The sequence below is a fragment of the Campylobacter sp. IFREMER_LSEM_CL2194 genome, assembly GCF_025771685.1.
GTDB lineage: Bacteria > Campylobacterota > Campylobacteria > Campylobacterales > Campylobacteraceae > Campylobacter_D.
Genome location: NZ_JAKMQS010000001.1, coordinates 57,672 through 115,342 on the forward strand (window position 1 = coordinate 57,672; position 57,671 = coordinate 115,342).

66 protein-coding genes (2 of these 66 cut by a window edge) are annotated in these 57,671 nt (G+C 28.7%); 18 read left to right on the top strand and 48 right to left on the bottom strand.

The genetic code is table 11. From position 1 onward, the window contains the following. The 3 genes in view from L8V79_RS00300 to L8V79_RS00310 are tightly spaced (at most 9 nt apart) and all read right to left on the bottom strand, a layout consistent with a single transcriptional unit that may run on beyond the window. On the bottom strand, window positions 1-536 hold the 5' portion of the coding sequence (locus tag L8V79_RS00300; protein ID WP_263702070.1) for a DHH family phosphoesterase. It extends 517 nt beyond the left edge of the window; 536 of the gene's 1,053 nt are visible here — the first part of the coding sequence; the start codon lies at window positions 534-536; its stop codon lies off the left edge, out of view. A gap of 9 nt (window positions 537-545) precedes the next feature. After that, a complete protein-coding gene (gene flhA / locus L8V79_RS00305; RefSeq protein WP_263678690.1) occupies window positions 546-2,705 on the bottom strand; it encodes a flagellar biosynthesis protein FlhA in 2,160 nt (719 codons plus the stop codon). Beyond that, a complete protein-coding gene (locus L8V79_RS00310) occupies window positions 2,698-3,102 on the bottom strand; it encodes an Rrf2 family transcriptional regulator (RefSeq protein ID WP_263663184.1) in 405 nt (134 codons plus the stop codon). Before L8V79_RS00310 ends, flhA begins: the two co-directional genes overlap by 8 nt. 175 nt (window positions 3,103-3,277) lie before the next feature. Between L8V79_RS00310 and rpsO the strand changes: the two genes are divergently transcribed. Further along, window positions 3,278-3,550: a 30S ribosomal protein S15 gene (rpsO, locus tag L8V79_RS00315; protein WP_012661650.1), complete on the top strand. Its 273-nt coding sequence runs from the start codon at window positions 3,278-3,280 to the stop codon at window positions 3,548-3,550. Between the two features lie 188 nt (window positions 3,551-3,738). Here the strand turns inward: rpsO and L8V79_RS00320 are convergent, their stop codons facing one another. The 5 genes from L8V79_RS00320 to ilvC are packed head-to-tail and all read right to left on the bottom strand — an operon-like array spanning window position 3,739 to window position 7,847. Further along, window positions 3,739-4,632, bottom strand: a complete 894-nt coding sequence (locus L8V79_RS00320; RefSeq protein WP_263702071.1) for an RsmB/NOP family class I SAM-dependent RNA methyltransferase — start codon at window positions 4,630-4,632, stop codon at window positions 3,739-3,741. After that, window positions 4,619-5,005, bottom strand: a complete 387-nt coding sequence (gene ruvX / locus L8V79_RS00325; protein WP_263678693.1) for a Holliday junction resolvase RuvX — start codon at window positions 5,003-5,005, stop codon at window positions 4,619-4,621. The genes L8V79_RS00320 and ruvX overlap by 14 nt, the downstream gene beginning before the upstream one ends. Beyond that, the gene (locus L8V79_RS00330) at window positions 5,002-5,769 is read right to left on the bottom strand and encodes a DNA-protecting protein DprA (RefSeq protein ID WP_263678695.1); all 768 of its coding nucleotides are present in this window, start codon (window positions 5,767-5,769) and stop codon (window positions 5,002-5,004) included. The genes ruvX and L8V79_RS00330 overlap by 4 nt, the downstream gene beginning before the upstream one ends. Further along, entirely contained in the window at window positions 5,756-6,823 is a 1,068-nt protein-coding gene (locus tag L8V79_RS00335) for a divergent polysaccharide deacetylase family protein (protein ID WP_263702072.1), read from the bottom strand. The genes L8V79_RS00330 and L8V79_RS00335 overlap by 14 nt, the downstream gene beginning before the upstream one ends. 1 nt (window position 6,824) lies before the next feature. Further along, window positions 6,825-7,847 carry a ketol-acid reductoisomerase gene (gene ilvC / locus L8V79_RS00340; RefSeq protein WP_263678698.1) on the bottom strand — a complete coding sequence of 341 codons (1,023 nt, stop codon included), beginning with the start codon at window positions 7,845-7,847 and terminating at the stop codon, window positions 6,825-6,827. A gap of 107 nt (window positions 7,848-7,954) precedes the next feature. On the opposite strand from ilvC, the gene L8V79_RS00345 reads away from it, so the two are divergent. The 6 genes from L8V79_RS00345 (at window position 7,955) to L8V79_RS00370 (ending at window position 12,814) form a co-directional block, all read left to right on the top strand. Continuing rightward, a complete protein-coding gene (locus tag L8V79_RS00345; RefSeq protein ID WP_263702073.1) occupies window positions 7,955-9,895 on the top strand; it encodes a VacB/RNase II family 3'-5' exoribonuclease in 1,941 nt (646 codons plus the stop codon). Then, window positions 9,888-10,853 carry a DNA polymerase III subunit delta gene (gene holA / locus L8V79_RS00350; protein ID WP_263702074.1) on the top strand — a complete coding sequence of 322 codons (966 nt, stop codon included), beginning with the start codon at window positions 9,888-9,890 and terminating at the stop codon, window positions 10,851-10,853. The genes L8V79_RS00345 and holA overlap by 8 nt, the downstream gene beginning before the upstream one ends. A gap of 91 nt (window positions 10,854-10,944) precedes the next feature. Continuing rightward, a complete protein-coding gene (gene rpsF / locus L8V79_RS00355; protein WP_263663175.1) occupies window positions 10,945-11,319 on the top strand; it encodes a 30S ribosomal protein S6 in 375 nt (124 codons plus the stop codon). A gap of 3 nt (window positions 11,320-11,322) precedes the next feature. Then, a complete protein-coding gene (locus tag L8V79_RS00360) occupies window positions 11,323-11,850 on the top strand; it encodes a single-stranded DNA-binding protein (RefSeq protein ID WP_263663174.1) in 528 nt (175 codons plus the stop codon). A 10-nt stretch (window positions 11,851-11,860) separates the two neighbouring features. Then, entirely contained in the window at window positions 11,861-12,121 is a 261-nt protein-coding gene (gene rpsR / locus L8V79_RS00365; protein WP_039618521.1) for a 30S ribosomal protein S18, read from the top strand. 51 nt (window positions 12,122-12,172) lie between these two features. Then, window positions 12,173-12,814, top strand: coding sequence for a MarC family protein (locus L8V79_RS00370; RefSeq protein WP_263702075.1), 642 nt, complete (start codon window positions 12,173-12,175; stop codon window positions 12,812-12,814). Here L8V79_RS00370 and L8V79_RS00375 read toward each other — a convergent pair. Genes L8V79_RS00375 through fliW form a run of 5 tightly spaced genes read right to left on the bottom strand, consistent with a single transcriptional unit; the run spans window position 12,796 to window position 15,343 of the window. Then, a complete protein-coding gene (locus L8V79_RS00375) occupies window positions 12,796-13,218 on the bottom strand; it encodes a hypothetical protein (RefSeq protein ID WP_263702076.1) in 423 nt (140 codons plus the stop codon). The two genes, L8V79_RS00370 and L8V79_RS00375, sit on opposite strands and share 19 nt — an antisense overlap. Next, window positions 13,215-13,943, bottom strand: a complete 729-nt coding sequence (locus tag L8V79_RS00380; RefSeq protein WP_263702077.1) for a type II secretion system protein — start codon at window positions 13,941-13,943, stop codon at window positions 13,215-13,217. The genes L8V79_RS00375 and L8V79_RS00380 overlap by 4 nt, the downstream gene beginning before the upstream one ends. Next, window positions 13,927-14,223, bottom strand: coding sequence for a hypothetical protein (locus L8V79_RS00385; protein ID WP_214114776.1), 297 nt, complete (start codon window positions 14,221-14,223; stop codon window positions 13,927-13,929). The genes L8V79_RS00380 and L8V79_RS00385 overlap by 17 nt, the downstream gene beginning before the upstream one ends. Next, window positions 14,220-14,948, bottom strand: a complete 729-nt coding sequence (locus L8V79_RS00390) for a pyrroline-5-carboxylate reductase (RefSeq protein WP_263702078.1) — start codon at window positions 14,946-14,948, stop codon at window positions 14,220-14,222. Before L8V79_RS00390 ends, L8V79_RS00385 begins: the two co-directional genes overlap by 4 nt. Then, window positions 14,948-15,343, bottom strand: coding sequence for a flagellar assembly protein FliW (gene fliW, locus L8V79_RS00395; protein ID WP_263663168.1), 396 nt, complete (start codon window positions 15,341-15,343; stop codon window positions 14,948-14,950). The genes L8V79_RS00390 and fliW overlap by 1 nt, the downstream gene beginning before the upstream one ends. Before the next feature lie 176 nt (window positions 15,344-15,519). Here fliW and bamD point away from each other — a divergent pair, with 176 nt between their 5' ends. Together bamD and lon are read left to right on the top strand one after the other, a co-directional pair. Continuing rightward, window positions 15,520-16,176: an outer membrane protein assembly factor BamD gene (bamD, locus tag L8V79_RS00400; RefSeq protein ID WP_263663167.1), complete on the top strand. Its 657-nt coding sequence runs from the start codon at window positions 15,520-15,522 to the stop codon at window positions 16,174-16,176. Then, window positions 16,176-18,554, top strand: a complete 2,379-nt coding sequence (gene lon / locus L8V79_RS00405; protein WP_263702079.1) for an endopeptidase La — start codon at window positions 16,176-16,178, stop codon at window positions 18,552-18,554. Before bamD ends, lon begins: the two co-directional genes overlap by 1 nt. A 14-nt stretch (window positions 18,555-18,568) precedes the next feature. Here the strand turns inward: lon and L8V79_RS08185 are convergent, their stop codons facing one another. From L8V79_RS08185 to L8V79_RS00460, 11 genes are all read right to left on the bottom strand, one after another. Further along, window positions 18,569-19,948 carry a methyl-accepting chemotaxis protein gene (locus L8V79_RS08185; RefSeq protein WP_412175165.1) on the bottom strand — a complete coding sequence of 460 codons (1,380 nt, stop codon included), beginning with the start codon at window positions 19,946-19,948 and terminating at the stop codon, window positions 18,569-18,571. 4 nt (window positions 19,949-19,952) lie between these two features. Further along, window positions 19,953-20,444: a PAS domain-containing protein gene (locus tag L8V79_RS00415; protein WP_263663165.1), complete on the bottom strand. Its 492-nt coding sequence runs from the start codon at window positions 20,442-20,444 to the stop codon at window positions 19,953-19,955. Window positions 20,445-20,524: 80 nt separating this feature from the next. Then, window positions 20,525-21,016 (bottom strand): PAS domain-containing protein, encoded by a 492-nt coding sequence (locus tag L8V79_RS00420; protein ID WP_263678712.1) that lies wholly within the window; start codon window positions 21,014-21,016, stop codon window positions 20,525-20,527. 47 nt (window positions 21,017-21,063) lie between these two features. After that, window positions 21,064-22,275 carry a threonine ammonia-lyase gene (gene ilvA / locus L8V79_RS00425; protein WP_263702080.1) on the bottom strand — a complete coding sequence of 404 codons (1,212 nt, stop codon included), beginning with the start codon at window positions 22,273-22,275 and terminating at the stop codon, window positions 21,064-21,066. Between the two features lie 2 nt (window positions 22,276-22,277). After that, complete coding sequence (locus tag L8V79_RS00430) at window positions 22,278-22,637, bottom strand: CoA-binding protein (protein WP_263702169.1); 360 nt, start codon at window positions 22,635-22,637, stop codon at window positions 22,278-22,280. A 69-nt stretch (window positions 22,638-22,706) separates the two neighbouring features. Then, window positions 22,707-23,879, bottom strand: coding sequence for an MFS transporter (locus L8V79_RS00435; protein ID WP_263702081.1), 1,173 nt, complete (start codon window positions 23,877-23,879; stop codon window positions 22,707-22,709). An 11-nt stretch (window positions 23,880-23,890) separates the two neighbouring features. Beyond that, complete coding sequence (locus tag L8V79_RS00440; protein ID WP_144411989.1) at window positions 23,891-24,313, bottom strand: MarR family winged helix-turn-helix transcriptional regulator; 423 nt, start codon at window positions 24,311-24,313, stop codon at window positions 23,891-23,893. Between the two features lie 44 nt (window positions 24,314-24,357). Next, the gene (trmA, locus tag L8V79_RS00445; protein ID WP_263702083.1) at window positions 24,358-25,407 is read right to left on the bottom strand and encodes a tRNA (uridine(54)-C5)-methyltransferase TrmA; all 1,050 of its coding nucleotides are present in this window, start codon (window positions 25,405-25,407) and stop codon (window positions 24,358-24,360) included. After that, window positions 25,408-27,120: a Na+/H+ antiporter NhaC family protein gene (locus L8V79_RS00450; RefSeq protein WP_263702084.1), complete on the bottom strand. Its 1,713-nt coding sequence runs from the start codon at window positions 27,118-27,120 to the stop codon at window positions 25,408-25,410. 16 nt (window positions 27,121-27,136) lie between these two features. Continuing rightward, on the bottom strand, window positions 27,137-27,883 hold the full coding sequence (locus L8V79_RS00455; protein ID WP_039618550.1) for a short-chain dehydrogenase/reductase, subgroup 5: 747 nt from the start codon (window positions 27,881-27,883) through the stop codon (window positions 27,137-27,139). After that, the gene (locus L8V79_RS00460; RefSeq protein ID WP_263702086.1) at window positions 27,880-29,127 is read right to left on the bottom strand and encodes an ankyrin repeat domain-containing protein; all 1,248 of its coding nucleotides are present in this window, start codon (window positions 29,125-29,127) and stop codon (window positions 27,880-27,882) included. Before L8V79_RS00460 ends, L8V79_RS00455 begins: the two co-directional genes overlap by 4 nt. Before the next feature lie 109 nt (window positions 29,128-29,236). On the opposite strand from L8V79_RS00460, the gene L8V79_RS00465 reads away from it, so the two are divergent. Together L8V79_RS00465 and L8V79_RS00470 are read left to right on the top strand one after the other, a co-directional pair. Then, on the top strand, window positions 29,237-29,689 hold the full coding sequence (locus tag L8V79_RS00465) for a methylated-DNA--[protein]-cysteine S-methyltransferase (RefSeq protein WP_263702088.1): 453 nt from the start codon (window positions 29,237-29,239) through the stop codon (window positions 29,687-29,689). A gap of 1 nt (window position 29,690) precedes the next feature. Next, complete coding sequence (locus L8V79_RS00470; RefSeq protein WP_263702089.1) at window positions 29,691-30,569, top strand: EamA family transporter; 879 nt, start codon at window positions 29,691-29,693, stop codon at window positions 30,567-30,569. Here L8V79_RS00470 and truA read toward each other — a convergent pair. From truA to glmU, 7 genes are read right to left on the bottom strand one after another with little or no spacing between them, the layout of a single operon-like run. Further along, complete coding sequence (gene truA, locus L8V79_RS00475; RefSeq protein ID WP_263692042.1) at window positions 30,523-31,257, bottom strand: tRNA pseudouridine(38-40) synthase TruA; 735 nt, start codon at window positions 31,255-31,257, stop codon at window positions 30,523-30,525. The two genes, L8V79_RS00470 and truA, sit on opposite strands and share 47 nt — an antisense overlap. Beyond that, on the bottom strand, window positions 31,257-32,282 hold the full coding sequence (locus L8V79_RS00480; protein WP_263702090.1) for an LptF/LptG family permease: 1,026 nt from the start codon (window positions 32,280-32,282) through the stop codon (window positions 31,257-31,259). The genes truA and L8V79_RS00480 overlap by 1 nt, the downstream gene beginning before the upstream one ends. Continuing rightward, window positions 32,279-33,028, bottom strand: coding sequence for a prepilin peptidase (locus tag L8V79_RS00485; RefSeq protein ID WP_263702091.1), 750 nt, complete (start codon window positions 33,026-33,028; stop codon window positions 32,279-32,281). The genes L8V79_RS00480 and L8V79_RS00485 overlap by 4 nt, the downstream gene beginning before the upstream one ends. Further along, a complete protein-coding gene (gene uppS, locus L8V79_RS00490) occupies window positions 33,025-33,693 on the bottom strand; it encodes a polyprenyl diphosphate synthase (protein ID WP_263702092.1) in 669 nt (222 codons plus the stop codon). The genes L8V79_RS00485 and uppS overlap by 4 nt, the downstream gene beginning before the upstream one ends. Window position 33,694: 1 nt before the next feature. After that, entirely contained in the window at window positions 33,695-34,315 is a 621-nt protein-coding gene (locus tag L8V79_RS00495) for a hypothetical protein (RefSeq protein ID WP_263702093.1), read from the bottom strand. Then, window positions 34,312-35,475: a bifunctional phosphopantothenoylcysteine decarboxylase/phosphopantothenate--cysteine ligase CoaBC gene (gene coaBC / locus L8V79_RS00500; RefSeq protein ID WP_263702094.1), complete on the bottom strand. Its 1,164-nt coding sequence runs from the start codon at window positions 35,473-35,475 to the stop codon at window positions 34,312-34,314. Before coaBC ends, L8V79_RS00495 begins: the two co-directional genes overlap by 4 nt. Further along, window positions 35,472-36,764 carry a bifunctional UDP-N-acetylglucosamine diphosphorylase/glucosamine-1-phosphate N-acetyltransferase GlmU gene (gene glmU, locus L8V79_RS00505; RefSeq protein ID WP_263702095.1) on the bottom strand — a complete coding sequence of 431 codons (1,293 nt, stop codon included), beginning with the start codon at window positions 36,762-36,764 and terminating at the stop codon, window positions 35,472-35,474. Before glmU ends, coaBC begins: the two co-directional genes overlap by 4 nt. Window positions 36,765-36,900: 136 nt before the next feature. Here glmU and fliP point away from each other — a divergent pair, with 136 nt between their 5' ends. Genes fliP through L8V79_RS00540 form a run of 7 tightly spaced genes read left to right on the top strand, consistent with a single transcriptional unit; the run spans window position 36,901 to window position 45,928 of the window. Continuing rightward, window positions 36,901-37,635, top strand: a complete 735-nt coding sequence (gene fliP / locus L8V79_RS00510; RefSeq protein ID WP_012661688.1) for a flagellar type III secretion system pore protein FliP — start codon at window positions 36,901-36,903, stop codon at window positions 37,633-37,635. 9 nt (window positions 37,636-37,644) lie between these two features. Continuing rightward, window positions 37,645-38,556, top strand: a complete 912-nt coding sequence (locus tag L8V79_RS00515; protein WP_263663146.1) for an AEC family transporter — start codon at window positions 37,645-37,647, stop codon at window positions 38,554-38,556. Window positions 38,557-38,564: 8 nt separating this feature from the next. Next, window positions 38,565-40,313, top strand: coding sequence for a bifunctional chorismate-binding protein/class IV aminotransferase (locus L8V79_RS00520; protein WP_263702096.1), 1,749 nt, complete (start codon window positions 38,565-38,567; stop codon window positions 40,311-40,313). Beyond that, the gene (locus tag L8V79_RS00525; RefSeq protein ID WP_263702097.1) at window positions 40,310-40,873 is read left to right on the top strand and encodes an anthranilate synthase component II; all 564 of its coding nucleotides are present in this window, start codon (window positions 40,310-40,312) and stop codon (window positions 40,871-40,873) included. The genes L8V79_RS00520 and L8V79_RS00525 overlap by 4 nt, the downstream gene beginning before the upstream one ends. Before the next feature lie 44 nt (window positions 40,874-40,917). Beyond that, a complete protein-coding gene (locus tag L8V79_RS00530; RefSeq protein WP_263702098.1) occupies window positions 40,918-42,174 on the top strand; it encodes a TolC family protein in 1,257 nt (418 codons plus the stop codon). After that, window positions 42,171-42,911 carry an efflux RND transporter periplasmic adaptor subunit gene (locus tag L8V79_RS00535; RefSeq protein WP_263702099.1) on the top strand — a complete coding sequence of 247 codons (741 nt, stop codon included), beginning with the start codon at window positions 42,171-42,173 and terminating at the stop codon, window positions 42,909-42,911. The genes L8V79_RS00530 and L8V79_RS00535 overlap by 4 nt, the downstream gene beginning before the upstream one ends. A gap of 2 nt (window positions 42,912-42,913) precedes the next feature. Beyond that, on the top strand, window positions 42,914-45,928 hold the full coding sequence (locus tag L8V79_RS00540) for an efflux RND transporter permease subunit (RefSeq protein ID WP_263702100.1): 3,015 nt from the start codon (window positions 42,914-42,916) through the stop codon (window positions 45,926-45,928). Here the strand turns inward: L8V79_RS00540 and L8V79_RS00545 are convergent, their stop codons facing one another. The 17 genes from L8V79_RS00545 to L8V79_RS00625 all read right to left on the bottom strand — a co-directional run. Then, on the bottom strand, window positions 45,929-46,258 hold the full coding sequence (locus L8V79_RS00545) for a Spx/MgsR family RNA polymerase-binding regulatory protein (RefSeq protein ID WP_263668432.1): 330 nt from the start codon (window positions 46,256-46,258) through the stop codon (window positions 45,929-45,931). Next, entirely contained in the window at window positions 46,252-47,592 is a 1,341-nt protein-coding gene (locus L8V79_RS00550) for a class II 3-deoxy-7-phosphoheptulonate synthase (protein ID WP_263702102.1), read from the bottom strand. Before L8V79_RS00550 ends, L8V79_RS00545 begins: the two co-directional genes overlap by 7 nt. A 52-nt stretch (window positions 47,593-47,644) precedes the next feature. Beyond that, a complete protein-coding gene (locus L8V79_RS00555; protein ID WP_263702104.1) occupies window positions 47,645-47,998 on the bottom strand; it encodes a cupin domain-containing protein in 354 nt (117 codons plus the stop codon). A 2-nt stretch (window positions 47,999-48,000) separates the two neighbouring features. Further along, window positions 48,001-48,357, bottom strand: a complete 357-nt coding sequence (rplS, locus tag L8V79_RS00560) for a 50S ribosomal protein L19 (protein WP_012661698.1) — start codon at window positions 48,355-48,357, stop codon at window positions 48,001-48,003. Window positions 48,358-48,368: 11 nt separating this feature from the next. Continuing rightward, window positions 48,369-49,073: a tRNA (guanosine(37)-N1)-methyltransferase TrmD gene (gene trmD / locus L8V79_RS00565; RefSeq protein WP_263702105.1), complete on the bottom strand. Its 705-nt coding sequence runs from the start codon at window positions 49,071-49,073 to the stop codon at window positions 48,369-48,371. Further along, on the bottom strand, window positions 49,070-49,594 hold the full coding sequence (gene rimM, locus L8V79_RS00570) for a ribosome maturation factor RimM (RefSeq protein ID WP_263702106.1): 525 nt from the start codon (window positions 49,592-49,594) through the stop codon (window positions 49,070-49,072). The genes trmD and rimM overlap by 4 nt, the downstream gene beginning before the upstream one ends. Then, the gene (locus tag L8V79_RS00575; protein ID WP_012661701.1) at window positions 49,584-49,829 is read right to left on the bottom strand and encodes a KH domain-containing protein; all 246 of its coding nucleotides are present in this window, start codon (window positions 49,827-49,829) and stop codon (window positions 49,584-49,586) included. The genes rimM and L8V79_RS00575 overlap by 11 nt, the downstream gene beginning before the upstream one ends. A 2-nt stretch (window positions 49,830-49,831) precedes the next feature. Next, window positions 49,832-50,059: a 30S ribosomal protein S16 gene (gene rpsP, locus L8V79_RS00580; RefSeq protein WP_012661702.1), complete on the bottom strand. Its 228-nt coding sequence runs from the start codon at window positions 50,057-50,059 to the stop codon at window positions 49,832-49,834. A gap of 71 nt (window positions 50,060-50,130) precedes the next feature. Beyond that, window positions 50,131-51,468, bottom strand: a complete 1,338-nt coding sequence (gene ffh, locus L8V79_RS00585; protein WP_258107570.1) for a signal recognition particle protein — start codon at window positions 51,466-51,468, stop codon at window positions 50,131-50,133. Between the two features lie 64 nt (window positions 51,469-51,532). Further along, window positions 51,533-52,285, bottom strand: coding sequence for a pseudouridine synthase family protein (locus tag L8V79_RS00590; protein WP_263702107.1), 753 nt, complete (start codon window positions 52,283-52,285; stop codon window positions 51,533-51,535). Further along, complete coding sequence (gene waaA, locus L8V79_RS00595) at window positions 52,266-53,450, bottom strand: lipid IV(A) 3-deoxy-D-manno-octulosonic acid transferase (RefSeq protein WP_263702108.1); 1,185 nt, start codon at window positions 53,448-53,450, stop codon at window positions 52,266-52,268. Before waaA ends, L8V79_RS00590 begins: the two co-directional genes overlap by 20 nt. Next, entirely contained in the window at window positions 53,447-54,166 is a 720-nt protein-coding gene (locus L8V79_RS00600; RefSeq protein ID WP_149062431.1) for a zinc ribbon domain-containing protein, read from the bottom strand. Before L8V79_RS00600 ends, waaA begins: the two co-directional genes overlap by 4 nt. 11 nt (window positions 54,167-54,177) lie before the next feature. After that, window positions 54,178-54,903, bottom strand: a complete 726-nt coding sequence (locus tag L8V79_RS00605) for a Nif3-like dinuclear metal center hexameric protein (RefSeq protein WP_263702109.1) — start codon at window positions 54,901-54,903, stop codon at window positions 54,178-54,180. Continuing rightward, window positions 54,893-55,753 (bottom strand): glycine--tRNA ligase subunit alpha, encoded by an 861-nt coding sequence (gene glyQ / locus L8V79_RS00610; protein WP_039668538.1) that lies wholly within the window; start codon window positions 55,751-55,753, stop codon window positions 54,893-54,895. Before glyQ ends, L8V79_RS00605 begins: the two co-directional genes overlap by 11 nt. Next, the gene (locus L8V79_RS00615) at window positions 55,750-56,256 is read right to left on the bottom strand and encodes a DUF3972 domain-containing protein (RefSeq protein ID WP_039668539.1); all 507 of its coding nucleotides are present in this window, start codon (window positions 56,254-56,256) and stop codon (window positions 55,750-55,752) included. The genes glyQ and L8V79_RS00615 overlap by 4 nt, the downstream gene beginning before the upstream one ends. A gap of 9 nt (window positions 56,257-56,265) precedes the next feature. Further along, window positions 56,266-56,760, bottom strand: a complete 495-nt coding sequence (purE, locus tag L8V79_RS00620) for a 5-(carboxyamino)imidazole ribonucleotide mutase (protein ID WP_263702110.1) — start codon at window positions 56,758-56,760, stop codon at window positions 56,266-56,268. Then, a protein-coding gene (locus L8V79_RS00625) for a peptidase U32 family protein (protein WP_257396754.1) crosses the window boundary here: on the bottom strand, window positions 56,757-57,671 show its 3' portion. The gene runs 342 nt beyond the window's last position; the window shows 915 of its 1,257 coding nt (coding positions 343-1,257); the start codon falls outside the window, past its right edge; it ends in the stop codon at window positions 56,757-56,759. Before L8V79_RS00625 ends, purE begins: the two co-directional genes overlap by 4 nt.

Here is a 57,671-nt window from a genome sequence, read left to right on the forward strand (position 1 = left end):
TTTTCTTGTGCAAACATTACTCTATTGATTTCTTTTGCTCCAGAAACCATACCAAGTAATACTTTTCCAAGTTCAAAGTTCTCATCTTCACTCAACCAAATATCTACTGCATTTACCACATCTACAAATTCTGACAAAGCCTTATTTTCGCCATAACATTTACTAAAAAAATCATAAACAATCTTAGTAGCACATCTTTTATCATCTAAAAAATACCAAGGATATTTTTGCATACACTCTAAGCCACTTTGATGATGATCTAAAAGTAAAAGCTTGATTTTTTTACCTTCTATAGCTTTTTGAAAATCTTCACATTGACTTAAAGTTAAATTTAAATCCGTGATTAAAATCACAAATTCTTCATTAGGATTTTGCTTTAAATCTTCCTCTATATTTTTAAAAATCACATTAAAATTTTCATTAATCTCTTTACCATAATTAGAATTATAAAAATAACAATTCTTAAAATAAAAATCTAGCACATACTGACAAGCATAACCATCTAAATCCGTATGTGAAAGATGATAAATTTTCATATTTTTCCTTTATAAATTATCAACTTTTATGATACCTTCTGTTTCAAATTTGGTATTTTCTGCAATCTCAGCAAAACTTAAAACCGTAATATTAATACCAAAATTAGAACAAATATCAGCGATAAATTTTCTAAGTTGTGGCTCAACACAAAGCAAGAAAGGCTTAATTCTTGTATTTGCCACGCTTGCAAGTTCAGCTTTTAAAGCTTCTACCAAAGCGCCGGTTTGAGCTACATTTATCATTAAATGATACGAACCATCTTTAAACTGCACATGCTCCATTAATTTTGCAGCCGCAGCAGCATCAAAAATATAAAAGCTAATTTGTCCTTTTTCATCCACATATAAATTTGTAATTGCTCTTGCTAAAGAAGCCCTTACATGCTCAATAATCATATCCAAACTCTTACTTACTTCAGCTATATCACTAATTGATTCTAAAATTGTAAGCATATCTTTAATAGGAATATGTTCTTTAAGTAAAGCTTTTAAAACTTTTTGGATTAAACCTATACTAGCAACTCTTAAACAATCATCTACCACGATAGGATAATCATTTTTGATTTTATCCAATAAATTTTGAACCTCTTGTTTAGTTAAAAGCTCTGAAGCATTAGCTTTTATAAGCTCACTCATATGGGTTGAAATCACACTTGCTGGATCAATTACAATATAACCATTTAACGTTGCCTCATCTTTTAAAGATGATTCTATCCACAAAGCATCAGAATTAAAAGCAGGTTCTTTAGTAGCTATACCCTCGATAGGCTCAGTGATAAATCCACTATCCATAGCCAGATATTTATCTGGATAAATTTCAGCACTAGCTATACCCACACCTTTGAGCTTGAAAGTATATTCATTAGGCTTTAATTGTAAATTATCTCTAATTCTAATTTTTGGCATCAAAAAGCCTAAACTTTGAGCTATATTGCGTCTTGTTGATCTAATACGCTCTGTTAATTCACTTTCTGCTAATTTAATAAGTCCATAACCTAATTCTAATTCTAAAATTTCTAATTTTAAAATATCTGTGATTTTGTTTTCTTCTTCTTTTAAAATTTCTTCCTCACTGCGTTTTTGAGGTTTAGCTTGCTCTTGCTCATCAGCTTCTTGGGATTTTTTAGCCGAAATTGTATTGATTTGAATTTTACCTTCTTGCACTTGTTTTATCATATAACCAAGACCCAAAAACACCAAAGCCATAAAACCCAAAGAAAAATGTGGTAAACCAGGCACTAAAGCAAAAATAAATAAAACAAAACCTACAATTAATAGTGTTTTGTATTCTCCTAAAAGCTGATTAATAGAACCTTCAGCAAAATTATCCTCATCTTTACTAGCACGCGTGATGATAATTGCAGTTGCTGTTGAAGTGATAAGCCCAGGAATTTGAGAAACAAGTCCATCACCTATTGTTAATATAGTATAAGTTGAAGCACATTCTCCAAGCTCCATATCATGCTGAAAATAACCTATCATAAACCCGCCAATTAAATTTACAATGGTGATAATAATCCCAGCAACAGCGTCCCCTTTTATAAATTTAGAAGAACCATCCATTGCTCCATAAAAATTTGCTTCGGCTATAATTTCTTGGCGTCTTGCACGTGCAGTTTTTTCATCAATCAAACCTGCATTTAAATCCGCATCAATAGCCATTTGTTTACCTGGCATTGCATCAAGGGTAAATCTTGCTTGAACCTCAGAAACCCTTGTACTACCTTTGGTTACAACCATAAAATTAATCAAAACCAAAATACAAAAAACAACCATACCTATAACATAATTGCCACCAACAACAAATTCACCAAAACTTGCCACTATATCACTAACAGCTGCTGGACCTTGATGACCCTCACTCAAAATCATACGCGTTGTAGCAATATTAAGTGAAAGCCTAAAAAGTGTGATGATCAAAATCAACGTTGGAAAAGTTGTTAAATCCGTAGGCTTTGGTATATACAAAGAAATTAAAATAATTAAAACTGAAATGGCAATACTTAAAGCAAGAAAAAAGTCTAAAACTATACTTGGTAAAGGCACTATAATAATTGCTAAAATTGCAATAATTACGGCTACTATAGTTAAACTTTTTGCCTTTAAAATAGGTGCAACAAGCGGAGCAACCCAAGGCAATACTAAGCTAAAAATATCTCTTTTAGCCATTATTTTGAATAATATCCTCTAAGGTAATAGAAACTAAAAAATCATCGATTTTATTTTGAAGTTTCACTAAAACTGGCATAATTTTGCAATTATCCTCTTTTTGAGAAGGACAAATTCCATTACTACATTCAAAAACATTAATAGATTTTTTCTCTACGCTATTGATAATTTCTTTTAAAGTGTATTCACTTGGCTGCTTAATAAGCGCAAAACCACCCTTAGCTCCCTTGTAAGACTTCAAAAGTGCATCTTTAGCAAGAGCTTGTAAAATTTTTGCTAAAAAACTTTTAGGTATATCTAAGACATTTGACATAGTATCTACATCTTGTGGTTCTTGGGATTTTGCTATATGAATTAAAGATAATAAAGCATATTCGCTAGCTTTGGTAAATAACATTTGTTCCTTTCAAGTTATAAATAAAATATATTATTGGTTATTAATAAAAATTTTTATTATATCAAAAATAAGTATCGATAAATATTAAATTTCATATTTTTTAAATTTCAGCATTCTTTTTGGTTTTTTAGTTATAATTACACTTTTTATTTTAATACCGCTCAGGAGGTCTATTATGGCTTTAGATTCGGCTAAAAAAGCAGAAATAGTTGCAAAATTTGCTAGAAAAGAAGGAGATACAGGTTCTCCAGAAGTTCAAATCGCACTTTTAAGCGCAAGAATTTCAGATTTAACAGAACATTTAAAAATCTACAAAAAAGATTTTTCTTCTCGCTTAGGTCTTTTAAAGCTTGTTGGTCAAAGAAAAAGACTTTTATCTTATCTAAAAAGAAAAGATTATCAAGCTTATTCTAAATTAATTAGCGAATTAAATTTAAGAGATAAATAAGCTTCGTGCTTATTTATCTTTATACATTTTTTATTACATTTATTTACTACTACTTTAATTTAAGTTTTCAAAATTTCATCGTTTTATTCACAAGAGTTTCACAGTGTGAATTTACCTTCTAAGCACCTAAAAATAGCACTTTAAGTTTTAAACTAAAAAACATTTTTCACATTTAATTTTATTAATTTTTAATATTTTTTCACTTTTGCTATAAAAAACCCATCTGCATAGTCATCTGGTAAAACTCTTTTAGCAAATGATAAATCAAATTCATCACTCTTTGCACATATAAAATCAACATTAATCAAATTAAAATCAAGCAATTCTAATTTAAAATTTTCATTTCTTAATGCATTTTCTAAAACTGCTTCATTTTCTTCTCTTAAAAATGTACAAGTGCTATATACTAATTCTCCGCCATGTTTTAAAGCTAATAATGCTGAATGCAAAAGCTTTTTTTGCAAATTTGCAATTTGCTTAATTTCTTTTGTGTTTTTTTGGATTTCAAAACCCATTTTTGCAAAAGTTGAGCAAGGTGCATCAAGTAAAATTTTATCAAATTTCAAAGGACAAGCCTTGCCTATAATGCGTGCGTCTTTTAAGAAACATTTTGCAATTTTAACTTGATAATTTTCCATAGTTTTTTTTAAGGTAAAAAAACGTGTTTTAGATAATTCACAACTTGCTAAATAACCCTCATTTTGCATAAAATTAGCTAAATTTAGACTTTTTCCACCAGGAGCTGCACACATATCCAATACACTCTCACCAGCTTTAACACCCAAAGTTTTAGCGCATAAATACGAAGAATAATTTTGTATATAAAACTTACCCTCATTAAAAGCTTTCATTGAGCTTAGTTTGCTTTTGAAGATACTTGGAATTTTATAACAATTCAGATCAATTTTTTCAAATTCTATATTTTCATTATTTAAAATTTCTTCTAATTCATCATTATCAACAAGCAAGGAATTTCTAAAAATATTAATATATTTTTCTTGATTAAAACTTTGAAGGATTTGTTCTTTTTGCTCTTTTGTATAAATTTCATCTAAAGTTGTATTTAAATCAAGTAAGGCCATAAAAATCCTTTAAAAACAAATACGCAGCTAAAGAATCAAGTTTGCCATCTTTTTTCTTTAAATTCACCATGCCAAGTTCTTGTGCATTTTTAGAACTAAAACTCTCATCGACAAAAAAAACTTCTTTGTCAAAATCAAGTAAAGATATGAAATGTTCCACCCTTTTTCGCATTTCATCTTCACTAGATCCACCTAAAGGAATTCCTACTACTAAAGTATTTATATCATACTCTTTGATGTACTTTTTTACCTCATTTGCTGCTTGGTTACGGTTTTTTCTAATAATAGCTTCAAGTGGCATAGCTATACTTTTATTAACACACAAAGCAACACCAATACGCTTTAAGCCTATATCTAATGCTAAAGTTTTCATAAGCAAGATCTTATTTTCACTCCAGATATTTCCACTAAACCCTCAAGTTCATACTCATAAACTCTATCGCCAAATTTTTTCAAAACTTTTTCTAAATCGTCTTCATGTTTTAAAAAACTTAACAAATCATCTTCACTTTGCTCATAATGAAGCTCTCCAAACATTTTTGCAAATTCATCAAAATCATGAATTAAATTTGCCTTTTTTGTAGCTAAAAGCAAATTTGTTCCTTCGCTTTCATTTTTCCTATGAGGTAATACATATATAGGTTTATTCATACCTAAAGCAAGTCTTGCACTTTGCATAGAACCACTTTTTAAATCAGCTTGAGCTATTATAACAACCTCGCTTAAAGCAATAATAAGTCTATTTCTTAATAAAAAATCATAGGGTTTTGCCTTGTAATTTCCTTCATTTTCACTTAAGGCTAATGCATTTTCATAAATATTTAAAATTTCATTTGTGTTTGCTTTTGGATAAATCTCATCAAGCCCATTAGCAAATATAGCTATGGTTTGAGGGTAAGCTATTTTAGCTGCTTGGATATCAACCCCCAAAGCCCCGCCACTTACCACACAAACCTTAGCTTTTTTTAACAAAGTCACCAATTCAACAAGACAATTTTTGGTATAAACACTCATTTTTCTAGAACCTATAACAGCTACTTTTCTAGCATTTAAAAGCTCTAAATTACCTTTATAATAAATCTTTGAAGGCGGATTTAAAAGATTTTTAAAATCTTCAATATTCTCAATAAATTTCATTTAAATACACAAGCTCAACTGAATTTAGCAATTCTTTACTTTGCACCAAGGCTTTAAAAGTCTTTTCTCTTGGATGACCAATAGCAATAGCAAAACCTTTCTTTTTTGCCTCTTCTACTGCTTGTCTGAGTTGGTTTTTAATATATGCTATATCATCTTCATTATCCAAAAAAACATCTCTAGCTATATAAGGTTGTTCAAAATGACTTACTAAATTTTTAGCTTTAGAATTTCCTATAGTTCTTGAATCTACAAAAATAAAATCATTTTGTTTAAAGGCGCTAAATAATTTTTCCATAGCCTGCTTATTTGCAGTAAATAAACTTCCTGTGTGGTTGTTAATAAATTTTACTTTTGGAAATTGCTCTTTTACAAAAGCTACGCGCTTGCTTATTTTTTGCATATCATCACTAGGGTGTAAAGTGTTTAATTCTGCCTTGTCATATTTTATAGCAGCAAGAGGCAAATGCACCATAAAAAAGTCAAAATCCTTTGCAAACTCAGCTGTATAAGGATGGCGTTTATCAGGTGGAAAAAAAGATGGGATTAATTTTAAATTTGTTTTTTTAAGCATATCTACATGAGTGTGACTTGCCATATCATCTATGATAATTGCTAGACGAGGTTTGGTATTTTTTTGCACTAGGATTTGAGTTTTATTATCCTCATTTTTATCTGATATATTTTGCTCTTTATTGATTAATTCTTTGCTTGTATTTTGATCTATTACTTCTAAAATTAAAGTTTGATTATCCTCTTTAGTTTGATTTAACTCTGTATTTACAGGGTTTAAATTTAAAATTTCACTAATATTTTTATCTAAAAATTCTAATTTTTCATTTTCTAAAGTCAAATTTATATCATTAAAACTAAAATTATTTTCTTGCTCTTTTGTAGGTGGTAATGGTTCTTTTTTAACTATGGTTTGATTATAGTCTAAGGTTTTATTTTCTTCTTTTTTTAAAAACAAAGCTCCAAATGCAAAAAGAAAAATTCCAAACACAATAAGACAAAGTGCTAGAAGCACTTTGTATTTTTTATTTATAGTTTTCAAATTAGTTTTTATCTTTATCAACTAATTTTTTAGCACTAATCCAAGGCATCATAGCGCGAAGTTCGCGTCCTGTTTTTTCTATCAAAGAATCATTCATTAATTTACGCTCTGCGTGCATTCTTGCAAAATTTGCTCTTCTTTCTAAGATAAAATCTTTAGCAAAACTTCCATTTTGTATGTCTTTTAAAACACCTTTCATAGCCTCTTTAGTTTCTTTGGTAATAATCTTAGGCCCTGTGATATAATCTCCATATTCAGCTGTATTAGAAACAGAATATCTCATATCAGCAATACCGCCTTGATAAATCAAATCCACAATTAATTTCATTTCATGTAAACACTCAAAATACGCCATTTCAGGCTCATATCCTGCTTCAACTAAGGTTTCAAAACCAGCTTGGATTAAAGCACTAAGTCCTCCACAAAGCACTGCTTGCTCACCAAATAAATCTGTTTCAGTTTCAGCTTTAAAAGTCGTTTCTATAATACCTGTTCTACCACCACCTATAGCACTAGCATAACTTAAAGCTAAATTTTTAGCATTTTTACTCTCATCTTGGTGAATAGCAATTAAACAAGGAGTACCCCCACCTATACTAAATTCATGTCTTACAGTATGACCAGGAGCTTTAGGAGCTATCATAATCACATCTATGCCTTTTGGAGCAACAATCTGTCCATAATGGATATTAAATCCATGTGCAAATGCTAGAGTTTTACCTGCCTTTAATTCAGGTTTAATTTCTTCATTAAAAATTTCACTTTGAATTTCATCAGGAGCTAAAATCATAATCAAATCTGCTTCTTTAGTAGCTTCTTTTACACTTTTTACTATAAAATTTGCTTTTTGAGCTTTTGCCCAACTTTGTCCGCCTTCTTTTAAGCCTATGATAACATCTACACCACTATCTCTTAAATTCATAGCATGAGCATGACCTTGAGAGCCAAAACCTATAATAGCTACTTTTTTTGATTTTATTAAATTGATATCACAATCTTTATCATAATAAATTGACACAGCCATTATGCACTCCTAAAATTAAAATTAAAGCAAAGATTATAACTAAAAAATATAAATTTAATCCTTTTATGATAAAATTTAACTTTTGAAAAATTACTATAAAGAGTCTTATGAAAGAATTATTTAATCAACTAAGTTATGGTCTCAATGCTAATGAAATTACCAATAAAAATAAGCAAATAATTAGAGAATTATTAACTTGTGATATTATTAAATTTTATAAAAACAAATACTATTTAAAAGATGGCTTTACTTTTGGTAAGATTGATATTTCTGTTAATGGAACGGGATTTTTAGAAAGTTTTGATCCTGCTTTTAAGCGTGATTTGCTCATAGAAAATAAAAATTTAAAAGGAGCAAATTATGCTGATATAGTTGTGGCAAAATTACTCCCTCTTAAAAAAAAGCGTCCAAGTGCTAAAGTTATTTTAATACTTAAAAGAGCCCATGAAACATCTTTGGTTATGACTAAAAAATACGGCGAAGCAGTCCTTGGAGTAAATATTCAAACAGGGCTTACATGTGCCTTAAAAGCCTCTCAAAAATCTTTAAAAGCCCTGCCTTTAGGAACTATTTTAAAAATAGAAAATCATGATAATAATATCACCGAAGTGATAGGGCATATTGATGATGATTTTGTGGATGAAAAAATTTCCTTAGCACTTTTTAATAAAAATGCAATTTTTGATAATTTATGTGAAAATGAAGCAAAAGCTTATGGAGATAAAGTTGATGCAAGTATGTATCCATCAAGAAAAGATCTTAGAAATTTAAATTTTTGCACCATTGATCCAATTGATGCAAAAGATTTTGATGATGCAATTTATTATGATAAAAATGAACATGCCATTTATATAGCCATAGCTGATGTAAGCGCTTATGTGCATGCTTATAGTGCTATTGACAAAGAAGCAAGATCAAGAGGCTTTTCGATTTATTTTCCTCATATTGCCATACCTATGTTGCCAAGAGCTTTGAGTGAAAATATTTGCTCACTAAAACCTAATGAAGATAGGTTAGCATTTTGTTTTAAAATAAGTTTAGATCAAAACAATGAAGTGATTAAAGAAGAGCTTTTTGAGGCTATTATCAACTCAAAACGCCGTTTTAATTATGATGAAGTTGATGAGTATTTACAAACGCAAGAAGATTTAGGTGCGATTAACTGGCTTTATGAAGTTTTTAAAATCACTCAAAATTTACGCAAAAAACGTCTAAAAAATGCTTGTGAGTTTAAAACCCAAGAGCTAAGAATGACTTTAGATGAAAATAACAAACTCATAAAAACACGCCTTGAAAATGACACAGCCTCACATAATTTAATCGAAGATTGCATGCTTTTAGCCAATAAAGCTGCAGCAAAACTCATTGATATAGGAGTTTTTAGAAATCACTTAAGTCCTGATTATAAAAAAATAGATCAATTACTAGCTGATCTTTCAACACTTAGTATAGATATTAATCCTAAAAATAATGTCATAGAATTATTTAAAGACATTCAAGTCTTAGCAAATGAGCTAGATATAAGAGAAGAAGTAGATAAGCTCATCATCAAAGCACAAAAAAAGGCAGAATATTCTAGTGAAAATGCGGGACATTTTGGCTTAGGTTTTGATAAATATACCCATTTTACAAGTCCTATTAGAAGGTATTCTGATCTTATTTTACATAGACTTTTAAAAGCCAAAATCAACAATGATGAAAAAATGTTTAATTATTTACTTTTAAATATACAAAGTACTTGTGAGGAATTAAGCTTACTAGAAAGAGAGGCGGATAAAGTTGCTTGGCATTTCATGGATAGAAAATTTGCAAGATGGGCAAAAGAAAATATAGGAAAAAGATTTAAGGCTTTGGTGGTAGAAAATCAAAGTTCATTACAAGTAAAATTAAATGATGAAATTAAAGGAGCTTTGATTACCATCATAGGTTCAAGGGCAAATTTATTAGAAAATGTAGAAGTAGAAATCACTGAAGTAGATATTGTTAGTGCTAAAATTTTTGGTAAAATTACCAAGCATTTTAGTTTAGAAAGAAACCAAGATGTATAAAAATCAACTCCAAAGCTTACTTAATGGCAATAATTTTCCTAATTTTTTCTTACTTTATGGAGCGGATAATTTCCAAATAGAGCTTTATGCTAAATTTATTAAAGACAAATACTCTTTTGATGAGAGTTTAAGATTTTATTTTGAAGAATATGATTTTAAGCAAGCTTATGATTATTTATCTAGTGCTTCCTTATTTAGTGAGAGAAAACTGCTAGAAATCAAAACTCAAAAGAAAATCCCAAGTAAAGAACTCAAACAACTTTTACAGCTTTGTCAAAATTCGCAAGATAATTATTTTTTACTTGAAATTTATGATGAAAGCTCCAAACAAAGCGAAGCGGAAAAAATTTTTGCTAATAATTTTTGTAGATTTTATAAGGTAAATTCAGCCAAAGAAGGTATGGAATTACTAGCTTTAAAAGCCAAAGAATTAAATATTAACATCACTCAAAATGCCCTCTATGCTCTTTTTTATAATTTTAATGAGAATTTGTATTTAGCAGCTAATGAGTTAAATAAATTTAGCGGTTTAAATATCGATGAAAAAATTATTCAAGAGCATTGTTATAGCTTAAGTACTATTAACTTTGAAAGTTTTTTTGATAAATTAATGCAAAAACAAGATTTAAGAAACGAATTTGAAAATATTTTAGAAAATTATAATGAAATAGCACTGATTAACGCCTTATATGCAAATTTTTCTAGACTTTTTAAAATTGCATTACATGTTAAAATTTATGGAAATTTAGACTTAAAAGAAATTTTAGGCTATGCCCCGCCTATTTCTGTGACACAAAATCTTCAAAAACAAGCTCTTGTGATCAAAATATCACAATATAAACATATCTTTTTAACACTTTGTAATTGCGAATATGAATTAAAAAAGAATTCTAAAATAGAAAAAAAAGAGTTTTTAATCGCAACACTTTTACAACTTAGCTCCATATTAAAAAGTTAAATTAAGAAAACTTATGGTAAAATAAAATTTGCATTTTATGCAAAATCCTTGCCTAAAAATTTTAGGCTTTATATCCATAAGGAGAAATTAAATGAGACATTATGAAGTTTTATTCATATTAAAACCGACACTTACAGAAGAAGAAGTAAGTGCTAAGTTGGAATTCGTAAAAGAAGTCCTTACAAAAAATGGCGCAGAAATTGAAAGCGTAGTTCCAATGGGAACAAGAAAACTTGCGTATAAAATTAAAAAATACGAAAGAGGAACTTATTTTGTGATTTATTTCAAAGCTCCTACAAATTTAATAGCAGAGCTTGAAAGGGTATTAAGAATCACTGAAGAAGTAATTAGATTTTTAATCGTAAAATATGAAAATAAAAAAGAAATTGCAGCTTGGGAAAAACTAAGCAAAGGTATCAAACAAAATAAAAAAGAAATCAAAGCTAGTGAAAATACAGAAGGCTAATTAATGTTTAATAAAGTCGTTTTAGTAGGTAATCTTACAAGGGATATAGAGATGCGCTATGCTCCATCAGGTAGCGCGATAGGCTCTTCTGCTATAGCTGTAACAAGAAGATTTAGTACAAATACAGGAGAAAAAAGAGAAGAAACCTGCTTTATCGACATTAGTTTTTTTGGTAGAACAGCAGAGATTGCTAATCAATACCTTAACAAAGGTAGTAAAGTTTTAATTGAAGGTCGTTTGAGATTTGAGCAGTGGAGCGATCAAAATGGACAAAATAGATCAAAACACAGCATTCAAGTTGAGAATTTAGAAATGCTAGGTTCAACTGTACAAAATAACCAACAAAACAATTTTGACAATCAAAATTATGGCTATAATCAAAATTTTAACCAACAACAAAGTTTTGATCCTTATGCTCAAGTACAAACTAGAACAAACCCATCTAATACTTATCAAAATCCTCAAAAGGAAGCTCCTATGAAGGAAATTGATATTGATAAATATGATGATGATACAGAATTACCATTTTAAAGGAAAAAACATGGCAGAAAAAAGAAAATATTCACGTAAATATTGCAAATATACAGAAGCTAAAGTTGATTTCATAGACTATAAAGATACAGCATTGCTAAAACATGCTTTATCAGAAAGATTTAAAATCATGCCACGCCGTTTAACAGGTACTAGCAAAAAACACCAAGAAATGGTTGAAGTTGCTATTAAACGTGCAAGACATGTAGCACTTATCCCTTATATCGTAGATAGAAAAGAAGTTGTTACTAATCCTTTTGAAGGACTATAATTATTAAATCAATCCCAAGCTTAAAAGCTTGGGAAAATAAAAGGTTGTCTTATGTTTTCAGATATAGAATCTGAAATTTATGCTATTTTACTTGCTTCTGTTGCTATTATAGCAGTCTTAAATCCTTTTGGAAATCTTCCACAATTTATCGCAATGACTGAGGGCTTAGATGCTGATACGAGAAAAAAACTTTTTAGAAATATCATTTATACTGCATTTTGTATTGTTTTAGTTTTTTTACTTTCTGGACCGTTTATTATGAAATATTTATTTAAAATAGATATTAATGATTTACGAGTTGCGGGTGGTTTGATTTTAATCATTATGAGTACTAAAAACTTACTTTTTACTCCATCAAGTTCTCAATTTCAACATTATCAAGGATTAAGTCATAAAGAATTATTGAAAAAAAGTATAGTTCCAATGGCATTTCCTATGCTAGTAGGACCTGGAACACTTTCAACGATAGTGGTTATTTCAGAAGATCAAAATTTAACTATAGCTATAGCTTCTGTACTACTTACCTTTGCTTTTATTTTTGCTTTATTTCACTTTTCAGCTACCATTGAAAAAGTCATAGGAAAACTTGTACTTTATGTTTTTTCACGTATTGCTTTAGTTTTTATTATGGCTATGGGGGTAAAAATGATAGCCATTGGAGTTCAAACTTACATTCAATCTAATTTAGGATAAACAAAAAAACTTTTTTGTAAAAACACTTCTTCATTTACCGCTTTATTACCATTTAGTAACACACTAATATTTACAGCTATAATGCTTTTTGCATTAACATCATTTGCTATCAATTTATATTCTTTACACTCACCTAAAGGATAAGCATAATCAATTCGTATTTTTATATTATTATATTCAAAATTATATTCATTTAAACATTCTTTACCCTCTAAATAGGCTTGATATAAAAAATATTTAGAAAGCTCTTTTGCATCATAAAGCAAAATCTTTCCTTGAGTATAAAGAGTTAAATCTTTCATAATTCTTGGAGAATATGAAGAAATTTTTATTATAAATACCATAACAAAAGAGACAAATAAAATAAAAGATATTGTATAAACCATAGCAAACGATTTTTTCATAAAAACATCCACTTAAATAAACATTCATTTTGACTTTTATCACATATTAAAACTTTTAGTGCCTTATCATCTTGCTTGAAAATAAGCTTTGAAATATTTTGAGCTAGTAAAAAAGATCGTTTGTTATGATTTAAATCATCTATTTGCATATAAATATTTTCATTTTCTAAATATACTCTAACATAAGCATATAAAATAGTATAAAATCCACTAAATTTCTCATTATTAAAATGGATTTTCTCTCTATCATTCACTAATGCTTTATAAATTTTTGAATTTTTTATATCATAAAAATACATATAATCATTAGCATATATTTTCAACTTTTTTTCACTATGCATATCTTTATAATTACTTAAAATTCCTTTAGAACTTCCATTTTCTATAAAATGTAAATTGCTTTTTGGACTAAAAAAACTTTCATTGTTTTCTAAAATAATGCCACTAAAGTTTAATTTTTTCAATGATACATCATAAAAAATATCATCATTTGCACTCATATAGCACTCAAAAGAACTACTTGTCAATGTTGCATTTAAACAAGAATGATAAATTTTTTCCATACTAAGCAAAGTTTGATTTAAATTTAAAAATACTGTGTTGTAATTTTTAATTTTGTAACTATGATTATAAAGATGTATAGCCGGATTGCTTAAGATAACAATCAATACACCAAAGATAACAAGGCTTAGCGCAAGCTCTAATAAACTAAAAGCTTTTTTCATCTATAAAGGCTTCTTTATAGGATAAATCTTTTATTTTTAAAGATTTGAGTTTAAACTCATCACTAGTGTATTCTAAAAAGTTATAAGTATTTATATTTACTTCTTTTGCTTTATATGAAGGATTTTGCATAAATAATTCTTTTTCTTCATTAAAAAGGATTTGATTTTGCCATATAACATTTAAAGATTTATTTGCAAATATAAGATAATAAGATCCAAAAACAAAAGATAAAATTACAATACAAAAAGCAAGCTCTAGGAGACTAAAAGCTTGCTTCATTTATTTAAACTTGCATTAAAAGCTTCAAAAAAGGCACCGCGTAAAGCTCTTTTTTCCAAAGCTTCAATTCCTTTTATAGTTACTCCTGCTGGAGAACAAATTTTTTCTTTAATAATAGCAGGATGTGTATGATTAAATAAAGCACTAAAGCTTTCAAAACAAGCACGAGTAAGCTCATAACTAAGCTCATTTTTTAGACCATTTTTCACACCTGCATTTGCTAAACTTTCTGCTACCAAAGCCAAAAACGCAGGAGCACAGCCACTTAAAACCATAGCCACATCAAATTCTTTTTCATTTTGCAAACTTATGGCTTTACCAAAAGTATTTAACAAAGATAAAATTTCATCTTTATATAAATCATTTTCCATCAAATACGCAGTCGCTGAGGCTTTAAATTCAGCTGCTGTATTTGGCATGATTTTTATATAATTTTGCGCATTAACACAATGAAGTTGCTCAAAAGTAGTATTTGCTAAAACTGAAATAAGCCATCTTGCCTTGCCTTTTAATTTAATAGCTACTTCTTCTAAAGCATAAGGTTTAAATGCTAAAATAACATTTTTATCTTCTAAATCAAATTCTTCATAAGATAAAACTTCTAAATTTAAGCTACTAGCTTTTTTTAAATCCCTAGCAACAATAACTACTTTATAAGTATCTTTTAAACCTTTAGCTATAGCACTTGCCATAGCGCCATTTCCTAAAATATAAATTTCAGACATTATTTTGCTTGTTTAATAAAAGCTGAAATCTTTTCAGATTGAAAATAATTAGGATATTTGCTTGTATCTAAAATCACTTGTACTAAAGAATTATTATCATAATTCATCACAACAGGTGCTAAAAAATTAACTGTAGATTCTTCTAATGGCTCATTAATAGCGACAATAACAAATACACCAAAATTAGTTTGTTCATTTAAAGCTAATAATTCTTGATAATAATCAGGTACTTCAAAATCATAATCAGGACGGATCATATAAGGATCAATCATCACAAAAGAAAAATCTTTACCATCAAGGCTTTTAAGTCTATAAAAAACCTCATCTATTTTATAAAAGTTCATATTTTTGGTATCTTCAAACCCCAAAATAGGACATTTAACCTCTAAGTTCATTTTGCCTCCTAAAATCTATTGACTAAGAAATTACAACTCATAAAGCAATTTTAGTTCCAACTTTTTAAATTATGCTAATTAAAACTTTTTGATTATAATTTTAATTCAAAAATTAACATTTTCATAAACATAAAAACACTATAATTATAAACTATATAATTTTACAAGGTAACATCATGAAAAAACTTTTTATTTTTTCGCTTATTATTGCAGGTTTATTTTTAGGAGCATGCAGCTCAAAAAAAGCCGAAGATTTGTATAATCTAAGTTCGATGGAATGGTATCAACAAATTATAAAAGATTTACAAGAAAAAAATCTTGAAGCAGCTGATAAACATTATACTTCAATGGCAGCTGAACATATAGCTGATCCATTATTAGAACAGACCTTGCTTATATTGGCTCAAGCTCACATTAGTGAAGAAGAGTATGAAATGGCAAATTTTTATCTTGATGAATATTTAAATAAATTTGGTGATTCACAAAATGTAGCTTATATAAGATATTTAAAAATCAAAGCCAAATTTGACTCTTTTGCTGTTCCAAATCGTAATCAAGCACTAATGTTAAAAACAATAGAAGAAATCAAAGAATACAATCAAAGCTATCCTAATGTGCAATATAATGATTTAATTGACACCATGCTTACTAAATTTAATCTTGCGGTTTTTTATCTTGATACCAGCATAGCAGAGTTATATCATAAAAAAAATAGAGAGCAAAGCTATGAGATTTATAAGCAAAAAATAGAAAATTCCGATTTTAATAAAATCGATATGATTAAACCAGAACTTCCATGGTATAGAAAAATATTTGAAGAAGGTATAATGTAATGAAATTAGAAAATACTCAAAACTATCCAACAAAACTTCCTGTTCTTGTGGAAGATGAGCTTTTTTTATACCCTTTTATGATAACACCAATTTTTTTAAATGATATGCAAAATATCAAAGCCTTAGATACTGCTTTACAAAATGAAAGCATGATTTTTGTAGCACCATCTAAGATTGAAGGTGGACGTGGTTTTGATGAAATTTATGATTGTGGGGTTATTGGAACCATTATGAGAAAAGTTCCATTGCCTGATGGTAGAATTAAAATTTTATTTCAAGGTTATGCCAAAGCTAAGATAGTTGAAAAAATTTCAGATGACCCCTTACTTGCTCTAGTTGATTTAATCCACCAAGAACCATTATGCAGCACAAAAAAAGAAGCAATCATCGAAGTAGTAAGAGAAAAAGCTAAAGCTTTATCTACTGTGAGTCATTATTTTCCACCCGATCTTTTAAGAACCATAGAAGAAGATGTCGAGCCTGGTAGAATTTGTGATTTAATACTAAATTCCATTAAAATCAAAAAACAACAAGCGTATGAATTTTTCATCGAAACTAATTTAGAAACCAAGCTTTTAAATTTAATTGATTATTTAGCTAAAGAAATTGAAGCAAATAAAATTCAAAAAGAAATCAAAAACAAAGTTCATTCTAAAATAGATAAAGTCAATAAAGAATATTTCCTAAAAGAACAGCTCAAGCAAATTCAAAGAGAGCTTGGAAGTGACATACAAAAAGAAAGCGAAGTAGAAGAATATAATAAAAAATTAGAAAAGAAAAAAGCTTTTATGTATGAAGAAGCTTATAAAGAAATCAAAAAACAAATTCAAAAATATGAAAGAATTCATCAAGATAACTCAGAAGCCTCTATGGTGCAAACTTACATAGAAACGGTTTTAGATATACCTTTTGAGCACTCCTCAAAGAAAAAACTAAATTTAAAAGATGTATCTTTACAACTCAATAGTGATCACTATGCCCTAGAGAAACCAAAAGAACGTATTGAAGAATATTTTGCAGTAAAAGAGCTTTTAGAAAAACGCAAAATTAAAGATAGAGATGGTGCAAAAGTTATCTTGTGTTTAGTTGGACCTCCAGGTGTTGGTAAGACTTCTTTGGCAAATTCAGTCGCAAAAGCATTAAAAAGAGAATTAGTACGCATAGCTTTAGGCGGTTTAGAAGATGTAAATGAATTAAGAGGGCATAGAAGAACCTATATAGGAGCTATGCCAGGACGCATTATACAAGGACTTATAGAAGCTAAACAAAGTAATCCTGTAGTAGTGCTTGATGAGATTGATAAACTAAGTCGCAACCATAGAGGAGATCCAAGTGCAGTTTTGCTTGAAATCTTAGATCCTGAACAAAATACTAAATTTAGAGATTATTACCTAAATTTCAACATCGATTTAAGTAAAATCATTTTCATAGCCACAGCAAATGATGCAAGTTTAATCCCACCTGCTTTAAAAGATAGAATGGAATTTATAGAGCTTAGCTCTTACACCCCTCAAGAAAAATTCCAAATAGCTAAAAACTACCTCATACCTGATGAAATAAAAAAACATGGTCTTAAAGAAAAAGAAATTAGCTTTGATGATGAAGCCATAGAATTAATAGTCAGTGAATATACTAGAGAATCAGGTGTAAGAAATTTAAGAAGAAAGATTGCTGAAGTTTGCAGAAAATGCGTTAAAAAACTTCTTTTAGAGGAAAATACTAAACACATTCAAATTAATACTGAAAATTTAAAAGATTTTTTAAACAAAAAAGTCTTTGAAATAGAAAAACATGAAAAAGAAAATAAAATCGGTCAAGTAAATGGACTTGCATGGACTGCAGTGGGTGGAGATGTTTTAAAAATAGAAGCTATTAAAATCAAAGGCAAAGGCGAGTTAACTCTTACAGGAAGTTTGGGTGATGTTATGAAAGAATCAGCAAAAATTGCTCAAAGTCTTATTAAAAATTTAATTGATGAAGAACAAATCAAAACACCAAAAAATCTTTTTTATAAAAAAGATGAAAGCATTTACAATCAATACAATCTTCATATTCATGTTCCAGATGGCACAACACCAAAAGATGGGCCAAGTGCAGGTATAACAATCACCACAGCTATTGCCTCTATTTTTAGTGACAAAAAAGTAAGATCTGATGTTGCAATGACAGGAGAGATTGACTTAATGGGCAATGTTTTACCAATAGGTGGTTTAAAAGAAAAATTAATCGCTGCTTATAAAGCTGATATTAAAACAGCTATTATTCCACATAAAAACTACGAAAGAGATTTAAAAGATATCCCAGAGGAAGTAGTAAAAAATATGAAAATAATTGGGGTAAAAACTTTAAATGAAGTATTAAAAATAGCTCTTGTGTAAAAACTAGAAGCTTATTAAGCTTCTAGTTTATCCATAATTAATTTGCTATCTTTTTCTAACTCTCTTATATCACTAATAATTGAATCATAATCTTCTTTTGAAATATTTTCTTTTTTAGCTATTTCTATAGCTTTATTTGCAGAGTGTTGTATTTTTTCGCTCTTAGAATCCATTTCATTTTGAGAGATTAAAGGACAGAAAATACTTTTTGCATCTTCATCTTTACATAGACTAGAGATTGGATCAAGATTTTGTAGATTTTGCTGAGAACCATTAAGAGTTAGATAAACATCTGATTTATATAAAATATGATCTATTTTCATAGCCGATAAAGTCAAATCAGAAGCAAAATTAACAAATTCTTTTCCTAAATGAGAGCTTTTATCCTCTAATTCTCTAAATGCTTCGCTAAAATCAGCGATTTTACTGTTAGAAGAATTTGCAATATCAAATACCTTTTCACTATTTTCTTGTATTGAGCCAATTTCTTGATTCATTACTTGAATTGCCAAGGTAATCTCGCCAGTTGCTTTTTGTGTTTTTTCAGCAAGTTGTCTTACCTCATCTGCAACCACAGCAAAACCCCTTCCATGTTCACCCGCACGAGCAGCTTCAATAGCCGCATTTAGCGCAAGAAGATTAGTTTGATCTGCTATATCTCTAATAACTTCTACAATTGCATTAATACTCTGAGCATTAGATGCAAAAGTATCAACAGCTTTTTTACTCTCATCAGCCACTTGCATCATAGAAGAAATCGAATCTTGTAAATTGCCCACTTCTAAACCATTCTTTTGAGCAGTATCTGATATTATTTTAATATCACCAAAAACTTCCCTCATCAACTTAATAATACCATTTAAAGCAGAAGATAAGTCATTTAAATTTTTATTTTGGCTATTTAAACTCAAATCCATCAATTCTCTTGATAAAGCATTTTTAAAAACAGATTTTCCTGTTTTTTCTATATCATCTAAAGCTTTATTGATAAAGTTAATATTATGAACAAAAATTCCTTTTAAACCTTCAGGAATAGCTCTTCTAAAATACTCACCCTTTTGAGAACAAGCAATAGAAGTATTAATTTCTCTCAAATAAGCTTCTAAACCATCTATAGTATTATTAAGATTATCCGCAATTTCTTTAAGTTTTTTATTGCTACATTTAATATATACAATTCTTGAATCAAAATTACCATTTTTTAATTCTCTGCTAAGATCTAAGATTTTATCACCAAATTGATCTTCTTTTTTTAAAACAACAAAAGCAAAAGCAAACAATAATAACAAAGCTAAAGAAAACCCAAAAGAAATAAAATCCATAAAATATATAGAATTTGCACAAGATAAAATACCCAGACCAATACCAACTAATACTATATTTTTCATCAACATCCTTTTATTTTTGAATTTGCATTATTAATTCATTGTAGCTCATCCCATAAGATTTTACTACAGCATTTAGTTCTTCAAGTCCTGCTTTTATACCGCCTTCCTTTTCTTTTCTTATAAGAACTTTATAAATTTCTTCTATTGTTTTAACAGCCTCTGCTTTAGGCTTTCTTCTTACTGAATAATAATTTAAAATATTTTCATTAGAATCACAAGAAGCTGTTATGTTTGCAAAAACCCAATAATAATCATTAAATTTTGTTTTATTTTTTACAAAAGCAAAAACCTCTCTTTTCATTTGAATATTATCCCATAAATATTTAAAAACAGTTCTTGGCATATCAGGATGACGCATAATACTATGAGGTTTATATAAAATTTCATCAATTTTATAATCAGAGTATTTTAAAAAATCCTCATTGGCATAGATAATTTCACCTTTTAAATTAGTTTTTGATGTTATTAAAACATCTGGAGTTAGAACTTTTTCCAAAGACATAGATAAATTCCTTAAATTTAAATTAATCAGACTGATTATACCTTTTTTTATAAAAACATTTTTTAAATGTTTTTATAAAATTATTTTTGAAGCTCTAAAATTAGCTGATTATAACTCATACCATAAGAATTAACTATCTTCATAAGTTCATTCACTCCAGCTTTTATACCTCCAGTTTTTTCAGCTTCTAATAAAACCTTATAAACTTGCTCTATAACAGGTATGGCCTCTCTTTTAGGTTTTCTTCTTACTGAATAATAATTTATAATATTTCCTTGATTATCAAATGAAGCTGTAACATTAGTAAAAACCCAATAATAATCATTTTGTTTGGTTTTATTTTTTACAAAGGCAAAAATTTCTTTTCCATCTTGTATATAATTCCACAAACATTTAAAAACCGTTTTTGGCATGTCAGGATGACGCACAATATTATGTGGTTTATACAAAATCTCATTCATTTTATAACCAGCATATTTTAAAAAATCATCATTAGCATAAATGATATCTCCTTTTAAATCTGTTTTAGAAGTTATTAGTGTATCTGGTTCTAAAATTTTCTCTTGTGACACTTTTACCCTTTTTTTGGTTTTATTTAAAAAATATTATATTTAATATATCATAAAATTTCATTAAAATTAAAACCTTTATCATAAAGTATCTTTCTAACTAATTCTTGATGCTCTTTTCCTTTAGTTTCTAAGGTAATTGAAATCATTGCATCACCATATTCAAGCTTGGTTGAAAATCTATCATAGTCAATTTTAACTATATTAGCCTGAGCTTCCTTAATTGCATCACTTAAAGCACTTAAAGCCCCTGGTTTATCAACTAAAGTAACATTAATAAGCATTTTTCTAAAAGCTTTAAATAAGCCTTTTTCTATAATAATATTTAACATTTGTACATCAATATTTCCACCACTTAAAACCACACCGATTTTCTTATGATTTTTTAAATCTATTTTTTTATGCAAAAGTGCAGCTACTGCTGATGCTCCTGCTCCTTCAACTGTTATTTTGTGTTTTTCAAGTAAATACAATACCGCATTAGCTATTTCTTCATCATCAACTTGAATAAAATCATCAACACATTCAAGAATAATATCAAAATTAATTTTATTCACATCACGCACTGCTATACCATCAGCTATAGTTCTAACAGCTTTTGAATTAATCATTTTTTTACTTTTAAAACTCTCATACATCGCAGGAGCTCCCTTAGCACTCACTCCGATAACTTTTATAGCAGGATTAATTTGCTTAGCAGCACTTGCCACTCCACTAATCAAACCTCCCCCACCAACTGGAGCTAAAATCATATCCAAATCACTTATTTCATCAAGCATTTCAAGCATTAAAGTGCCTTGTCCTGCTATAATACTTTCATTTTCAAAAGGATGAATGAAATTTAAATGATGTTCTTTGGCATAATTTAGTGCATAAGCATAAGCCTCATCAAAATTATCTCCTTTTAAGATCACTTTTGCGCCTAAATTTTTAGTCGCACTTACTTTTAATAAAGGCGTAGCTTCAGGCATAACAATCACAGCTTCTATGCCAAATTTTTTAGCACTAATTGCTACTCCTTGCGCATGATTTCCTGCGCTTGCAGCTATTACACCTGCTTGTTTTTGTTCTTTAGTTAAATTAGCTATTGTATTATAAGCTCCTCTAATTTTATAAGCACCTGTTTTTTGCAAATTTTCACATTTTAAAAAAACATCAGCTTCTAAAAACTCACTCAAAAAAGAAGAGTGCACAAAAGGGGTTTTTAATACAAAATCTGCGATTTTTTGTTTTGCTTGATAAATTTTATTTAATTCAACCATGATTATCCTTTTTGTAGTTCTATTTTAATGCAACGATCTTGAACGCAATTTATACCATATTTTTTACATTTTTGCATTATTTCTTCATTAATAATGCCAAGTTGCATCCAAAAATTTTTAATCTTTTTACTCAAAAGATCTTCAAAAATTTCATTTGCAAAACTTGCTTTTCTAAACATTACAACCGTATCAACTTCAAAAGGGATTTCTTTTAAGTTTCTATAAACTCTTTCATTTAAAATAAAATCTTCTTTAGGATAGATGGGATAAATTTTATAACCTAAATCTTGTAAATATTTACTTACAAAATGAGAAGGTTTATCTTGATTAGGACCAAGTCCTATAATGGCTATATTTTTCATAGTACTTAGTATTTTATAACTATCACACAATGCTTTTTTCCTTTTTAAAGCATTGTATCTAAAATCAAATTAATAAGAAGCTTTTTTTGCAACCAATAAACAATACAAAATCAAAGCCATTGCAACCAATAAAGCACAAAAAGCATAAACATTAGCAAAACCTATACTTGGCTCTATAATCCCTAGCAAATAAGGACTAACTCCTATACCAAAATCTAAGGCTATAAAAAATGTAGAATTAGCCAAGCCCATTTTTTCTTTAGGTGCAAGTTTTATAGCTAAAGCTTGAGCACTTGAAGTAGCATTAGCATAACCTAACGTGCAAAAAACTCCAGCTAAAATAATCATATAAAAATTTAATGCAAAAGCAAGCAAAAGCAAACATACTATAAAACTCAAAAAAGAAAAAATCATCACAATATTAGCACCATATTTATCAAACACTTTACCAGCAAGTGGTCTAAAAATCATAGAAAATCCAGCATATATTACAAAAAACATAGATCCAGCAAAAGCTAAATTTAAACTTTGGGTATAAGCACTCATATAAGCTATAATAGCACCAAAAGGACATGCAAGCAAAAAGGTTACCAAGGCTAAATTTAAAACTGATTTTTCAAAATAATTATAAATACTAAATTTTCTTTTTATATGATGATGCTTTTTAAATCTTCTTACTTTTAAAAAAATAGATAAAACTAATGCAAAGACAATACTCAAACAAGCTATTAAAAAACTAAGCCAAAATTGATTGATAGAGTCAAGTTTTATGGCCAAAAAAGGTCCTAAAGCCGAAGTTAAAACAACGCTTGTAGCATAATATCCTATACCAACTCCTCTTTTATTGCTAGGTATTATCCTAGCAATAGCTGCCCCACAAGCACAAGAACAAATTCCATAACAAACCCCTGCTAAAAAGCGTATCAAAATCAAAAAATATACATTATAAAATTTCAAATACATCAAATTAATAAAAAGATAAAACAAAAGCGAAAATACTATAACCTTTTTAATATTAACATCATCAATAATTGAGCCAAAATAAAGTCTAGAAAGCAAAGCACCTATAACAAAAGCTCCCATGATAAGACCTGCGGTACTAGTTTGAAGGTTTAAAACACCTAAAACATAATCTGTACTAGAAATAGTACTCATATAAAAAACAAGACAAATAGCAAAATTTATCCCAAAAATACAGAAAAAATTTACATTAAATAAATTATATTTTTTACTTAGTCCCATGAAAAAACCTTTTAAATTTTCTCATTGATATAATCAAGTAATTTTAAAAGTCTTTCTTGATCTTTTACATCTAAGATATCTAAAATCTTTCTTTCATATTTTCTTATATAGGCATTTGCATCTAAAAAAATTTCTTTACCTTTAGCACTTAAAGTAATGATTTTTTCTCTTTTATCATCTGCTTTTAAAAACTCTATATATTCAAGTTTTGCTAATTTAGAAACAACTCTAGAAAGTATAGCTTTATCCATCTGATAAAACTCACATATTGGAGCTAAAGTGCTACAATCATGCTGATTTAAATATACAAAAACCCTCCAATCACTTGATTTTAGTCCAAAGGGTTTTAAAATTTCATTGACTTGATAGAGTATTTTTCTATTTGTATAAGTAATTTTTTGAAATAAAATAAGAAATCCTTTATAAAAATTAATTGATTAAATCAACTATTTTTATAATAACAAAGCTTGTATAAATTCTAACTTATACTAAGCTTTTTTCTTAAATGTACCCCACATTCAAGATGAGGAGTATTAGCAAATTGATCAAAAAAGGCTAAATTTAAAATTTCATGACTTTGACATAAGATTTCAAGATTTTCTTTTAAAGTGATAGGATTGCACGAAATATAAATGATATTTTCATAATTTTTAATAAGCTCGATCACACTTAGATCAAGCCCTGCTCTTGGAGGATCAACTAAGACATGAGATATTTTAAAGCTATCTAAATCTATACCTTTTAAGCGGTTAAATTCTCTTTCTTTTTTCAAAGCTTGACTTAACTCTTCACTAGAAAGTCTTGTAAAAATTATATTTTCAATAGAATTTAAAACACAATTTTTTAAAGCAAATTCGATATTTTTTTTAGAAATTTCAGTTGCTAAAACTTTATTAAAGTTTCTTGCTAAAGCTATGGTAAAATTTCCATAACCACAATAAAGCTCTAATAAATCTTGTTTAAAATCACTTCCAATGCAAGATACAACCCATTCAATCATCTTTTCATTGATAAAAGTATTAGGCTGGATAAAACAATCATTATTAAACTCATATAAAAATTCATTTGTATTGATTTTTAAAGCTTGTCTTAAATTTTCTCCATTAAATACAAGTTTTTTACCCCTGCTTCTTGCTATGAGTTTGAGATTTAATTTTTCTGCTAATTCTTGTAAGTCTTGTATAATTAGCTCTATATTTTTATGGAAAAGTAAAGTTATACTTAAATCTAATTTTGTAGCTAAAAACTCTACTCCAAAAAGCTTATGTTTTAAATTTTCATTTAGATTATTTAATAAAATAGGCATACAGTCTTGAATTTTTTCATCTGCTATATCAAATTTCTCAATAGGAATTTTTTTCTTGTTTTCAAACATTGCATAAGAAATTTCCCCATTTTCATGATGATATATAGAAAATTCTGCCCTAGTTCTATAAGCTTTTAAAGGTGATTTAAAGCACTGAATTTCTTTATCATATAAAGAAGAAAACAATGCTTTATTTAAAGCAATTTTTTCTTCAAAATGCATCTATGCATCTACCTTTTTGCCAACTACAAAAAGTAAAGCTATCATAGCTAAGATTCCAAAAACAAGCCCTAGCCATACATTAAGTCCTAGTGCTACTGGTAAATAACCACAAAGTATACTAATAGCACAAACACTCAAAGCATAAGGCATTTGCGTGCTAACATGAGCTAAAAGATCACACTTACTTCCCATAGATGAAAGTATAGTTGTATCAGAAATTGGCGAGCAATGATCTCCAAAAATAGCTCCTGTTAAAACCCCTGAAATATTAATAATCATATATTGGTGCAACTCTGCTCCGCTTAATTCATTATGAACACCAACAGCCATAGCTAAAGGAATAGCTAAAGGCATTAAAATACCCATAGTTCCATAACTAGTTCCTGTTGAAAAAGAAATAATAGAAGCAAAAATAAAAATTGCCGTAGGAAGCAAGTAAATAGGTGTTTTATCTGAAAATAAATCAATTAAATATTTAGAAGTTCCTAAATCCTTAATCACAGAAGCTAATGACCATGCGCAAAGTAAAATAATCACAGTCATAATCATAGTTCTCCAACCATGGGTCCAAACCGCAATAGCTTCTTTTAAAGTAAATATTTTTCTATACATTCCCAAAATAATAGCTACTATGGTAGCTAAAAGTGCTGCTTGAAATAATACAACCGAAGCATCAGCTGCGCCAAAAGTTTCTCTAAAAGCAAATAAACTAAGCGGTGCTGCATCAATTTGTGCTTTAATACTCGCATCATCTAGAGCATTATAACCACTAAAATAAAAACCTATAAATGAAAATACAATCAAAACAGCTAAAGGTATAATAGCATTAGAAGCTTGTAATTTCACATGCTCTTTTGGCTCTAAAACCTTATCTTCTATATTATCAATTTGCTCATGACCATGAGAAAATTTACCCGCTCTAGCTCTAAGCTCAGCTTTTAACATAGGTCCAAATTCTCTACCTGTATAAATAGTTAAAACAACAAAAATCAGCATAAAAAGATTATAAAATCTATAAGGTAAGGTTTGTACAAAGATTTCAAAAGCATTGATTTCTTCTTTTACTATACCTAAATGCGCAAAAGTTGCATTATCGATTAAATCATATCCGCTACGAATTAAAGAAATTTCAAGTCCTATCCAAGTAGAAATGATAGCAAGACCAGTAATTGGCGCTGCGGTTGCATCCATAATAAAAGCAAGTTTTTCACGACTTACTCTAAATTTATCTGTCACTGGACGCATGATAGGACCTACAATTAATGAATTAGCATAATCATCAAAGAAAATAAAAATCCCCATACACCAAGTAGCAAATTGTGAGCTTTTTGCCTGCTTAGCTTTAGTAGAAAGCCAAACAGCCACAGCTTTAGTACCACCTGTTTTAGTAATAAGAGCTACAACCCCACCTATAGTTAAAACTTGCAATAAAATTCCTGCATTACCCGGACTTGCCATAGCATTTACCACTTTAGAAATAAAGCCCGTAAAAGAAGCAATGATAGCATGATAAATACTATTTTCAATAAGTCCTAGCATAAAAGTACCACTTAATGCACCAATAAACAACGAAAGCACTACATCTTTAGTGATAAAAGCTAAAATAATAGCTATCACTGGTGGTAAAAGCGTCCAAACTCCAAAAAGTTCTGCATTTGCTTGTACATCAGCAAATAACAATAAAGGAGCTAATAATAAATAAAAAATTTTCATATTTTTCCTTAAGTTTTTATATTTTCTCGCTAAAAGTTCCTGCCCATGTTTGAGTCACAGGCATAAGTTCAATTTCGTTAATATTAATATGCTCAGGCAAGCTAATAATAAAAGTAATAATTTTTGCTATATCTTCAGCTTTAATATATTTAGTATTTTCATAAACCTCATCAGCCTTTTTAATATCACCTTTAAATCTCACTTCACTAAATTCAGTTTTACAAAGCCCCGGAGCTATATTAGTTACCTTTATATTGCTTCCACGCAAATCCGTTCTTAAAGCTTTAGAAAATTGTGCCACAAAAGCTTTCGTACCACAATAAACATTACCTCCATAATAAGGCACATTTGCCGCAATTGAACCAAGATTAATCACATGAGCATTTTTTGCCTTTCTAAGTAAAGGTAAAGTAGCTCTTGCTATATATAAAAAGCCTTTGATATTAGTATCTACCATGGCTTCAATATCTTCAATATCCAAAGAATCAAACTCATTTAAACCCAAAGCAAGACCTGCGTTATTAACAAGTAAAGAAATATTTTGTAAATCTTGAGGTAAATTTTCAATTGCTGTAAAAACCGCTTGTTTATCCCTAACATCAAGCACGATAGGATAAATTTTATCCCCATAAAGCTCTTGTAGTTTTTCTAACCTTTCTTTGCGTCTTGCTATAGCTATAACCTTATAATCAAGCTCTATCAAAGCTTTTAAACTCTCTAGTCCAAAACCTGAACTTACCCCTGTTATTAAAGCAATTTTCATGGTTGCGCCTCTTCATATAACATCAAATTTTCATTTTCTTTTAAACCAAGTTTTCTTAAAAATTTAATATTTTCTTCTTTTTTTGCAATGATAGCAAAATCAAGAGCATTAAATCCTAAATCATCTATTTCTTTATAATTAGCTTTATAATCTATAAGCAACTTAAGCATTTTTACATCAGCATAATTTGCCCCATGCATAAAGATATTTTTAGAAGTATGCTCAAGCGCACATAAGGTGATAAAATATGGCGTATTGCTTCCCATACTGGCAATAGAAAGTTTTTCATTATCATTAATGTATTTTTGATTTACATTTGCACCATTTTCAAGCAAAAGCTTGGCAATCTTATAGTTGTTATATTCAACAGCATAAAACAAAGGTGTTTTTCCAAAAGAATTTTTATAATCAACTACCGCTTCATTTTCAAGCAAAAGCTTAACATTTTCTGCATTATCTAGTGCAAAAAATAAAGCAGACTCATAACCTTCATTTATTTTTACACCCAATTTAATAAATTCTCTTATAATCTCACTTTCTCTATTATTTAACAAGGCTGATTTAAAACCATTGTTTAATTCTAAATTACTAATTTTTTTAGTATAAATATACTCTTTAATCTGCTCCAAAGAATTATTTTTATTAGCTACAAATTTTTCAAAATCTGAAATATCTTTAAAGATTTTAGTCTCGCCAACTGCCCAGTTTAAAAATTCATTCAAAGCATTACTAGCAAAATAAATTGCACTTGCTTTATCTAAATTAAATTCCTTTTGAAAATATCTTGTTAGAGGGTTAATCGCATTATTATATTCTTTCCAAAATTCCTTAAAAAGTTTAAAATTTCCAATGCTTTGATAAGCCCAATATCTAAAATACGCTTTTAATTTTGCAAATTTTTCTTCAAGTATTATAGGATCTTGTAAAGTCTTTTGATAGCCTTGTGGATCAAGTGCAATTTCTAATAATTTAAAATCAAATTTTCTCAAATCACTAAAGTATTCTCCACCCATACAAGCACTATTGCTTCCTCTAATTTCATTAGCAAGTTCATATAATCTTTTTGTGATTTGATGATTTTTTAAAGAAAAAGCGCAATTTAAATCCACTTGAGAAAAATCTTGTGTATTTTTTGGCTCAAACTCTTTAAAAAAATCAGCCTTATTTTCCTTAACATACTCACAAGTATAATCCAAAGCTAAAGCATTTAAACTTATAATCAAACTAAATAATAAAATCTTCAAATATTTTCCTTGAATATAAATTAAATCACTATTTTAACTAAATTTTTGCTTTAATAACAATTAATTAATTTAAAATTCATACAATGCTTGCTTTTAAATAAGGAAAAATATGTATCAAAGTTTTTATAAAGCTAGTTTTGTTTATATTCTTTTACAAAGTGATAAAGATAAGCTTATTAATGTTGATTTTGCTATATATAAGCCTGATTTTACCAAAGATAAACACCCTGTTTTAGAACAAGCCTTAGAAGAACTAGACCTTTATTTTAACAAAAAGCTTTTTACTTTTAGCACTCCTCTAGCTCTTCAGGGAAGCGAATTTGAACAAAAGGTATATAAAGCTTTGATAAAAATTCCTTATGGACAAACTAAAACTTATCAAGAAATTGCTTCTTTTATCAATCATCCAAAAGCTTTTAGAGCAGTAGGCAATGCAAATTCTAAAAATAAACTTGCAATTTTTATACCTTGCCATAGAGTAGTAGCTAAAAATCACTTAGGTGGATACAATGGTGGTTTATTTATCAAAGAGGCTTTACTTAAATTAGAAGGCGTACTTTAAAATGCCAAGCTTATTGCTAGCAAGTTTTATTTGGGCTTTTTCTTTTCCATTAATTGGGCATTTTATTACCTTAGAAATGGATAGTTTTTTTGCAGCATTTGCAAAAGTTTTTTTATCTTTATTGATATTTTTACCTTTTTTAAATTTTAAGCTAAATTTGCATTTAAAACTAAAACTCATAAGCATTGGGGCTTTGCAACTTGGTGTGATGAATTTATTTTATTATCATTCTTTTTTATATTTAAGTGTAAGCGAAGTAGCGCTTTTTACGATTTTTACACCTTTTTACGTTGTGCTTTTTTATGGGCTTTTTTCAAAAAATCTTAGATATTTATATTTTATAAGTATTTTTATATGCATTATGGGTGCTTTTGTAGTTAAATTTGATAATATTAACTCTAATTTTTTATATGGATTTTTACTTATTCAAGGAGCTAATTTAGTATTTGGTGCTGGACAAAGTTTTTATAAAATTTTATTAGAAAAAAATACAAATTTAAGCCAAAAAGAAGCCTTTGCTTATTTTTATTTAGGCGCAACCAGTATAACCTTACCTGCTTTTTTATTTTTTGGAGATTATAATAATTTACCATCCAATTTAAGTTCTTGGATAGCTTTGATTTATCTTGGGACTATTGCTTCGGGACTTGGATATTTTTTATGGAATAAAGGCTCTACGGAAGTAGATAGTGGGGTTTTAGCCTTGATGAATAATGCCATTATACCTATAAGTATTTTTATCAATATGAGTATTTTTGGAGTAGATGTAGAGCTGCTACCTTTTTGTATGGGGACTTTAATCATTCTTTTTTCATTTTTTATACATAAAAAAATCATGCATTATTATAATAAGAAATCTTACTCAAATATAAACCACTAGCAGGAGCTAAAAATCTACAATGAGCTTTTTTAGCGTTGATTTGTTCTAAAAGCTCATTTTGGCTCATTTTTCCTTCTAATACCTTTAAAATACTTGCCATCATCATTCTAATTTGCGATCTTAAAAAACCATTTGCTTCAAAATAAAACACAGTGTAATTTTTATAAGCATAGACTCTAGTTTTATACATTTTTCTTATGCTTGTTTTATTATCAGAGCCTTCTTTTTGAAAGAGTTTAAAATCATGCTCTCCTTCAAATAAAAAAGCAATTTCCTTGGCTAATTTAATATTTATTTTTGGATAAAAATGCACATAAGAAGCTAAAAAAGGATTATATTTTTCATGACTTATAATATAGCGATATGCTCTTTTTTGCACATCAAAACGCACTTGGAAATTTTCTTGCATTCTTTGGATATGCTTTATATGTATAAATGGGTGCGCAAAATGATTGATTTTATTTTTTAAATATACAAAATCTTTAAAATGTTCTCCCGCTTTTACACAAGCGACTGCATTAAATGCATGCACACCTTTATCAGTTCTTGAAGCAAATAAAGGCTTTTCATAAATACCCAAATGCGACAAGGCCTGTGCTAAGGCATCTTGGACACTAAGCTTATGTGGCTGGGTAGCTGAACCTTGAAATTTAGAACCATCATAAGAAAAAGTTAATTTTAAAAGCATTAATACTTACTTGCAATTTTTGCTTTAAAATAAAACAAAGAAGTAATTAAAAAGCTTGAAAAAATCACAGCAATAGCTACAAAAGGAGGATTATAAAAACTAATCAAAAGCGTAAAATAAGCAAAAATAATCACAAAAATTCCAAAATAAGCAAAACCTTTTTCATAACGATAAGTTACTATACCAAAAGAGAGTGCAAAAAGCGCGCTAGCTAAAGGAAATAAAGCTATAAGAATATAAATAACAAATTCTTTTGCTTTTTCTTTATTGCTTGTTACATCAGACCAATACCCATAAAAACTTTGAGTATTTAATTCTTTAGAAGAAAGCTTGCTTTTAATTAATAAATTTTTAAAACTAGAAATATGCCAATCTTCTTCTTTAATCTCATAAGCCTTTCCTTTATCTAGCTTAAAAGTAATAACCCCATCATTTGTTTCTAACTTTCCTTCTTTGGCTAAAATCACTTGTTCTTTATCTTGTAGATTTTTCTTTGGATGATACATTATGATATTTTTATAAGTTTCATCAGAATTTTTAGCATCAATAAAAACAAGCCATTCCCCATATCTTTGTCCAAATTCTCCTGTTTTTATGCTTACTTTAGCGCTAATTTTTTTATAATCTACAAAATTATCAAAAAGTTCAAAAGATATAGGTATAAAAACCAAAACCACCACAAGCATAAAAGCACTTACTAAAGCTGCAATTTTTGCAAAAAAACTTGCTATCATGCTTGGAGCTATACTCAAAGCAAACAACACCGTGCTTTCATTTTCCCTAGAAAGCCTATAAAAGGCCAAAGTCAAAGCTATGAAAAAAGATATGGGTAAAGTAAAAATCAATATCTTTGGTAAAAGATAAATATATAATTTGATTAATTCAAAAAAAGTAATTTCAATATAAGCAGTAATTTTAGCAAGTTGTATAAAAAATATAATCGAAACAATAATAAATAAGGTGAAAAATAAAGATAACATTGTGCTTAAAAACTGATTAAGCAAATACTTATAAACTAGCTTCATAATATACTTTCTACACTTAGATTAATCAAAATTCCGCAAAATAAAAAAGGAATCATAGGCATTTGATAATCTTTTTTAGATATTTTTATAAACATCAAAAGACTTAAAAAACTTGCAATAAATAAAATCAAAAAGCCTTTTTCATAGCCAAAAATTCCAAAAATCAAAGCTATTATTATAACATCACCTTCCCCTAAACTTTCTAAAATTTCATCTCTTTTTTTAAAATTTTTAATAAAATTAATCACACTTTTTAGTATAAAAATTAACCCCGCTCCAAAACACACTCTAAATAAAAAGCTATCTTGAAAATCCTCTAAATTTAAGCCATTTTGTAAAAAATCAAAACAAAAAGCTAAAATAAATAAAATCCAAAGCCAAAGCTCACTCACTGCTTTTAAATAATAATCCATCCAAGAAAGCGCTAATAATATAGCTAGCATACAAGCAAAAATTAAAATTTGAAAAAGATCTTCGATTAAATAAAAAGCAAAGAAAAACAAACACGCACAAATAAATTCATTAAAAGGATAAATCAAAGAAATTCTTTCTTTGCAAAAAGCACATTTACCTTTTAAAAATACAAAAGATAACAAAGGAAAAAGATGATAAAATTTCAAAGTTTTAAGACACTTAGGACATTTTGATCTTGGACTTATTATACTTTCTTTATTAATCGTTCTTAAAATCAAAACATTGACAAAAGAACCCATACAAAGCCCTAGTAATAAAAAGAAAAATATCATTTACCAAAGGTTCTTTTGCGTTTTTTAAACTCAGTAATGATATTTGCGATTTCTTTTTTAGTAAGTGCAGGAAATAAGGTTTGACTAAAATAAATTTCTGCATAACTTGATTGCCATAATAAAAAATTTGAAATTCTTTTAGCACTCCCTACCCTTAAAAACAAATCCACGTCCTCGCTTAAGTCAAGATTTGCTTGTATATTTGCTTCATTAATTTCAAGATTTTTTTCAATCACCTTTTTAACCGCTCTAACTATTTCATCCTTGCCTCCGTAAGAAATAGCCAAATTAACGCATAATTTTGTGTAGTTTTTAGTTTGTTCTTGAAAATTTTGTATTTTTTTTAAGGTTAATTCATCTAAAAGACTTAAATTTCCTATGGCTTTAAAACGCACTTCATTGGCTACAAATTTATTTAAAGACTCATCAAGATATTTATTTAATAGTTTAAAAAGAAACTCCACTTCTTCTTTTGGTCTTTGCCAATTTTCTGTACTAAAAGCATAAAGGGTTAGATTTTGAATTTTTTCATCTATACATACTTCTATGATTTTTTCAACAACTTTAGCACCTTGACTATAGCCAATTTTTTCTAAAAGTCCATTTTTTCTAGCCCATCTTCTATTGCCATCCATTACCACAGCAAGATGTTTTAACTTATTCATTCTATCCCTTTATATCCATCAATCTTCTAAAAACAAACATAGGATTAAGCGTATTAACTACTTCAAATTTAAAATACTCATTTAAAAAATGCGCTACTTTAGCAAAAGGTGTTTGTATGCGTGTGATTTTACCATTATCAATTATAATTTTTAAAGCACCAAAAATTTCAAAATACAAATACACCTCTAAAATATTTCCATTTTTCTTAGCTTCAAATAAAGCCCTATTTCCCTCATAAACAAAAGGTATATGATAAATTCCTTCAAAAAATGCAAAAAACATTTCCTTATAAATTTCAAACTCATACGCACTTTTACTTTCCATAAGTCTTTGGATGATGAATTTTTTATACCAAGCTTTTTCATCACCTTCTTGCAAAAGCTTTTCTATAAGTTCAGCCCCTTCTTCAAAAAGTCTAATTTTAGGCTTTTTCAAAAGATTTTTAAAAGAAATTACACCTTTATTTTCATAAACTTCAGCTAAATACTCCTCCCCTACTTCAAGCTCTATCATACTTTTTGTTTCAAGCTTTTTAGTATTTAAAAGCAATACATAGCGATTATATGCGCGTTTTTCTAAAATTTGCATTCTTACAGGTAAGGTTGAGTTGATGATATTCACCAAAGTTTCCTTAATTCTTGTGCTAAAACAAAGCCAAGTTTTTCTTTGCTTTGTTTAGAACTTTGAGAAATACTATCTTTAGTGATAAAACAAATGCTATTTTCATCACTTCCAAAGTTCATTTGCTCATTTAAGACATTTAAACACACCATATCTAAATTTTTACTAACTAAAGATTTTTTAGCATTTTCTAAAGCATTTTGCTCATCAAATTCCATTTTAAAGCCTATTTTTTTGCCTTTAAAATCTAAATTTTTTAAGATGTCTTCATTCAGCTTTAATTTTAAATCAAGTCCATTTAAATGCTCATTTTTCTTAATCTTACCCTTATAAGCTTTTAGAGTAAAATCACTCACAGCAGCAGCCATAATTAAAGCATCAAAATCTTTGTATTTTTGCAATTTTTCTTTTAACTCTAAAGAAGATTTAAATTTTTCTAATTTATAAGGTGTTTTAAACTCTACTGAGCTAACTAGCACCACCTTAGCACCTAAAAAATATAAAGCATCAGCAACCGCCTTTGCCATTTTTCCACTTGAAAAATTACTAATACATCTTACATCATCAATTTTTTCTTTAGTCCCACCACCGCTTACAATAAAACTTTTATCTTTAAAAAAATCTTCTTGCATTAAGCTTCTTTTTAAAGCATTTATAATGCTATCAAGCTCAGCCAAAGCCCCCAAACCCTCATCTTTACAAGCTAGAGCTTTAACTATAGGATCAATGATAATATAGCCTTGTTCTTTTAAATTTTTTAAAGAATTTTGAGTACTAAAATGTAAATACATATTTGTATTTGCAGCGGGTGCGATTAAAAATGGTTTATTTTTATCTACTGCTATTAAAGTTTGAATAAATAAATTATCTGCTATACCATGGTTTAATTTATTAATAGAGTTTATACTAGCAGGCGCAAAAAGCACACAATCACAAGTCTTACTAAAGGCTATATGATTATTAGTATTTTGCCAACTTTCATTATCTTCACATAAAATTTCATCTGCTAAAGCTTCAAAGCTAAGCTTAGTACCAAATTTTAAAACCCCCAAGCTTAGCAAAACTTTAACCTTAAAACCTTCTTTTTTTAATAAAGAAATAAGCTCATAAGCTTTATAAAAAGCTATGCTTCCACTTACTGCTAGTAAGATTGTTTTCATTTTTTACCTAATTTTTTATAGTAAAAATCTTCTATGATTTGCACTTTTGCTCTATTGATATGTAAAGAGCCTTTTTCTACATCCTTACACACAGTACTTCCTGCTGCGATGATTACCTCATCTTTTATTTCAACCGGAGCGATAAATTGCGTATCTGAACCTACAAAAACATTTTTACCTATTTTAGTTTTATGTTTTTTAACCCCATCATAATTACAAGTGATAGTACCACAACCTATATTAGTTCCCTCATCTATTTCACAATCACCCAAATAACTCAAATGCCCTGCTTTAACTCCATTTAATAAAGCATTTTTACATTCTACGAAATTTCCTATATGGGTATTTTTAAGCTGGCATTTTGGACGCAAATGCGCCAAAGGTCCTACATCGCTATTTTCCACTATACTATCTTCAATCACACTTGAACTTTTAATGATAGAATTAATGATTTTTGATTTTCCCTCTATACGCACATTTTCATATACTTCACACTCACCTACAAACTCAACCTCATCTGAAATAAAAGTCGTCGCAGGCATGTGAAAAATCACGCCTTGCTTCATCCATTCTTTTTTAATCGCTTCTTGCATAAGATCTTGAGCTAGGCAAAGCTCAATTTTATCATTCACCCCCATAAAATCTTGCTCATTTACAAACACTGCATCGATTTCATAGCCCCTTTCTTTTGCTAAATAAACCGCATCGGTTAAATAATATTCTTTGGCTTTGTTATCATTTTTTATCAAAGGCAATACTTCTTTTAAAATTTGTGCTTTTATAGCATAAACACCACTATTGCAGATGTTTATAGCAAGTTCTTCTTTGCTTGCATCTTTTGTTTCTACTATTTTTTGAATTTTATTTTCTTTTAATACTATTCTTCCATAACTTTTTGGATCTTTTGCCTCAAAAACTGCCACATTAAAATCACTTTCATTTAAAGCTATTTTTTCTAAATCATCTGCCTTAACTAAAGGCATATCACCACATAAAATCAAAACTTTTTCATGCTTACTCTCATAACCCCTTAAAGCCCCTGCAGTACCTGGAAAATTTTGCAAGTCTTGCTCTAAAAAGCGTGTATTTGGAAAATGTTCTAAAACAACTTGCTCAACCTTTTCTTTTTGATGAGAAAGCACCACACATACATCATCACTAATTTTATATGCTTGTTTTAAAATATGTAAAATCATTGCTTTTGAGCAAATTTTTTGAAGCACTTTTGGATTTTGTGATTTCATACGCGTGCCAAGTCCAGCAGCCAAAATAAGCACAGAAATTTTCATAATTTACCTTTGTTTTAAAAATTATTGCTTATTTTAACAAGCTAAAGTAAAAATTCTTATTTTTATAAAATCATTTTTATTCTTTTAAGAGTAAAATTGCTAAAATAACGCTTTTAATTTTAACCAAGGAAATATTTTGAGGGTTTTACTAGCTTTATTTTTATCAAGCTTGGCTCTTTTAGGCGCTGAAGCAACTATACCAACTGTAAATTTAAGCCTTAGTGCTCCAAATAGCCCACAACAACTCGTAACAACCCTAAATATAGTCATAGTTTTAACCATACTAGCTCTTGCGCCTACCATTGTTTTTGTAATGACTTCTTTTTTAAGACTTGTTGTAGTGTTTTCTTTTTTAAGAACAGCTCTTGGCACTCAAACTATGCCACCAAATACTATTTTGGTTACCTTAGCTTTGATTTTAACTTTTTTCATTATGGAGCCTGTGGCTACAAAATCATACAATGAAGGTATAAAACCCTATATCGCTGAACAAATAGGTTATGAAGAAGCTTTTGCTAAAGGTGTTAAGCCTTTTAAAGATTTTATGCTAAAAAACACTAGGGAAAAAGACTTAGCGCTTTTTTATAGGATTAGAAATTTAGAAAATCCAAAAACCATAGATGATGTGCCTTTAACAGTTTTAGTGCCAGCCTTTATGATAAGCGAGCTTAAAACTGCTTTTGAAATAGGCTTTTTACTTTTCTTGCCATTTTTGGTTATTGATATGGTAGTAAGCTCGGTATTAATGGCTATGGGTATGATGATGCTACCTCCTGTTATGATTTCTATGCCTTTTAAACTTTTGATATTTGTGCTTGTAGATGGATGGAATTTACTCATACAAAATTTAGTCAAAAGCTTTTTAACTTAGTAGAATAAAATGTATATTTTTTCTTCCTTATTTAGTATATTTTGTTTGCTTTTTGGTGGATATTTTGCTAAAAAAATCAAAATTTTAAAACAAAAACAAGCGCGCGCTTTTTTAGATTTTGCTATTATTTTTGCCTTGCCTTGCTTGATTTTTGAGCGTGCTTATCATTTAAATTTTGATTTTTCTTTGATTGTTATTATATTGCTTGGGTTGGGTTGTGCTATTGTTTCAGCATTATGTTGTGTATTTTTAGCTCTTTGCTTTAAATTTAGCAAAAGCACTCTTGTAAGTATTTTTTTACTTTCTAGCTTTGGAAATACTTTATTTGTAGGTATACCTATTATTAGTGGAATTTATCAAGATCCTCATTTTTTGGGAGAGATTATCCTTTATGATGCTCTTGCTACTTCTTTGCCAGTGGCACTGCTTGCTCCCTTTATCATATCTTTAGCTAGTGAGCAAAAGGTAAGCTTTTTACAAAATCTTAAAAAAGTTTTTACTTTTCCACCTTTTGTTGCTTTGATTTTAGGACTTTGTTTTAAGTTTGCTACACTTCCTGATTTTATCTTTGAACCTTTGCGTATGCTTGGAGCTAGTGCCACACCTATAGCGCTTTTTGCCATAGGTTTAAATTTAGGCTTTTTAAGTATAAAAACTTCCTATAAAGCAACTATAATAGTCATTTTTGGCAAAATGATACTCACACCTTTAATCTTTTTAGTACTTTTAAAGCTTTTAAATTTCAAATTAAATCCTAGCTCTATCATCGCTTTACTTGAATCAGCTATGCCTACTATGACAATGGTTGCAGCTATGATTATGAAAGCAAAACTTGATACAAATTTAGCAGTTAGTTCTGTGGCTTTTGGTATAGTTTTTGCCTTTATTTCTTTACCTATTTGGGTATATTTTCTAAGCTAAGGATATAAATGGCATTTGCTATCTTTGGAAAATATCTTTATGATGATCTTGCCTTTACCCTTAAAGCCTATACTCAAAAAGAAAGTAAAAAAGCTTTTAAAGCTATAGAAAAATACAAAAATCAATATTATTTTTTAGGCTATATTCAATATGAATTTTATAAATATCTAGAAGATAAAAATTATAAAAGCAAAGAACCTTTTTTATATTTTTTTGCTTTTAAATCAAAAAAAATCTTCACAAGTGAAGAAAAAAATTTAGACTTTTACCCAAGTTTTTCATCCAATTTAAACCAAGAAAAATATTTTGAAAATTTTAACAAAGTTAAAGATGCTATAGCTAAAGGACAAAGTTATCAAGTTAATCTTACTCAAGAACTACATTTACAATCAAATCTTAATGTGTATGAGAGTTTTTTAAGCCTTTATCCTAAGCAAAATACCCCTTATAAAGCTTATATGAAAAATGAATTTTTAGAACTAGCTTCATTTTCACCTGAGCTTTTTTTTAAAATCAAAAATAAAAAAATCATCACAAAACCCATGAAAGGCACAATCAAACGCTCAAATAATCCAAAAGAAGATGAAATTCTAAAAAACTTTTTAAAATGCGATAAAAAAACCATTAGCGAAAATGTAATGATAGTTGATTTATTACGCAATGATATTTCAAAACTCATCAAAAAACATTCTTTAAAATGCGAACTTTTTAAGGTTAAAACCTATCCTACCTTACACCAACTCATTTCAAAAATAAGCGGAAAATTAAAGCAAAAAAATGATTATTTTAAAATTTTCAAAGCCCTTTTTCCATGTGGATCTATCACAGGCGCACCCAAAATAGAAACCATTAAACTCATAGAAAATTTAGAGCAAAGAAAACGCGGGATTTATTGTGGTGTGATAGGTTTAATCCATAAAAACAAAGCAAAATTTAGCGTAGCCATACGCACTTTAGAGAAAAAAAATAATGATGATTTTTTAAGATATGGTGTGGGAAGTGGGCTTGTATGGGACTCACAAAAACAAGATGAATTTGAAGAATTAAAACTAAAAAGCAAAATTTTAGAACCTAACTTTTACTTGTTTGAAACAATGTATTATAAAAATCATTCTATTTTATTTTTCAAAGAACATTTACAAAGAATTTTAAACTCAGCTAAATTTTTTGGCTTTGATACTCAAAGATTAGTACATGATTTTAAAAATATACTAGAGAGTAAAGATAAAAAATCTCATTTTAAATCTTTACAAAATTTTAATAATTTTGTTTTCAATCATCATCATTTTTTTACAAAAAGTAATTTTACTCAAAAAGGCTCAAAAGCTATTAAATTAAAACTTTTCAAAAATGGTCTTTATGAGTTTGATTTTAGCAATATACAAGAAAATTCAAGCAAAAAACTACTCATAAGCAAAAACATCGTAAAAGTAAATCTTTTAACACACCATAAAACTTCTCTGCGTAGTTTATATGAAGCAAATTCATATCTATGGAAAGAAAACATTTGCTATGATATAGTTTTTTTTAATGAAAAAGACATACTTTGTGAGGGTTCAAGAACTAATATTATCATAAATTTAAATGATGAGTATTTTACTCCTTATGCCAAAAACTGCCTCAATGGCATTTATAGACAAGCACTCTTAAAACACAAGCTCATCAAAGAAAAAGATATCACTAAAGATGCGCTTTTAAATGCTAAAGAAATTTATGCTATTAATTCTTTAAGAGGCTTAAAAAGGGTGTTTTTATGAGAGTTTTGATTATAGATAATTATGATTCTTTTACCTATACCATAGCCTTTTATTTAAAAGAATTAAATATTACTTATAAAATCATCAAAAACGATAAATTTAAAAACCCAAAAAAGCTTAAAAAATATGATTTTACCCATCTTTTAATCTCCCCTGGACCAAATTCTCCAAAAGAATCAAAGCTAAGCTTAAAAGCTATAAAATATTTTAAAAAAGATAAAAAAATTCTTGGAATTTGTCTAGGACACCAATGTATAGCACATGTTTTTGGTGGTAAAATTTCAAAACTTACAAATCCAACTCATGGTAAGGTAAAAACTATAAAATTTAAACCAAATCCACTTTTTAAAAATCTTAAGCAAAATTTTAAAATTTGTTTATATCACTCTCTTTATGTTAGCCATATAGGTAAAAAATGTGAAATTTTAGCCCATAGTGAAGATAATGTCATCATGGCTTTAAAACATAAAAAATACGACATTTATGGAATCCAATTTCATCCTGAAGCCATACTAAGTCAAAATGGTAAAAAGCTACTTAAAAATTTTCTTGCTTTATAATTACTTTAAGTTATATTTTCTATAATAAAACAAAAAGTTTAAAAATGAAAATTTTATATTTACTTTTCTTGCCTTTATTTTTGCTAGCTAATAATCTTAAAGAATTTATAGATTTAAGTTTAAATAATGAAAATTACTTACAAAAACAACTTCAATTTTCAAAAAGTATTTTAGAACAAGAAAGTGTGCAAAATGCTTATTTGCCAAGTTTACATTTAGGTGTTTCTTATCTTGGCTCAAACAAAGATCGCTTTATCATAGAACCTCAAGAAAGTCTAATGAGTACTCTTTCGCTTAAATTTTTACTTTTTGATGGGGGTAATAGAGAAGCAAAAATCGCTAGCATGCAAAGTCTAAAACAACTTGCTCATCTTGAAAAAGAAAACATGGCAAATTATATGGCGCTTAGTGCTAGTGTTTTGTATTTTAATTATCTTAGTTTAGAAAGTATTATAGCAAGTGATAAACAAAAAGAAATCACTCTGCAAAATCAACTCAAGCGCTTAGAAAATTTTTACCAAGCTGGACTTGCTAGCCAAAGTGAGCTTGAGAGCATAAGAGCAAAATTTGAGTTAAGCTCTTATGAATTGGCTCAAAATGAATTAAAACTATATGAATTAAAAAATGAAATTTATAATCTTAGCAAAACGCATTTTACGCCTTCTTTTCAAAATATTTTACAAGAACCAAGTGCAGAAAAAAACAAAAGCTATGAAATAGCCCTTATGCAAGAAAAATTAAATTTAGAAAATTTAAAAATAGACTCTGCTAGAGCTGAGTTGTTTCCAAAAATATTTTTACAAAATAGTTTTAGTTTTTATGATATGAACTATAATCCTAAATTACCACATGAGCTAAAATCAACAAGCGAAAGCTTTTTAAAAGAACATGGACAAAGCAATCGTTTTATTTTAGCTTTTGAGTGGAAAATTTTTGATTTTGGGGCTAATCAAAAAGCCTTAGAAGCTCAAAAATATACAAGCAAAATCACTCAATTAGAGCTTGAAAAAACCAAAAGAAAAGTAGATATAGAACTAGATAATCTTTTACAAGAAATTGAAATTTCTAAAGTTAAAATAAAAGCATTAAATGCAAGTTTTAAGGCGGCTAATTTAGCTTTTGAGGCCATTGAGAAAAAATACACCGCAGGACTTTGCTCATATGTAGAATACCTAAATGCATTAGAATTAAAATACAAAAGTCAAAGCCAGCTTGAACTAGCTAAAAATGAACATGAAATCACAAAAGCAAGGTATTATTTTGCAGCTGGAATTGATATAAAAACAAAGGTTTTAGAATGAAATTAGTATTTTTAACTTTATTTTCTCTACTCACTTTAAAAGCTGAAGAAATTTATGCTAGTTTTGATGTGCTTGCACAAAATCAATCAAAATTATCCTTGCAAAGTGCTGGTATAGTTAAGGCAATTTATGTGAATGTTAATGATAAAGTAAAAAAAGATCAAGTCTTACTTAAACTTGAAGATTCTAGCGAGCAAATAGCCTTAAAATTAGCACAAAATGAATACAAACTTGCCACTCTTGCACTAGAACATGCTAAAAGTTCTTTAGAAAAATTTAAAAAGGTACAAGAAGTTATAGATAAGCAAAGTTATGAAAATGTTTTATTTGAGTTTCAAAAAGCACAAAGCTTGCAACAAAAAGCCTTTTTAAATATACAACACTATAAAGACTTAATCGATAAAAAAACTCTAAAAGCACCTTATGATGGGATTATTTCTAACAAATATATCGACATAGGCGATGGAGCTAGGGGAATTTCTCATGTTTTATTTGATTTTTTTTCTTATCCAAAAGTAAAATTGCTTTTAAGTTTTGATGAGAAATTTAAAGATAAGGTAAAAATCGATGATATTTTTATTTATAAAATAGACTCAAATGAAAAAGAATATCAAGGTAAAATCACACTTATTTATCCAAGTATAGACATAAAAACACGAAAAATTTATGCAGAAGTTGAGGCCTTAAACTTTACTCCAGGTTCTTTTGGAGAAGGAAAAATCATCACCAAGGATTAATCTTGTATCGTTTTGCTATTAATAATCCTATTGCTGTTTTGATGTTTTTTATCGCTTTGGTGATTTTTGGTACTTTTTCTATTTTTAGTATGCCCATTAATCTTTATCCAAAAGTAGATATTCCTTTGATTAAAATTACCACCACCGCTAATGGGGATTTAAAATACATAGAATCTAAAATAACCAAAGAAATAGAAAATGCAATTTCAGATGTACAAGGGATAAAAAATATCAATTCTACAAGTTATAATAATTTTTCTATTTCTGTTGTTGAATTTGAATTAGGCAAAAACTTGGAAGTAGCTGCAAATGATATTAGAGATAAACTTAATACTATTAATCTTCCAGCAAAGCCAACCTTAGAAAAAATATCCCCTGATGCAGGATCTGTTGTATCATTATTTTTAAGCTCCAAAGATCATTTAAAACTTATGCGTAAGATTGACAATGATATAAAACCATTTTTACAAAAAATTTCAGGAGTTGGAACGATCAATGATATAGCCTTTTTAAAACCACAAGTTCAAATCAAACTCCTGCCTAATGCCTTGCAAAAATATCACATTAATGCACTTGATGTAGCTAAAATCATCCAAAGTCATAATTTTAAACAATATCTAGGTGAGTTTGAAAATTCAAAAGATAATTTCACCATCAAAGGATATTTTGAAGCACAAAATTTAAAAGAGTTAGAAAATATACGCATTTTTAGTGGAATATTTTTAAAAGACATAGCAAATATTAGCTATGGCTTAGAAGATCAAAAGCAGTTTGCAATGCTTGATACAAAAGATGGGGTATTACTTGAGCTTAATAAAATTTCTGGTTATAACTCCTTAAAAGTTATAGAAAATATCAAAAATTCTTTAAAAACATTACAAACAATAGTAGGCAATGAGATAGAAATTAAAATAGTTTATGATAAAAGCCAAAATATCTTAAAACATATCAATCAAGTTATTTTTGATATGGTTTTTGGCGTGATTTTGACACTTTTAATAGTGTATGTATTTTTAAGAAATATCAGTGCGACTATTTTAGCTTTTATTGTTTTACCAACTTCAATTATTTCTAGTTTTTTTCTCATTAATCTTTTAGGTTATGATATTAATCGCTTAACCATCATAGCTCTTACTTTAAGTATAGGAATTTTTATAGATGATGCTATAGTTATTATTGAAAGTATAGCCAAAAAAGCAAAAACACTCCCTCCTTTACAAGCTTCATTTGAAGGAATCAAAGAAATAGGCTTTAGCGTTTTAAGCATTAGTGCGGTTTTATTGTGTGTGTTTATACCTATTGCTTATATGAATTCAGTTCCTGGTTTATTTTTTAATGTATTAGCTACTAGCGTTGCTTCTGGTGTGATTATAAGCTATCTTGTAAGTGTATTTCTAATACCTACCTTAAGTGCTAGATTTTTAAATACTAGCGAAGGCACATTTTATAAAAAAAGTGAATTTTTATTTATAAAACTTGACTTATTTTATGAAAAGCTACTTTATAAAGTTTTAGCTAATAAAATTAAATTTATCTTATCAACGCTTGTTGTAATTATTTTATGTTTTTCTTTAGCTCCTAAAATAGGCTTGGATTTTCTACCTATAGAAGAAGATAGTGAAATACAAGTTTTATTAGAAAGTAAAAACGACTTATCTTTAGAAGCTATGAAAGAAAAAAGTTTAAAAGTATATGAAAATATAAAGCAAGATCCAAGTGTTGCTTATGCATATTTACTTATAGGATATAATGACGCAAAAGAAATTAAAAAAGCAAAAATTTATGTAAAATTAAAACCTTTAAATGAAAGAAAATTCAGACAACCTAAGCTTATTAGCCTTTTTCAAGAAAAATTAAACTCCTATGAAGGCTTAAAGATAAAAGTTTTAGAACTCCCTAAAATAGAAGGAGCAGGCATTGAAGATCCAGTTCAAATTCAAATTTTAGGTGATGATTTAAAGCTAATAAAAGAAGCTATTAATAGAATGAAAGAAGTGTTTTCAAAACACGAAGGCTTTGTTGCTATAGATGATAATGAAGGGGATTTAAAAGAAGAAATTGCTATTAATATCAATAGAGAAAAAGCTGCCAAACTTGGTATTAACCCTCAAGAACTTGCTTATGTCTTGGCTTATTCCTTTGGAAATTTAAGTGTTGGAAATATGGATTATAAAAATTTTAAAGATGAAATTATCCTTAGCTTTGATGAAGCTTTTAAGCAAAATCCAACTAGTTTAGAGCTAATAGAACTTAAAAATCATAACAATGAAAGTATAAAACTTGCTAGTATTGCTAGCTTTTCTTATAAAAAAGATCTTTCTTTGATTAACAGACACAATAAAACTACTAGTATAAAACTCACTTCAAGCATAGAAAACATTTCTTTAGGCGAAGTAAGAAAAATTTTTGAGTCCAATTTAGCTTATATTTTAGGAAAAAATAACCTATCTTTTGCTTATTCTGGCTTTTTGGACTTTTTAGATGATACCATTAGTGGATTTTTGTTTTCTATATCTTTGGGAATGATTTTGATTTATTTAATCCTTGCTTCTTTGTATTCAAGTTTAATACTTCCTTTAATCATCATGATAAGCATGCCTTTGGCTTTTGGTGGAGCTTGTTTTGGAATTTTTATCACAGGAAATCACTTTTCTTTATTTGTGCTTGTGGCTATTATTTTGCTTTTTGGAATGGTAGGAAAAAATGCTATATTATTAGTAGATGTAGCTAATAAAAAATGCGATGAAGGTATGGAAGTAGAAAAAGCACTAATTTATGCAGGAAAAAGTCGTTTAAGAGCCATTTTAATGACAACTTTTGCGATGATTTTTTCCATGCTTCCACTAGCACTTTCAAGGGGTTCTGGTTTTGAAGGAAATTCTCCTATGGCCATTGCTATTATATTTGGTCTTATTAGTTCAACCTTGCTTACACTTTTAGTAGTGCCAGCTTTATTTAAATTTGCTCATAATTTAGATGTGAAAATTAAAAAAATCTACCAAAGAGAGAAAATTTAATTAAAAACTCTCATATTCTTTAGCTATAAAAACTTCATCATCTTTTACAATTAATGGGCGTTTTATGAGTGTTGGACTTTCTAAAATCATTGCTTTAATTTCATCTTGGTTTAAATTTTGAAGTTTTTCTTTATTTAAGCCTAATTTTCTAGCACTCATACCCGCTGTATTTACAAGCTCTAAAACACTCCTTTTGCTAAGCCAAAAATCTAAAGTTTCCTCATCTAGCTTTTTAATATCTAAAAATTCAAATTCAATTTGCTTAGAATTTAAATAATCCATAGCTTTTTTAACACTATTACAATTTTTAATACCATAAAATTTTAACATTTTCTTGCCTTTTTAACTAAGTCTGCTATGATAAATGCTAATTCTAAAGCTTGATCGGCATTTAATCTTGGATCACATTGTGTTTCATAACGTTTAGAAAGTTCTTCTTGAGTGATATTTAAAGAACCTCCTACACATTCTGTTACATTTTGCCCTGTCATTTCCAAATGTACCCCACCAGGATATACTCCCTCACTCATAGCTATTTCAAAAAACGCACGCACTTCTTGAATGATTTTATCAAATTCTCTTGTTTTAAAATTACCCGATTTAACCGTATTTGCATGCATAGGATCTATGCTATAAAGTATATTAAATCCTTCTTGTTTTAACTCTTTAAATAATTTTGGCAAGGCATTTTCTATCTTATCACATCCCATACGAATGATGAAATTTAATCTTCCTGCTTCATTATGCGGATTTAAAATACTTACTAGCTTTTTAATTTCATCTAAATCATAATTAGCACTAAGTTTAACACCAAGTGGATTTTTTACACCGCTTAAAAAATGCACATGTGCTTCATCTGCTTTTCTAGTACGCTCACCTATCCAAAGCATATGTGCTGAACAATCATAAATTTCCCCGCTTAAACTATCTACCCTAGTTAAAGCCTCTTCATAAGGTAAAAGCAAGGCTTCATGAGAAGTATAAAAGGCTGTTTGAGAAAGATTTGGAGTATCGGTGATACCACAAGCTTGCATAAAAGCTAAAGCTTGAGTGATTTTTTCGCTAAGTTCATCATATTTTCTCCCAAGTTCTGCCTTTTTTAAAAAACCCAAATTCCACTTATGCACTACTCTTAAATCCGCTAAACCACCTCTTGAAAAAGCTCTTAATAAATTTAAAGTTGTAGCACTTTGATAATATGCTTCTAGCATTCTTTTAGGATCAGCTATTCTTGATTTTTCATTAAATTCAAAACCATTAATAATATCCCCGCGATAACTTGGAAGCTTTACTCCTTCAATTTCTTCAAAATCACTACTTCTTGGCTTTGCAAATTGTCCTGCAACGCGCCCTACTTTAACGATGGGACAAGATCCTGCAAAAGTAAGCACTATAGCCATTTGAAGCATAACTTTGAACATATCTCTTATATTATCAGCGCCAAAATTTACAAAACTCTCCGCACAATCTCCTCCTTGGAGTAAAAATGCTTGTGAATTTACAACATTAGCAAGGGATTTTTTTAATTTATCCACCTCACCTGCAAAAACAAGCGGTGGTAATTTTTCTAATTTTTTAACAACATCTTGTAATTCATTTTCATCAGGATATTGTGGTTGTTGCTGAATTTTATAATTTTTCCAAGAATCTTTAGTCCATTTCATAGCTTAACTTCCTAATTTTAGTAAGCTAAAATTATACAAAATGAGGCTTAAATTAAGATTTTAAAACACTTTTAATGCGTTCAAGACTATCTTGCTTATATAAAGTTAAGCGCACTATAGAATCTTCTAACGCTAAAAGATTATGGATTTCATGAGCTTTTAAACTTACACTATCCAGTGTTTTAAGTAGAATTTTTTGGTTTAAAACTCCAAAATCAATGGAGCCTTTTAACACTTGTATGGTAATATCAAAAGGTGCTTTATGATCTTTCATAAAGCTATCTTTTGACATAGTTATGCAGATTTCTTTAGCATAAGCATTTTCTATTTTCTTAGATATATTTATGCCATTTTGAATTTCTTGTTCCCAGGAAATTACTTCATATATTTGAGTTCTAAATTTCACTTTTATTTTTTAAGTTCTTTAATACGAGCAGCCTTACCTCTTCTATCTCTTAGGTAGAATAATCTAGCACGGCGTACACGACCTCTTCTTAATACTGTAATACTTTCTAAACTTTCACTATAAATAGGGAAAATTCTTTCAACGCCTACATTGTTAGCACCAATTTTACGTACGATGAAAGTTTCATCTACACCATTTCCTCTACGTGCTATACAAATACCTTCAAAATTTTGAATTCTTGTTTTATCGCCTTCTTTAATGCGAATAGCAAGTCTTAAAGTATCTCCAGCACGAAATTCTGGAACATTTTTACCTTCAATTTGTTTTTGCTCAAATTGCTCAATGTATTTATTTTTCATAACGATATTCCTTAAAATTTGCGTTCATGCTTTTGATACAAATCAGGACGAAAATATTTCGTTTTGCAAGACGCCAAAGTAGTTTTTAAAGCTGTGATTTTAGCGTGATTTCCCTTTAAAAACTCTGAAGGCACATAAAATTTTTTATTTTCCTTTTCAAAAATAAAAGGCTTAGAAAACGATGGGGCTTCTAATAAGTCATTTTCAAAACTTTCTTCACTTAAGCTTTCGCTATTTCCAAGAACATCTTGAATATTTCTGCTAATAGCATCACACATCACCAAAGACGCTAACTCTCCACCTGTAAGTATAAAATCACCTATAGAAAATACCTCATTAGCAAATTCTTCCACAATGCGCTCATCCAAACCCTCATATCTACTACTTACAAAGCAAACATGATCTTTCTTACTTAATCTTTTAGCATCAGCTTGTTTAAAAGTCTTAGCGCAAGGCAAAAGAAAAACAAAATGAACATTTTTATCTTGCTTTTTAATATGCCTTAAGCAATCATACAAAGGCTGAGCTTGTAATAAAAGCCCTGCACCTCCTCCTATTTTATAATCATCTACTTTAAAGTGCTTATTTGCAGTAAAATTTCTAGGATTAACAAAAGCAAATTCTAATATCCCTTTTTCTTTTGCTCTTGCTAAAATAGAAGTTTGAAAATAAGGCTCAATAAGCTCTGGGAATAAACTTACAAAAGTATATTTCATGAATTTTCTAAAATATCTAAAGCAGATTGTGTGAATATTTTTTTATTTTCTACATCAACTTTTTGAATATATTTATCAACATAAGGAATATAAAAGTTTTTAACCTTTGTTTGTAGTTTTTCATCACATTTTATACAAAATAAAAATCCTGCTCCATTTTCTAAAATGTCTTCAACTACACCTAATTTTTGCTCATTTTCAATAATATCACATCCAATTATATCAAAATAAAAATACTCATCTTTTTTTAATTTACAAGTTTCTTTTGTAGCTTCAATAGTTTGAAAAAGAGTAATATTAGTTAAGGTTTTGGCAGCTTCAACACTCTCAAAACCTTCAAATAAAACTAAAGATCTAGTTTTATCAAAAGCCTTTATGGTGTAAATTTTTTGATTAATATCAAAAAATTTAGCACCTATTTTAAACTGCTCATAAAAATCACTAAGATTATGTAATCTTACATAACCTTTCAAACCAACACTTTTCCCAAGTTTAGCAACTTGGATCAAATCATTCTTCAATGGCTTTTACCGTTATACGATATGAAGTTGCATCTTTAACTTTATAAGCCATAATGACTGTTTTTATTGCGTTGATTAATTTTCCATTTTTTCCGATCAACTTACCAGTATCAGATGGATCGACATAAATGATAATTTCAGCAAAATTATTTTCTAAATTTTGTCTTTGTATATCAACTTTTTCAGGAAAATCAACAATTAATTTTGCATATTCTCTTAAAAAATTTTCAACCATTTTTATTTGCTTGTAATAGCTGCTACTCTATCGCTTAATTTAGCACCTACGCTTTTCCAATAAGCTAAACGCTCAGCATCAAATTTTACCACTTCAGGTTCAACCATAGGATTGTAATATCCAATGCTTTCTATCCAGCTACCATCACGTCTTTTTCTACTATCAGTTACAACTATACGATAAAATGGTCTTTTTTTACGTCCCATTTTTGTAAGTCTGATTACTGTCATTTTAATACTCCTAAAAAAATTAAAATTTTGTTATAGATATTTTAACTCATATATCCATAAAAAAGCTTTAATTATTGTGGTCTTTTAGCTTGCTGCAACATATTCATAAAGTTTTCCATTCCTTTTTTGTTTGAAAATTTCTTTGCCAACTTAGCTGCATTGCTAAATTGTTTTAAAAAGCGATTTACTTCCATTTGAGACAAACCAGCACCCTCTGCAATACGACGCTTTCTTGCGTTGTTTAACAAATCAGGATTTTCTCTTTCTTTTGGTGTCATTGATGAAATCATTGCCTTAATATGAATAATTTCTTTAGAATTATCCAAATCAATATCTTTAATATTTGCTGCCATAGATGATAAACCAGGTATCATACCAATGATTGATTTCATACTACCAAGTTTTTTAACACTTTCCATTTGATTTAAAAAATCATTAAAATTAAATTCACCTTTTTTAATTTTCTTATTAAGTTTTTTTGCTTCTTTTTCATCAATAATAGCGGCAGTTTTTTCAGCCAAAGTCGCTAAATCACCCTCGCCCATGATACGATTAACAATTCTATCAGGGATAAACACTTCTAAATCAGCTACTTTCTCGCCAACACCAATAAATCTTAAAGGCACACCAATTTGTTTTGCTATACCTAGTGCAACACCGCCTTTAGTATCTGCATCAAATTTACTTAAAATAACCCCTGTAATTTCTAAAGCTTCATTAAAGCTACTCGCTGTTTTAACACCATCTTGACCACTCATAGCATCAGCTACATAAAACACTTCATCAGGATTTAAAATAGTTTTTACTTCTTTAAGCTCATTCATCAAAGCTGTATCGATCGCTAAACGGCCGGCAGTATCTACAAGCAAAACATCATACATAGAATTTTTTGCTTTTTCTAAAGCTTGTTTAGCTACATTTAAAGGATTGCTTTCATTTTCTATAAAAAACAAATCAAGCTCATTAGCTTGAGTGAGTTGTCTTAACTGCTCTACCGCAGCTAATCTTTGCAAGTCACATGCAGCAATTAGCACTTTTTTATTTCTTAGTTTTAAGTAATTAGCAATTTTTACCGTAGTAGTAGTTTTACCACCGCCTTGTAAACCACACATCAAAACAACCGTAGGTGGCTTACTAGCAAATACAAAACCTTGATTTTTACCTTTAACACTAAGAATTTCTTCTAAATTTTTCTTAATTGAATCTAAAAATTGTTTTTGACCTATACCATTAGTTTTTACATCATTTTCTACTAAAGTAAGCAATTCTTTAGTAACTTTATGATGTACATCTGCTTTTAAAAGGGCTTTTTTTAAAGTGTCAAGAGCGTTTTTTAAAGCTTTTTCATCATCAACAAAACGAAGTTTATTAACTGCGGATTTAAACGACTCACTAACTATTTCAAACACTTTATTTTCCCTTTATTAAAATTTTAAAAAGCTAAATTATAAACCCTTTTAGCTTTAAACGCCTTTAAAAATTTAAATTTTTTATTTCAAAACCATAAGCATTGAAGCTCTCATCAAGTAAGGCTTTAAATTGATAATCAAAAATATGCGTTTCATAAGAGTGCAAATACATTCTTGATGAACTAATTTTTGCATATTTTTCATCACCTATAATACCATGTTTTATGTGGTTTAAATGCACTCTGATTTGATGTGTTCTACCTGTTTTAATGATCGCTTTTATTAAGGTTTTTTTAGCATTTACCATTAAAGGTATAACTTGAGTATGAGCTTCTAAGCCAAATTTATCGATTTTGCTAAAGGCTCCAGATTTATTTTTTATAGTAGTTATTTTTTCACAAATTTCAAGCTCTTCAGCAATCACCCCATCAACAATAGCCAAATAACTTTTATAAACATTTTGCTTTTTATATTCTTGAATACATTTTAGTCTAAATTCCTCATCTTTGCTTAAAAGTAAAACTCCACTTGTTTCCTTATCAAGTCTATTGATTAATTTAGCATTATAAACACTTTCTAAATTCTCGCTAATCTCTCCATAAGGCTTATTTAAAGCTATGATTTTATCATCTTCAAAAAGTATTTTTGCTTTTTTTATTTTTTGCACAACAAATCTTGTTTTAGAACTCATCAAAGCTCTAGCTATAACAACCTTTTTGCCCATAGCAAAAACACAGCCTTTGTCAATCAAATCTTTTGCTGCATTATTAGAAATTTTTTCTTGCATTGCAAGCAATTTATAAGCTTTTTCTTGCATCTAAACCTTCTTTTATACTTAATATAACTTCACTTAAATCACTTTGTTCTTTAAGTTGTGCTTGTGATAATTTTTGCTTTAAAAAAACATTTATATCTTTTGCACTCTCACAAATATACAAATCATCAACTTCTTGATATAAACTTTCTTGATTAAAAAAATATTTCCCTGAGATAATAACATTATTCCATCTAGCTGCCTCTATAGGATTATGCCCACCTATATTATCTACAAAAGAGCCGCATAAAAAAACCACATCACTAATCTTATAAAAACTTTCTAGCTCACCTAAAGTATCTAGCAATAAACATTTGGTATTAAAAAAATTTGCAAAATTATTTTCGCTTAAAGTAAAGTCTGAAAATTTTTGCATATTATAGTGGTTTTTTTGACAAAAATCTTTTAAAATTTTCTCAACTTCACCAAAACGCTCTGGATGTCTTGGAGCAATAATCAATTTATCGTTTTCTTCTAAATTAATTTCATTAAGTAATAATCGTTCTTCATTTTCATGTGTACTAGCAAATATAATAATCCTAGCTTTGGGCTTGGAATAGTTTTTCACTTGTTCTTGTTTTATATTAGCTTTGATATTTTTATATGCTATAACATTTTTAGCACCCAAGCATTCTAATCTTTCTTTGTCTTTTTGACTTTGTGCAAACACAACATCAATATATTTAAAAATCAAACGATAAAAAAAGCTAAAACGCTTATAGTTTTTTAAAGATCTATCGCTAATTCTAGCATTTAATAAAACAACTTTTGCATTATAAAATTTAGCCATAAACACAAGCATAAGCCAAAGCTCTGCTTCAAAAATAACCAAAACTTTACAAGGTCTCATCCAAAAAGGTACAAAAATCTCAAAAGGGAAAAAATTTACTTTTTTAGAATATTTTAAAGCTTCACTAAAACCAGTTTGAGTTATGGTTGAAATTTTACAAGCTGGAAAAAGTTTTATTAAAGGAATAAGGCTTTTAATTTCACCAAAAGAACAAGCATGAAAATACACATCACCTTGTTTTTGCCTTAAATTTTTGTAAAGAAAGAATCTTGATTTTAATGATATTTTATACTTTTCCTTGCAAAAACTTAAAATCAATAAAAAAGGAGCTGCAATTATATATATAATCACAGCAAAAATATAATAAAAAAAAATCAATTTTGATTTTCTTCTTTTTCTTTGTATAAAATTCTTCCACAATGTGGGCAAGTTATGATTTCATCACCTTTTAAAACAGCCAAATAAGTTTTATCATAAATTCTCATAAAACAGCCATAACAAGCATGTTTTTTTACAGGAACTACTGCAGTATTTCCTGCCCATTTTCTAATTTTTTCATAAAAAGTTAAAACTTTTTGATTTATTTCACCTACTAATTTTACCTTTTTATCATAAATTTGCAATCTTTCTTTTTCAATATCCACTAAAACAGTTTTAGTTTGAGCATCGATTTGATCCACTTCATTTTCAAGTTCGCTTCTTTTAGCTTGCAATTCTTGTATAAACTTTTCTTTATTTTCTAAAATTTTATCCAATCTTTCAATTTCTTCATTTGCTGCATCAAGTTGTTCTTTAGCTATATCCTCTTCAATTTTTAAAGCATTTGCTTCTTTTTCAGTTTTTACCGCTGCACTTTTTTTGGCTATTTCTTTTATTTTTACACCAAATTCTGCAATATGATTGTTGTTTTGAATTTTTTGATTTTCTATATCTTTAATATCTTTCTCAAAACCTGCAATTTCTTCTTCTGTTTTATCAAGTAAATTGCGTTTTTCTTTTAAATCTTTTGTAGCATCTTCTACTTTATTTGCAAAACCATCAAGTTCTTTATCAATTTGCGATAAAGCTATAAGTTGTTCTAAATATTTACTCATTGAAATTTTCCTTAAAAATATTGAAATGGATTTTTTGAAACTGATATTATAACTTCTAAATGAAATTTTTGCAAATCTTTTGCTAAAATTTTACCAAAACAAGATTCGCTTTCATAGTGTCCTATATCAATCAAACTAAGTTTATTATGATAACTTTCCAAAGCTTGATGATATTTAAAATCTCCGCTTAAAAAGCAATCTGCCTTAACACTAGAAATTAAATCTCCTCCACTACCTGTGCATATTGCTAAAGTTTTAATTTTCTTATTACCTGCATTTACAACTCTTATGTAATCAAGCTTTAAACTTTTTTTTACATGATTAATTAAATCGCTAAATTTAAAATCAACATCACAATAAATTAAAAACTCGTTTTGTTCTTTAATCTTAAAACCTAAAATTTCACGAGTAAAATAAGCATTTAAATGACTTAAGTCAAAATTCGTATGCATAGCAATTAAAGCTATGTTTTTTTGTATCATTTTAGTAAGAATATTTTGCGGATAAAACACCCCGCTTAAGTTTTTTAAACCTTTAAAAATCAAAGGATGATGAACTATAAAAAGTGAATTTTCACGTGCATTTTCAATTAAATGCATATCCACATCAAGAGCAAGATAAATTTGATTTATTTCTTGATCTAAAGTTCCAAGTAATAGGCCACTATTATCCCATGAACTTTGCATACTAAATGGGCTAATAGTATCCAAATAATCATAAATTTCTTTAATTTTCATCTAAACTTTCTTTATACACCAAGGCACAATTTTTAGATAATTCTCTAATTTTAAGCATAAAGTCTTGTCTTTGAGTTACTGAAATAGCTCCTCTTGCATCAAGCAAATTAAAAGTGTGCGCTGCTAACATACAATAATCATATGCAGGTAAAGCAAGCTTTGCTTCTAATGCATTCTTACACTCATTATAGGCATTTTCAAATTGCACATTTAAAGTTTTAACATCACTTACTTCAAAATTATATTTACTAAATTCAAACTCACCTTGCTTATGAACATCTTTATAGGTAATTTTTTCACCGTTAAATTCATTCCAAACTATGTCATATACATTATCTACATCTTGCAAATACATTGCGAGTCTTTCTAAGCCATAGGTGATTTCAGCACTTACTAAATCTACGCTTATACCGCCAACTTGTTGAAAATAAGTAAATTGTGTTACTTCCATGCCATCAAGCCAAACTTCCCAACCCAGACCCCAAGCACCTAAACTTGGACTCTCCCAGTTATCCTCAACAAAACGAATATCATGTGATTTTAAATCAAAACCTAAATTTTCTAAACTTTTTAAATATAATTCTTGGATGTTATCAGGGCTTGGTTTAATCAAAACTTGAAATTGATAATAAGCACCTAGTCTATTAGGATTTTCACCATATCTTCCATCAGTTGGTCTTCTACTTGGTGCTACATAAGCAGCTGCCCAAGGTTTTTTACCCAAACTTCTTAAAAAAGTTGCAGGATGAAAAGTCCCTGCACCTGCTGGAAAATCATAAGGTTGCATAATGGCACAACCTTGTTTTTGCCAAAATTCTTGTAAGTTTAATATCATTTGAGAAAAAGTCATTTTTCTTCCTTTATTTCTTCTGGCTTTTCAGGTGAATTTGCATATAACTCTACTGTTTTATTCCACATCATTTTGTATTTTCTTTTTAGAAATTCCACTTCATTGCGCGCGTATTTGAGTTGCTCGTTAAGATTTTCTATGGTTTTTCTATCTTCATCATAAAGTTCTTGCATAGAATAAAGAGCATCTTTTAAAAATTTATTCTCACCCTTTAAAGCTTCTAAGGTCTCATCTTTAGCATCAAGAACTTTTTCGTGTAAGTTTAAAATAGTTCCTATGGTTTTTTCTACAAAACTTTCTCCTGCTAAAGTCATAGAATTTACCATAGCAGGTTGCTTTGAGCTTGTTGGAACCACACTAAATGTTCCTTGATTAGCTTCAATATAAATTTCACCCTCTTCTTCTTTGAAATTTAAAGCACCATTTGCCATCATTCCTTTTACAACATCTTCAGATAAATGCACTAATTGACAAAATTCTTTTAACTTCAAGTAAGTTTGCATAAATACTCCTTAAAGAAAAACTTCAATTGTACTAGAATCTTGAATTAATTTTTCTTGTTGTTTTTTTCTATCTTCTAATAATTTTTGTGCTAAAGATTCATCCTCTATAGCTAAAATTTGTACAGCTAAATAAGCTGCATTAATAGCCCCTGCTTTACCTATAGCTACAGTTGCTACAGGAATTCCACTTGGCATTTGCACAGTAGAAAATAAAGAGTCCATACTTGCTAAATTACTTCCTGGCATAGGTATACCTAAAACAGGTTTTGTTGTATGTGCTGCAACAGCTCCTGCTAAATGTGCTGCCATACCTGCTGCTGCAATAAATACTTTTGCACCTTTTTCTTCGGCATTTTTGATGTATTCTTGGGTTCTTTGAGGACTTCTGTGTGCTGAAGTGATTAAAATTTCATATTTAACATCAAATTTTTCCAAAATTCCCAAAGCTTCTTTCACTACATCATAATCACTCTTACTTCCCATCAATATAGAAACAAATTTCATTCAACACTCCTTCTTAAAAAGCTAAATTCTGGAAGCTTAAACGGTAAAGTAATTTCATTTTCATTACCACTATGAATTTCACTAAATTCTTTATTATTTTTGGCCAATAATTGCTTAAAAACTATAAATTTCTTACCATCATTTTCATAGATTAAACCTAGTTTATTTTCTCCTAATTCTATATTGGAATTAACCGGAGCTAAAATTTCATATTCTTTGTTTAATTCTATCTTGCCTTTACATTTAAAAAACTCGCCATCTTCACTAATAGCATGCACTTGATGAGTTCCTTCTTCTATGCTTGTATTGTGATTAATAGAATCGGTTTTTTCATAAGCTCTTGAGACTAAATATCCATCCGTAAAACCTCTGTGTTTTAAAGTATGGATTTCTTTTTCATATTTAGCAGCATCAAAAGTGTCTTCCAATACATCTTGCACTGCCATTTTATATGTTCTTGTAGTTAAAGCTACATAATACTCACTTTTTGTTCTTCCTTCTATTTTAAAAGCATGAATACAATTTTCTTGCATAATCTTTTGAATATATGAGCTTAAATTTAAATCTTTAGAATTAAATACATGTGTGCCATTTTCATCTTCTTCTAATCTAAAAAGTGTATTTGTCTCTGGATTTTTCGCATAAAGCTCATAATTAAATCTACAATCATTTGCGCAAGAACCACGATTGCTCATGCGTCCACTTTGTACTGAGCTTATTAAACATCTACCAGAATATGCAAAGCACATAGAGCCATGCACAAAACTTTCAAGCTCGATATCACAATTATTTTTCAAATCTTTTGCATCTTTTAAGCCAAGCTCTCTTGCTATAACAACACGCTTAGCTCCCATGTCTTTATAGACTTGAGCGTCTAAATAGTTTAAAATATTAGCTTGAGTGGATACATG

Coding starts and splice junctions, on each gene's coding strand:
- L8V79_RS00590 (WP_263702107.1), bottom strand. CDS start 52,285: ATGCAAGAAAAAGCTTATAAATTGCTTGCAATGCAAGAAAAAATTTCT.
- L8V79_RS00450 (WP_263702084.1), bottom strand. CDS start 27,120: ATGAAAATTTTTTATTTATTATTAGCTCCTTTATTGTTATTTGCTGAT.
- glmU (WP_263702095.1), bottom strand. CDS start 36,764: ATGAAAATTTCTGTGCTTATTTTGGCTGCTGGACTTGGCACGCGTATG.
- L8V79_RS00520 (WP_263702096.1), top strand. CDS start 38,565: ATGGCATTTGCTATCTTTGGAAAATATCTTTATGATGATCTTGCCTTT.
- L8V79_RS00385 (WP_214114776.1), bottom strand. CDS start 14,223: ATGAAGCAAGCTTTTAGTCTCCTAGAGCTTGCTTTTTGTATTGTAATT.
- L8V79_RS00310 (WP_263663184.1), bottom strand. CDS start 3,102: ATGTTATTTACCAAAGCTAGCGAATATGCTTTATTATCTTTAATTCAT.
- L8V79_RS00545 (WP_263668432.1), bottom strand. CDS start 46,258: ATGTTAAAATTTTATGGTATTAAAAATTGTAATAGTGTTAAAAAAGCT.
- L8V79_RS00370 (WP_263702075.1), top strand. CDS start 12,173: ATGTTTTCAGATATAGAATCTGAAATTTATGCTATTTTACTTGCTTCT.
- L8V79_RS00480 (WP_263702090.1), bottom strand. CDS start 32,282: ATGAAGCTAGTTTATAAGTATTTGCTTAATCAGTTTTTAAGCACAATG.
- ruvX (WP_263678693.1), bottom strand. CDS start 5,005: ATGAAAACTTTAGCATTAGATATAGGCTTAAAGCGTATTGGTGTTGCT.
- L8V79_RS00515 (WP_263663146.1), top strand. CDS start 37,645: ATGTATATTTTTTCTTCCTTATTTAGTATATTTTGTTTGCTTTTTGGT.
- trmA (WP_263702083.1), bottom strand. CDS start 25,407: ATGCATTTTGAAGAAAAAATTGCTTTAAATAAAGCATTGTTTTCTTCT.
- coaBC (WP_263702094.1), bottom strand. CDS start 35,475: ATGAAAACAATCTTACTAGCAGTAAGTGGAAGCATAGCTTTTTATAAA.
- holA (WP_263702074.1), top strand. CDS start 9,888: ATGTATAAAAATCAACTCCAAAGCTTACTTAATGGCAATAATTTTCCT.
- L8V79_RS00535 (WP_263702099.1), top strand. CDS start 42,171: ATGAAATTAGTATTTTTAACTTTATTTTCTCTACTCACTTTAAAAGCT.
- L8V79_RS00600 (WP_149062431.1), bottom strand. CDS start 54,166: ATGAGTAAATATTTAGAACAACTTATAGCTTTATCGCAAATTGATAAA.
- rpsP (WP_012661702.1), bottom strand. CDS start 50,059: ATGACAGTAATCAGACTTACAAAAATGGGACGTAAAAAAAGACCATTT.
- L8V79_RS00345 (WP_263702073.1), top strand. CDS start 7,955: ATGAAAGAATTATTTAATCAACTAAGTTATGGTCTCAATGCTAATGAA.
- L8V79_RS00455 (WP_039618550.1), bottom strand. CDS start 27,883: ATGAAAATTGCTTTAATAACAGGGGTAAGTTCAGGTTTTGGACTAGAG.
- purE (WP_263702110.1), bottom strand. CDS start 56,760: ATGAAATTTGTTTCTATATTGATGGGAAGTAAGAGTGATTATGATGTA.
- L8V79_RS00415 (WP_263663165.1), bottom strand. CDS start 20,444: ATGTCTTTGGAAAAAGTTCTAACTCCAGATGTTTTAATAACATCAAAA.
- bamD (WP_263663167.1), top strand. CDS start 15,520: ATGAAAAAACTTTTTATTTTTTCGCTTATTATTGCAGGTTTATTTTTA.
- L8V79_RS00615 (WP_039668539.1), bottom strand. CDS start 56,256: ATGCAAACTTACTTGAAGTTAAAAGAATTTTGTCAATTAGTGCATTTA.
- fliW (WP_263663168.1), bottom strand. CDS start 15,343: ATGAACTTAGAGGTTAAATGTCCTATTTTGGGGTTTGAAGATACCAAA.
- ilvA (WP_263702080.1), bottom strand. CDS start 22,275: ATGGTTGAATTAAATAAAATTTATCAAGCAAAACAAAAAATCGCAGAT.
- rpsR (WP_039618521.1), top strand. CDS start 11,861: ATGGCAGAAAAAAGAAAATATTCACGTAAATATTGCAAATATACAGAA.
- glyQ (WP_039668538.1), bottom strand. CDS start 55,753: ATGACTTTTTCTCAAATGATATTAAACTTACAAGAATTTTGGCAAAAA.
- L8V79_RS00485 (WP_263702091.1), bottom strand. CDS start 33,028: ATGATATTTTTCTTTTTATTACTAGGGCTTTGTATGGGTTCTTTTGTC.
- L8V79_RS00550 (WP_263702102.1), bottom strand. CDS start 47,592: ATGAAATGGACTAAAGATTCTTGGAAAAATTATAAAATTCAGCAACAA.
- L8V79_RS00435 (WP_263702081.1), bottom strand. CDS start 23,879: ATGGGACTAAGTAAAAAATATAATTTATTTAATGTAAATTTTTTCTGT.
- L8V79_RS08185 (WP_412175165.1), bottom strand. CDS start 19,948: ATGTTGATGAAAAATATAGTATTAGTTGGTATTGGTCTGGGTATTTTA.
- ilvC (WP_263678698.1), bottom strand. CDS start 7,847: ATGGCTGTGTCAATTTATTATGATAAAGATTGTGATATCAATTTAATA.
- L8V79_RS00605 (WP_263702109.1), bottom strand. CDS start 54,903: ATGAAAATTAAAGAAATTTATGATTATTTGGATACTATTAGCCCATTT.
- L8V79_RS00375 (WP_263702076.1), bottom strand. CDS start 13,218: ATGAAAAAATCGTTTGCTATGGTTTATACAATATCTTTTATTTTATTT.
- L8V79_RS00360 (WP_263663174.1), top strand. CDS start 11,323: ATGTTTAATAAAGTCGTTTTAGTAGGTAATCTTACAAGGGATATAGAG.
- L8V79_RS00525 (WP_263702097.1), top strand. CDS start 40,310: ATGAGAGTTTTGATTATAGATAATTATGATTCTTTTACCTATACCATA.
- uppS (WP_263702092.1), bottom strand. CDS start 33,693: ATGAATAAGTTAAAACATCTTGCTGTGGTAATGGATGGCAATAGAAGA.
- flhA (WP_263678690.1), bottom strand. CDS start 2,705: ATGGCTAAAAGAGATATTTTTAGCTTAGTATTGCCTTGGGTTGCTCCG.
- L8V79_RS00390 (WP_263702078.1), bottom strand. CDS start 14,948: ATGTCTGAAATTTATATTTTAGGAAATGGCGCTATGGCAAGTGCTATA.
- L8V79_RS00430 (WP_263702169.1), bottom strand. CDS start 22,637: ATGAAAAATATAGCCATTATAGGACTTGGTCCTAATCAAGATAAACCT.
- trmD (WP_263702105.1), bottom strand. CDS start 49,073: ATGAAATATACTTTTGTAAGTTTATTCCCAGAGCTTATTGAGCCTTAT.
- L8V79_RS00320 (WP_263702071.1), bottom strand. CDS start 4,632: ATGGCCTTACTTGATTTAAATACAACTTTAGATGAAATTTATACAAAA.
- L8V79_RS00530 (WP_263702098.1), top strand. CDS start 40,918: ATGAAAATTTTATATTTACTTTTCTTGCCTTTATTTTTGCTAGCTAAT.
- rplS (WP_012661698.1), bottom strand. CDS start 48,357: ATGAAAAATAAATACATTGAGCAATTTGAGCAAAAACAAATTGAAGGT.
- rpsF (WP_263663175.1), top strand. CDS start 10,945: ATGAGACATTATGAAGTTTTATTCATATTAAAACCGACACTTACAGAA.
- L8V79_RS00575 (WP_012661701.1), bottom strand. CDS start 49,829: ATGGTTGAAAATTTTTTAAGAGAATATGCAAAATTAATTGTTGATTTT.
- L8V79_RS00470 (WP_263702089.1), top strand. CDS start 29,691: ATGCCAAGCTTATTGCTAGCAAGTTTTATTTGGGCTTTTTCTTTTCCA.
- truA (WP_263692042.1), bottom strand. CDS start 31,257: ATGCTTTTAAAATTAACTTTTTCTTATGATGGTTCTAAATTTCAAGGT.
- L8V79_RS00330 (WP_263678695.1), bottom strand. CDS start 5,769: ATGAAATTTATTGAGAATATTGAAGATTTTAAAAATCTTTTAAATCCG.
- lon (WP_263702079.1), top strand. CDS start 16,176: ATGAAATTAGAAAATACTCAAAACTATCCAACAAAACTTCCTGTTCTT.
- rpsO (WP_012661650.1), top strand. CDS start 3,278: ATGGCTTTAGATTCGGCTAAAAAAGCAGAAATAGTTGCAAAATTTGCT.
- L8V79_RS00465 (WP_263702088.1), top strand. CDS start 29,237: ATGTATCAAAGTTTTTATAAAGCTAGTTTTGTTTATATTCTTTTACAA.
- L8V79_RS00380 (WP_263702077.1), bottom strand. CDS start 13,943: ATGAAAAAAGCTTTTAGTTTATTAGAGCTTGCGCTAAGCCTTGTTATC.